The organism is Klebsiella sp. A52, from assembly GCF_018388785.1.
Taxonomy (GTDB): domain Bacteria; phylum Pseudomonadota; class Gammaproteobacteria; order Enterobacterales; family Enterobacteriaceae; genus Klebsiella; species Klebsiella aerogenes.
Genome location: NZ_CP074437.1, coordinates 1,320,657 through 1,378,327, shown reverse-complemented (window position 1 = coordinate 1,378,327; position 57,671 = coordinate 1,320,657). Strand labels below are relative to the sequence as shown.

At 54.4% G+C, this 57,671-nt stretch carries 55 protein-coding genes and 1 other annotated feature (2 of these 56 cut by a window edge); of the genes, 12 read left to right on the top strand and 43 right to left on the bottom strand.

All coding sequences use genetic code 11. The annotated features are described in order from the left end of the window. The 3 genes from KGA69_RS06390 to ibpA form a co-directional block, all read right to left on the bottom strand. Positions 1–164: the 5' portion of a hypothetical protein gene (locus tag KGA69_RS06390; protein ID WP_047044619.1), read on the bottom strand. The gene continues 529 nt to the left of window position 1, outside the view; only the first 164 of its 693 coding nucleotides appear in the window; the start codon lies at positions 162–164; the stop codon falls past the left edge of the window. A gap of 234 nt (positions 165–398) precedes the next feature. After that, entirely contained in the window at positions 399–827 is a 429-nt protein-coding gene (ibpB, locus tag KGA69_RS06385; RefSeq protein WP_015369047.1) for a small heat shock chaperone IbpB, read from the bottom strand. A gap of 116 nt (positions 828–943) precedes the next feature. Further along, positions 944–1,357 (bottom strand): small heat shock chaperone IbpA, encoded by a 414-nt coding sequence (ibpA, locus tag KGA69_RS06380; RefSeq protein ID WP_015703892.1) that lies wholly within the window; start codon positions 1,355–1,357, stop codon positions 944–946. Further along, positions 1,351–1,425 (bottom strand) — a sequence feature (ROSE (Repression Of Heat Shock gene Expression) occurs in the 5'-region of heat shock genes and acts as an RNA thermometer to modulate expression.). (Overlaps the previous gene by 7 nt.) Before the next feature lie 233 nt (positions 1,426–1,658). Here ibpA and KGA69_RS06375 point away from each other — a divergent pair. Continuing rightward, on the top strand, positions 1,659–1,988 hold the full coding sequence (locus tag KGA69_RS06375) for a YceK/YidQ family lipoprotein (RefSeq protein ID WP_020077625.1): 330 nt from the start codon (positions 1,659–1,661) through the stop codon (positions 1,986–1,988). A gap of 1 nt (position 1,989) precedes the next feature. Here the strand turns inward: KGA69_RS06375 and KGA69_RS06370 are convergent, their stop codons facing one another. From KGA69_RS06370 to dnaA, 13 genes are all read right to left on the bottom strand, one after another. Next, positions 1,990–3,216, bottom strand: a complete 1,227-nt coding sequence (locus KGA69_RS06370) for a DUF3748 domain-containing protein (protein WP_045395953.1) — start codon at positions 3,214–3,216, stop codon at positions 1,990–1,992. Positions 3,217–3,267: 51 nt separating this feature from the next. Next, positions 3,268–4,605 (bottom strand): MFS transporter, encoded by a 1,338-nt coding sequence (locus tag KGA69_RS06365; RefSeq protein WP_213292911.1) that lies wholly within the window; start codon positions 4,603–4,605, stop codon positions 3,268–3,270. 174 nt (positions 4,606–4,779) lie between these two features. Beyond that, positions 4,780–5,928, bottom strand: coding sequence for a galactonate dehydratase (gene dgoD / locus KGA69_RS06360; protein WP_016946147.1), 1,149 nt, complete (start codon positions 5,926–5,928; stop codon positions 4,780–4,782). After that, complete coding sequence (locus KGA69_RS06355; protein WP_045395958.1) at positions 5,925–6,542, bottom strand: 2-dehydro-3-deoxy-6-phosphogalactonate aldolase; 618 nt, start codon at positions 6,540–6,542, stop codon at positions 5,925–5,927. Before KGA69_RS06355 ends, dgoD begins: the two co-directional genes overlap by 4 nt. Then, the gene (locus tag KGA69_RS06350; RefSeq protein WP_045395962.1) at positions 6,526–7,404 is read right to left on the bottom strand and encodes a 2-dehydro-3-deoxygalactonokinase; all 879 of its coding nucleotides are present in this window, start codon (positions 7,402–7,404) and stop codon (positions 6,526–6,528) included. The genes KGA69_RS06355 and KGA69_RS06350 overlap by 17 nt, the downstream gene beginning before the upstream one ends. After that, positions 7,401–8,090 (bottom strand): D-galactonate utilization transcriptional regulator DgoR, encoded by a 690-nt coding sequence (gene dgoR, locus KGA69_RS06345; RefSeq protein ID WP_015369039.1) that lies wholly within the window; start codon positions 8,088–8,090, stop codon positions 7,401–7,403. Before dgoR ends, KGA69_RS06350 begins: the two co-directional genes overlap by 4 nt. Before the next feature lie 233 nt (positions 8,091–8,323). Next, positions 8,324–9,469, bottom strand: coding sequence for a BamA/TamA family outer membrane protein (locus KGA69_RS06340; protein WP_213292910.1), 1,146 nt, complete (start codon positions 9,467–9,469; stop codon positions 8,324–8,326). Next, entirely contained in the window at positions 9,466–10,479 is a 1,014-nt protein-coding gene (locus tag KGA69_RS06335; protein ID WP_213292909.1) for a hypothetical protein, read from the bottom strand. Before KGA69_RS06335 ends, KGA69_RS06340 begins: the two co-directional genes overlap by 4 nt. 314 nt (positions 10,480–10,793) lie before the next feature. Continuing rightward, entirely contained in the window at positions 10,794–11,606 is an 813-nt protein-coding gene (gene yidA / locus KGA69_RS06330; RefSeq protein WP_032715358.1) for a sugar-phosphatase, read from the bottom strand. A gap of 202 nt (positions 11,607–11,808) precedes the next feature. Then, positions 11,809–14,223, bottom strand: a complete 2,415-nt coding sequence (gene gyrB / locus KGA69_RS06325) for a DNA topoisomerase (ATP-hydrolyzing) subunit B (RefSeq protein WP_063447577.1) — start codon at positions 14,221–14,223, stop codon at positions 11,809–11,811. A 28-nt stretch (positions 14,224–14,251) separates the two neighbouring features. Next, the gene (gene recF / locus KGA69_RS06320; protein WP_045378107.1) at positions 14,252–15,325 is read right to left on the bottom strand and encodes a DNA replication/repair protein RecF; all 1,074 of its coding nucleotides are present in this window, start codon (positions 15,323–15,325) and stop codon (positions 14,252–14,254) included. 197 nt (positions 15,326–15,522) lie between these two features. Then, on the bottom strand, positions 15,523–16,623 hold the full coding sequence (gene dnaN, locus KGA69_RS06315) for a DNA polymerase III subunit beta (RefSeq protein ID WP_045378110.1): 1,101 nt from the start codon (positions 16,621–16,623) through the stop codon (positions 15,523–15,525). Positions 16,624–16,627: 4 nt separating this feature from the next. Further along, on the bottom strand, positions 16,628–18,028 hold the full coding sequence (gene dnaA, locus KGA69_RS06310) for a chromosomal replication initiator protein DnaA (protein WP_015703901.1): 1,401 nt from the start codon (positions 18,026–18,028) through the stop codon (positions 16,628–16,630). Positions 18,029–18,647: 619 nt separating this feature from the next. Here dnaA and rpmH point away from each other — a divergent pair. From rpmH to KGA69_RS06265, 9 genes are all read left to right on the top strand, one after another. After that, positions 18,648–18,788, top strand: coding sequence for a 50S ribosomal protein L34 (gene rpmH / locus KGA69_RS06305; RefSeq protein ID WP_015369029.1), 141 nt, complete (start codon positions 18,648–18,650; stop codon positions 18,786–18,788). Positions 18,789–18,803: 15 nt separating this feature from the next. Beyond that, positions 18,804–19,163: a ribonuclease P protein component gene (gene rnpA / locus KGA69_RS06300; RefSeq protein WP_015703902.1), complete on the top strand. Its 360-nt coding sequence runs from the start codon at positions 18,804–18,806 to the stop codon at positions 19,161–19,163. Beyond that, entirely contained in the window at positions 19,127–19,384 is a 258-nt protein-coding gene (yidD, locus tag KGA69_RS06295; protein WP_015703903.1) for a membrane protein insertion efficiency factor YidD, read from the top strand. Before rnpA ends, yidD begins: the two co-directional genes overlap by 37 nt. A 2-nt stretch (positions 19,385–19,386) precedes the next feature. Next, positions 19,387–21,033, top strand: coding sequence for a membrane protein insertase YidC (yidC, locus tag KGA69_RS06290; RefSeq protein ID WP_015369027.1), 1,647 nt, complete (start codon positions 19,387–19,389; stop codon positions 21,031–21,033). Between the two features lie 140 nt (positions 21,034–21,173). After that, a complete protein-coding gene (gene mnmE, locus KGA69_RS06285; RefSeq protein WP_042894095.1) occupies positions 21,174–22,538 on the top strand; it encodes a tRNA uridine-5-carboxymethylaminomethyl(34) synthesis GTPase MnmE in 1,365 nt (454 codons plus the stop codon). Positions 22,539–22,734: 196 nt separating this feature from the next. Next, positions 22,735–23,919, top strand: a complete 1,185-nt coding sequence (locus tag KGA69_RS06280; RefSeq protein ID WP_063447578.1) for an MFS transporter — start codon at positions 22,735–22,737, stop codon at positions 23,917–23,919. Then, complete coding sequence (yidZ, locus tag KGA69_RS06275) at positions 23,888–24,847, top strand: HTH-type transcriptional regulator YidZ (RefSeq protein WP_045395986.1); 960 nt, start codon at positions 23,888–23,890, stop codon at positions 24,845–24,847. Before KGA69_RS06280 ends, yidZ begins: the two co-directional genes overlap by 32 nt. A gap of 309 nt (positions 24,848–25,156) precedes the next feature. Beyond that, positions 25,157–25,741 (top strand): 4'-phosphopantetheinyl transferase family protein, encoded by a 585-nt coding sequence (locus KGA69_RS06270; protein ID WP_161798780.1) that lies wholly within the window; start codon positions 25,157–25,159, stop codon positions 25,739–25,741. A gap of 37 nt (positions 25,742–25,778) precedes the next feature. Further along, positions 25,779–26,345: an NADPH-dependent FMN reductase gene (locus KGA69_RS06265; RefSeq protein ID WP_045378124.1), complete on the top strand. Its 567-nt coding sequence runs from the start codon at positions 25,779–25,781 to the stop codon at positions 26,343–26,345. Between the two features lie 45 nt (positions 26,346–26,390). On the opposite strand, the gene KGA69_RS06260 is transcribed toward KGA69_RS06265, so the two are convergent. Continuing rightward, on the bottom strand, positions 26,391–27,728 hold the full coding sequence (locus KGA69_RS06260) for an NCS2 family permease (RefSeq protein ID WP_072206473.1): 1,338 nt from the start codon (positions 27,726–27,728) through the stop codon (positions 26,391–26,393). Between the two features lie 171 nt (positions 27,729–27,899). Between KGA69_RS06260 and yieH the strand changes: the two genes are divergently transcribed. Beyond that, complete coding sequence (gene yieH, locus KGA69_RS06255; protein WP_032713001.1) at positions 27,900–28,565, top strand: 6-phosphogluconate phosphatase; 666 nt, start codon at positions 27,900–27,902, stop codon at positions 28,563–28,565. 69 nt (positions 28,566–28,634) lie between these two features. Here yieH and KGA69_RS06250 read toward each other — a convergent pair whose 3' ends face one another. The 24 genes from KGA69_RS06250 to asnC all read right to left on the bottom strand — a co-directional run bounded on the left by KGA69_RS06250 (position 28,635) and on the right by asnC (position 53,905). Beyond that, a complete protein-coding gene (locus tag KGA69_RS06250) occupies positions 28,635–29,354 on the bottom strand; it encodes a glucosamine-6-phosphate deaminase (RefSeq protein ID WP_045395991.1) in 720 nt (239 codons plus the stop codon). A gap of 49 nt (positions 29,355–29,403) precedes the next feature. Further along, a complete protein-coding gene (locus KGA69_RS06245) occupies positions 29,404–30,573 on the bottom strand; it encodes an alpha/beta hydrolase-fold protein (protein ID WP_213292908.1) in 1,170 nt (389 codons plus the stop codon). Between the two features lie 42 nt (positions 30,574–30,615). Then, positions 30,616–32,250 (bottom strand): carbohydrate porin, encoded by a 1,635-nt coding sequence (locus KGA69_RS06240; RefSeq protein ID WP_213292907.1) that lies wholly within the window; start codon positions 32,248–32,250, stop codon positions 30,616–30,618. Between the two features lie 475 nt (positions 32,251–32,725). Then, positions 32,726–33,451, bottom strand: a complete 726-nt coding sequence (gene phoU, locus KGA69_RS06235) for a phosphate signaling complex protein PhoU (protein ID WP_004145007.1) — start codon at positions 33,449–33,451, stop codon at positions 32,726–32,728. Between the two features lie 49 nt (positions 33,452–33,500). Further along, on the bottom strand, positions 33,501–34,274 hold the full coding sequence (pstB, locus tag KGA69_RS06230; protein ID WP_015369015.1) for a phosphate ABC transporter ATP-binding protein PstB: 774 nt from the start codon (positions 34,272–34,274) through the stop codon (positions 33,501–33,503). A gap of 46 nt (positions 34,275–34,320) precedes the next feature. Then, positions 34,321–35,211, bottom strand: coding sequence for a phosphate ABC transporter permease PstA (gene pstA / locus KGA69_RS06225; RefSeq protein ID WP_045395998.1), 891 nt, complete (start codon positions 35,209–35,211; stop codon positions 34,321–34,323). Continuing rightward, entirely contained in the window at positions 35,211–36,170 is a 960-nt protein-coding gene (gene pstC / locus KGA69_RS06220) for a phosphate ABC transporter permease PstC (protein WP_045396000.1), read from the bottom strand. Before pstC ends, pstA begins: the two co-directional genes overlap by 1 nt. 125 nt (positions 36,171–36,295) lie before the next feature. Further along, entirely contained in the window at positions 36,296–37,336 is a 1,041-nt protein-coding gene (gene pstS, locus KGA69_RS06215; protein WP_015369012.1) for a phosphate ABC transporter substrate-binding protein PstS, read from the bottom strand. A gap of 226 nt (positions 37,337–37,562) precedes the next feature. After that, positions 37,563–38,141: a hypothetical protein gene (locus KGA69_RS06210; protein WP_213292906.1), complete on the bottom strand. Its 579-nt coding sequence runs from the start codon at positions 38,139–38,141 to the stop codon at positions 37,563–37,565. 168 nt (positions 38,142–38,309) lie between these two features. After that, on the bottom strand, positions 38,310–40,139 hold the full coding sequence (gene glmS, locus KGA69_RS06205) for a glutamine--fructose-6-phosphate transaminase (isomerizing) (protein WP_045396004.1): 1,830 nt from the start codon (positions 40,137–40,139) through the stop codon (positions 38,310–38,312). A 185-nt stretch (positions 40,140–40,324) separates the two neighbouring features. Further along, positions 40,325–41,695, bottom strand: a complete 1,371-nt coding sequence (gene glmU / locus KGA69_RS06200) for a bifunctional UDP-N-acetylglucosamine diphosphorylase/glucosamine-1-phosphate N-acetyltransferase GlmU (RefSeq protein ID WP_045396006.1) — start codon at positions 41,693–41,695, stop codon at positions 40,325–40,327. 703 nt (positions 41,696–42,398) lie between these two features. Then, a complete protein-coding gene (locus KGA69_RS06195) occupies positions 42,399–42,818 on the bottom strand; it encodes a F0F1 ATP synthase subunit epsilon (RefSeq protein WP_015703917.1) in 420 nt (139 codons plus the stop codon). A 20-nt stretch (positions 42,819–42,838) separates the two neighbouring features. Next, positions 42,839–44,221: a F0F1 ATP synthase subunit beta gene (atpD, locus tag KGA69_RS06190; protein ID WP_015369008.1), complete on the bottom strand. Its 1,383-nt coding sequence runs from the start codon at positions 44,219–44,221 to the stop codon at positions 42,839–42,841. Positions 44,222–44,247: 26 nt separating this feature from the next. After that, positions 44,248–45,111, bottom strand: a complete 864-nt coding sequence (gene atpG / locus KGA69_RS06185; RefSeq protein WP_015369007.1) for a F0F1 ATP synthase subunit gamma — start codon at positions 45,109–45,111, stop codon at positions 44,248–44,250. 50 nt (positions 45,112–45,161) lie between these two features. Then, on the bottom strand, positions 45,162–46,703 hold the full coding sequence (gene atpA / locus KGA69_RS06180) for a F0F1 ATP synthase subunit alpha (RefSeq protein WP_015369006.1): 1,542 nt from the start codon (positions 46,701–46,703) through the stop codon (positions 45,162–45,164). 12 nt (positions 46,704–46,715) lie between these two features. After that, positions 46,716–47,249, bottom strand: a complete 534-nt coding sequence (atpH, locus tag KGA69_RS06175; RefSeq protein WP_015369005.1) for a F0F1 ATP synthase subunit delta — start codon at positions 47,247–47,249, stop codon at positions 46,716–46,718. A 14-nt stretch (positions 47,250–47,263) separates the two neighbouring features. Beyond that, positions 47,264–47,734 (bottom strand): F0F1 ATP synthase subunit B, encoded by a 471-nt coding sequence (gene atpF / locus KGA69_RS06170; RefSeq protein ID WP_004107293.1) that lies wholly within the window; start codon positions 47,732–47,734, stop codon positions 47,264–47,266. A gap of 54 nt (positions 47,735–47,788) precedes the next feature. Continuing rightward, positions 47,789–48,028 (bottom strand): F0F1 ATP synthase subunit C, encoded by a 240-nt coding sequence (gene atpE / locus KGA69_RS06165; protein ID WP_000429386.1) that lies wholly within the window; start codon positions 48,026–48,028, stop codon positions 47,789–47,791. A 48-nt stretch (positions 48,029–48,076) separates the two neighbouring features. Beyond that, positions 48,077–48,892, bottom strand: coding sequence for a F0F1 ATP synthase subunit A (atpB, locus tag KGA69_RS06160; protein ID WP_015369004.1), 816 nt, complete (start codon positions 48,890–48,892; stop codon positions 48,077–48,079). A gap of 8 nt (positions 48,893–48,900) precedes the next feature. Beyond that, on the bottom strand, positions 48,901–49,281 hold the full coding sequence (gene atpI / locus KGA69_RS06155) for a F0F1 ATP synthase subunit I (protein ID WP_015703918.1): 381 nt from the start codon (positions 49,279–49,281) through the stop codon (positions 48,901–48,903). A 616-nt stretch (positions 49,282–49,897) separates the two neighbouring features. Next, a complete protein-coding gene (gene rsmG / locus KGA69_RS06150) occupies positions 49,898–50,521 on the bottom strand; it encodes a 16S rRNA (guanine(527)-N(7))-methyltransferase RsmG (protein WP_015369001.1) in 624 nt (207 codons plus the stop codon). A gap of 113 nt (positions 50,522–50,634) precedes the next feature. Then, complete coding sequence (gene mnmG / locus KGA69_RS06145; protein WP_032709507.1) at positions 50,635–52,524, bottom strand: tRNA uridine-5-carboxymethylaminomethyl(34) synthesis enzyme MnmG; 1,890 nt, start codon at positions 52,522–52,524, stop codon at positions 50,635–50,637. Between the two features lie 383 nt (positions 52,525–52,907). Continuing rightward, positions 52,908–53,348: an FMN-binding protein MioC gene (mioC, locus tag KGA69_RS06140; RefSeq protein ID WP_045396008.1), complete on the bottom strand. Its 441-nt coding sequence runs from the start codon at positions 53,346–53,348 to the stop codon at positions 52,908–52,910. 98 nt (positions 53,349–53,446) lie between these two features. Further along, on the bottom strand, positions 53,447–53,905 hold the full coding sequence (gene asnC / locus KGA69_RS06135) for a transcriptional regulator AsnC (RefSeq protein ID WP_015368998.1): 459 nt from the start codon (positions 53,903–53,905) through the stop codon (positions 53,447–53,449). Between the two features lie 152 nt (positions 53,906–54,057). Here asnC and asnA point away from each other — a divergent pair, with 152 nt between their 5' ends. Then, a complete protein-coding gene (gene asnA / locus KGA69_RS06130; RefSeq protein WP_047044566.1) occupies positions 54,058–55,050 on the top strand; it encodes an aspartate--ammonia ligase in 993 nt (330 codons plus the stop codon). Between the two features lie 3 nt (positions 55,051–55,053). Here asnA and viaA read toward each other — a convergent pair whose 3' ends face one another. Next, positions 55,054–56,502: an ATPase RavA stimulator ViaA gene (viaA, locus tag KGA69_RS06125; RefSeq protein WP_015368996.1), complete on the bottom strand. Its 1,449-nt coding sequence runs from the start codon at positions 56,500–56,502 to the stop codon at positions 55,054–55,056. Then, a protein-coding gene (gene ravA / locus KGA69_RS06120; RefSeq protein WP_063447802.1) for an ATPase RavA crosses the window boundary here: on the bottom strand, positions 56,499–57,671 show its 3' portion. It continues 327 nt past the right edge of the window; 1,173 of the gene's 1,500 nt are visible here — the last part of the coding sequence; its start codon lies off the right edge, out of view; the stop codon is at positions 56,499–56,501. The genes viaA and ravA overlap by 4 nt, the downstream gene beginning before the upstream one ends.

Sequence of the window (57,671 nt, the reverse complement as noted above, 5' to 3'; positions counted from 1 at the left end):
CTGGTAAAGCATGAGGAATAGTACAACGCTCTTTTAGCTCCTGAACCTATCATTTCAATCTGATTTGACACCCCCACTCTGACACTGGACAGAGCCCTATCAAATTTCAAAGCTAAGATTCTATTATTTTTAAAATATCCCTGAACTTCATTCCGGTAGTACATATCGCTCCTTGCTTCATTTATCATAATAGCTGTTAACAGCATCACTGGAACGGGTGGCCGCTCCCCTCACTTCAAGTGACTGCCGTTCATTCATAACATATCCCTTGTTTTAGTAAGCCTATATGGCAAGCATTCGTTTTTAAACTGAAACATCTGTTGCAGCAAGGTGATTTAATGCGCTTTCACGCACAAAAAAGCCCCGAGTTATCGGGGCTTGAAAGCGATGTGGCTTAATTAACTATTCAGCGCCGGGCGCTCGCTAATCGCGATACGCTGCGGGGCGGCGACTTCCGGCTCGTGGCGGGTTAAGTCGATATGTAACAAGCCGTTGGTGAAGGTGGCGCCAGAGACTTCCATATTATCCGCGAGGGTGAAACTCAGGCTGAAGGCCTGATTCACCAGCCCCTGATGCAGCCATTTGGTCTCTTTTTCAGCCGCCTGCGGCGTGCCTTTAACGGTCAGACGCGTACCTTCCAGTTGAATATCCAAATCTTCCTGACGGAACCCGGCTACCGCGAGGGTAATGCGGTAATGGTTATCGTCGCTTTTTTCGATGTTATAGGGCGGGAAGGTTTGGCTTTCACCGGCGGTTTGCAGGGCGTTAGCCAGTTTGTCAAAACCGATCCATTGACGCAGCAGAGGGGATAAATCGTAGTTACGCATAGTGTTTTCTCCTTCTGAGAAGCGAGTAGGTACCTGCGAATTCAGCGAATTCGCATCTGCTCCCTGACGGCGAGCAAGTTGTTTATTCAGGCCGCCGCGCGGCCTGAAGCGGGCAATTAGTTAATTTCGATACGGCGCGGTTTGTTCGCTTCCGGAATCACGCGTTCCAGATCGATATACAACAGGCCGTTGACCAGGTTAGCGCCGCGAATATGAATGTTATCGGCGAGCTGGAATTTACGCTCGAAGTTGCGCTCCGCGATCCCCTGGTACAGGTAGGTGCGCTCTTTCTGCTCGGCGGCATGGGAGCCTTTCACCACCAGAAGATTGTCTTGCGCGGTTATCTCTAATTCGCTTTCCGCAAAACCGGCGACGGCAATCGCGATGCGGTAATTGTTTTCGTCCACTAATTCAACGTTATACGGAGGGTAGCCGCCGTTGCCCTGGCTTTGATTATTTTCTAACAGGTTGAACAGACGGTCGAAACCAATAGCAGAACGATAAAGCGGGGAGAGATCGAAATTACGCATAGTAAATAGCTCCTGAAATCAGCGAGAATTCAATGGCTTTCCATCATGGACAAGCCGTTATGACCCGGAATACCCCTCAGGCGTATCCTCATTGGGTGACACTACTAAAATGGGTGTGCCCCGACGCTTTTCAAGGCCTTTTCGGCCAAATTTTTTTGCAGTTTGCTGGCGAATGCTTAGACTGGTTGCAAAGCACAAAAGGCAAAGTGCGATACTCGCCACAGTGCAGTGCAATAACGCTAGGCATTCACGGGACGGCTCGTTATAACCGAAGTAACCCCGATAAAATGACGGAAGAGTGATGAAAAGCGGATTGTTAAAGCTGGTCCTGTTCAGCGGGATGATTAGTGTGGGCGGTTGCTCCAGCGTAATGTCGCATACCGGCGGCAAGGAAGGAACCTACCCAGGCACGCGCTCCAGCGCCCATACGCTGGGCGACGACGACACCAACTGGGGCGTGAAATCGCTGGTGGCCCTCGATATGCCGTTCACCGCGGTCATGGACACGCTGCTGCTGCCGTGGGATATGTTCCGCACCGACAGCTCGGTAAAATCGCGCGTCGAGAAAAGCGAGCAGGAGACGCTGGCGACCAACTCCGTTATCCCGCCAGCGCCAATGCCTTCGCGCTAAGCTAGCGCTGCGTTTCGGTTATCCATAACTGGCGATAACCGTCGACGTCTTCCATCCACGCCAGGTATTTGCCATCCGGCGAAAATACGACGGCATCCGCGGACGGCGGATTTTCGCGATCGGTCGTCAAATAACTTACCGCGCCGCTGCGGGCATCGCAGAGCGCGATTTTGTTTTCCACCACGCATCCCAGCCACGCGCCCGATGGATGCCAGTTAAACGCCGACTGAATCCCCGTAGCAGTATGTGTTAACTGACGCGGCTCGCCGCCCGCAGGCGGGATAAGCCACAGCTGTACAACGCCTGCATCATCACGCATCAGAAAGGCGATCTCGGTGGCCTGCGGATTGGCGCGTACCCAATGGCGCGGCACATTCACCAGCCCCGGATAGCGGCGCTGGTGGGTAAAGGTCAAACGACGCTGGCTGACGCCTGCCGGCGGCGCGGGCATCGTCGTTGCACTTCCGGCCAGCGGCGCATCGCCCTGCCGCTTCCACCCTGCCTCATCCCGGGGCAGCGTCACAATAAACAGTTCAGGCACTTTGTCGCCGTTTTCCGCCAGCGTATCGCCGATAAAGGCTAGTGCATGATTGCCGACCCACCCCTCTTCATAAGCGCGATTGATCTCATCGCTGCCGGGTCCTGGGTTCGCCGTGGTACGGCTTACCAGCACGCACCAGTGGCTGCCGGCATATTCGCGTGGATGGGTGCCCTGCGGGCTCACCGGGCCATAGGGCGCGGCTACGCCAACGTTGCGCAGATCCAGCGCCGGATCGTATTCGTGAAGTACGTGGTCGTTATAGGTGAAGCTAACGAACTGGCCGTCAGGGCTGAAGACATGAACATGGCTGCCGCCGCGCAGCGCGCCGGGAGTATAAGGCGCGGTAATATCCAGCGCATCCAAATTGCGGGTTTCACCCTGCCAGTTAACCACCCCGCGACGGTGATGAAAATCGTAATGCCAGTTGGCGTCCGGGTGTTCCGGGCCGTGAATAAAAACGTATTTATCTTGCGTCGGGTGTACGGTGACCACGCCAACGCAGGCGCCGTCAGCGGCGCGATACAGCGTTTCAACGGCGCCGCTATGGATATTCACCCGTTCAATGGTCTCGCCGGTGAAAGAGGCCCCCGACGGGCGCACGTCGAAAACCAGCCACTGGCTGTCCGGGGTCCAGGTATTGATATTGGTAAGCTGATGATGACGGGGAGCAAAAGTGACTTGTTTCATGACGATACCCTGATGCGAGACTTACGCATCAGGGTATCGTATCACCAAAATTTAGCCTACACGTTTCACATCGCCGACCAGCAGGATATAAGACAGCGCGCCTATCAGCGCCACCACGGAGATATAAACCAGCGCCGGGCCAAAGCCGTAATCCTGCGCCAGATAGCCAATCACCAGCGGGACGGTGATGCCGCCCAGCCCGCCAACAAAGTTAAAGACCCCACCGGTCAGGCCGATCAAGCGCATCGGCGCCAGGGAGGAGACCAGCGACCAGGTGATAGACGCAAAGCCGTTGCCGAAGAATGCCAGCGCCATCAACGCCATGATCCAAACGGGGTCGTTGGTATAGTTCGCCCCCATGATGCAGGTGGAGATCAGCAGCCCACAGATAATCGGCGTTTTGCGCGCCACGCCCAGCGAGTAGCCTTTTTTCACCAGCTTATCCGCCAGCCAGCCGGAGAGCAGGACGCCAAAAAACGCGGCGAGGAAGGGCACCGTGGTCATAAAGCCGGCCTTCAGCGCGGTGATGCCTTTTTCCTGGGTTAAGTAGTTCGGGAACCAGGTCAGGAAGAACCACAGCGTCGAGGTAACCGCGAACTGCCCAAGGTAAACGCCAACCAGCTTACGGTGAAAGACCAGCTTCCAGTCCGCTTTCGATAACGGTTGCCGCGCCTCTTTCTTCAGCGGCGCATCGCCATCCACCAGGCCGCCGCCGCCGCGGATATAGTCGAGTTCGGCTTTGCTGATGCTTTTAGTCAGGCGCGGCGGTTGATAAACCTTAAACCAGATTAACGACCAGATAATGCCGATACCACCGGTAACGATAAATACCCAGTGCCAGCTTAATAGCTCCTGGATCCAGATCAGTAGCGGCGTGAGGAAGGCCAGGCCCACAAATTGCCCCGAGGTATAAAACCCGACGGCGGAGGCGCGTTCGTGCTCCGGGAACCAACTGGTCACCATGCGGTTATTGGTCGGGAAGGCTGGCGCTTCGAAGATGCCGGTAATGGCGCGTAAACCAATCAGCGACATTAAGCCGGTGGCGAAACCTTGTAGCAACGTCGCCACCGACCAGCCAAATATAGCGATAAAGTAGGTAAGTCTGGATCCCACGCGGTCAAGGAACCAACCGCCAGGGATCTGACAGAGGGTATACAGCCAGGCAAAGGCGGAAAATACGTAGCCCATTTCCGCTTTGCTAATACCAAACTCCTCCTGAATATGCGCCGAGGCGACGGCGAGGTTGGCGCGGTCAACATAACAAATAACCACGGTAATAAAGATCATGATGAGCGTCAGATAACGGCGACGCCCGGTTTTTACAGCGGTAACTGAAATATCCATCGCAATCTGTCTCCAGATTTTGGGCATAGCGAAGCCGCTCACCATGCCCGGTAATTTACAGAGGGTGTTTTTGTTTTTTATTTTTTACTTACGAATGCTCTAAATAGTTCACGTCGCAGGAAGGCGGCAAGATTGCAAATCCCCAGGAGCTTACATTAGTAAGTGACTGGGGTGCGCAATCGCAGCCAACGCACCTGTGGCGTGAAATATGAAGAGCATTTACCATTCGGCGACAGAGCCATCCTCATACCGCCACAACGGATTTCGCCAGTCCGGCGCATTTTTACTCAACTCAATCACGCGGGCCTCATCAATTTCTACGCCCAGCCCCGGCTTCATCAGAGGTTTAAAGAAGCCGCCTTCCATATTGAAATCTTCTTTATTTTTCACAAAATCAAGCAGTTCGGCGCCTTTGTTGTAGTGGATCCCCATACTCTGCTCCTGGAAGACCGCGTTATGTGAAACGAAATCGACGTGCAGACAAGCCGCCAGCGCGATCGGCCCCAGCGGGCAGTGCGGCGCCAGCCCAACGTCATAGGCTTCCGCCATTCCGGCAATTTTATAGCATTCGGTAATACCGCCTGCGTGCGACAAATCGGGCTGTAAAATAGCCACCCCGCCCGCTTCCAGTACTCGTTTAAATTCAAAGCGCGAGAACATACGTTCCCCGGCGGCAATTGGAATATGCGTTTGCGCCGCCAGCCGTGGATAATATTCCGCCTGCTCGGCTAATACCGGCTCCTCAATAAATAATGGGCGATATGGCTCCAGCTCTTTAATTAATACCTTAGCCATCGGCGCGCTAACGCGGCCATGAAAATCGAGACCAAACTCAATTTCATTGCCAAACGCTTCGCGGATTTGCGCCACGGTATTCACCGCCGCATCAACCGCGCGGGAATTATCGATGAGCCCCATCTCTTCGCAGCCGTTTAACTTAAAGGTGTCGAAACCAATGCCGCGCAGTTTCTTAATCCCGTCAATCACTTCGGCGGGGCGGTCGCCGCCCACCCAGCTGTAGGCTTTAATTTTGTCGCGCACCAGCCCGCCCATCAGTTGCCAGACCGGGGCATTCAGGACCTTACCTTTAATATCCCATAATGCCTGGTCAATACCGGCGATGGCGCTCATCATAATCGGGCCGCCGCGGTAAAAGCCGCCGCGGTACATCACCTGCCACAGGTCATTAATCCGCGCCGGATCCTGGCCAATCAGGTAGTCGCCAAATTCATGAACGGCCGCCTCTACCGTGCGGGCGCGCCCTTCAATCACCGGTTCGCCCCAGCCGACGATGCCTTCATCGGTTTCAATTTTCAGGAACATCCAGCGTGGGGGTAAACGGTACGTGGTGATGTTGGTTATTTTCATTTCACTGCCTCTCGATACGCTTTTACGAATGCGGCTGCCTGCTGCGCGGTACGTTCAACCGGCTGGCCGGCGCGATAGAGATCGCTACCCAGCCCTGCCCCCACACAGCCGGCATTAATCCACTGCGCCAGGTTTTCCGGCGTCACGCCGCCGACGGCAAAGACCGGAACCTCCGGCGGTAGCACGGCTTTCAACGCTTTGATGTAATCCGGGCCAAAAGCCGATGACGGGAAAATTTTCAGCGCCTGCGCGCCAGCATCCAAGGCGCTGAAGGCTTCGCTGGCGGTGGCGCAGCCTGGGCACACGGTCATGCCGTAACCCACCGCACGCCGGATCACTTCCGGTTGAATGTTTGGCGTCACAATCAGCCGACAGCCCATGGCCGCCAGCCTGTCGACCTGCTCCGGTTGCAGCACGGTGCCCGCACCGATAAGCGCCTGCTCGCCGTAAGCGTCGACGACCTGCGGAATACTTTTATCCCACTGCGGCGAGTTCAGCGGGATTTCGACCGCGTCGAAACCGGCGTCGATAACGGCGCCAACGTGAGCCAGCGCCTCGTCTGGCGTAATACCGCGCAGGATAGCGATAAGCGGAAGGTTAGTTTGCCACTGCATAAGCGATGCTCCTTATTCCTGTCTGAAATGCCGTATCGCCCGCAACCGCGGTGACTTCGCGGCCAATGGCGGCAAATGCCTGCTGATAGCGGGACGTTAACGATGACCCGGCGACAAGGCTAATAGCCTGCTGCCCGGCGAACGTGTCGCTGAGGGTGGCAACTTCAGCGCCAATCAGCAGGCCGGAAAGAAATTCGCTAACCTGCTCGCGAGGCAGCGCGCCCAGCACGTGCGAAGCGCGAACTTCAAACAGCTGCGGCAGGACGGCGGGGTTGTTGATACCGCGCTGCAGACCGGCCGCGAATGCGTCGGTGGACGTCTCCTGCGGCGGTAAGCCGGCGCCCACCAGCGAGTGCTGAAGCAACAGATGATGCAACTCACCGGTCAAAACGGTACGAAAATCGTGAATTTGCAGGCGATCGGCCAGTACCCACTTGCAGTGGGTTCCCGGCATCACGTAGACAGATGAAGGCGCTAAGGCGCGTGCGCCCAGCAGTTGCGTTTCTTCTCCACGCATGACGTTATGGTTATCGTCACGGGAAACGCAAAGACCGGGAATTATCCAGATATTGTCGCCAACGGCAGTTAACTGCTGGCCAATGTCCGAGAAAGCGGCAGGAAGCGGCAAATAGGGGGCGATTTTCCAGCCCACGTTGCTGCCAACCATACCTGCCATCACCACTGGTGTGGCGCCATCGCGCCAGTGTTGGGTAATTTCCGCTAACACCGCAGCGGGAGAGCGACCGTTCAGGCGCGTTACGCCTGCTTCAGATTGCCTGCTTTCCAGGCATTCTTCGCCCTGATAAAGCCAGGCGCGTAAATTCGTCGATCCCCAATCTATTGCGATGTAGCGAGCCGTCATGTGATTTCCTTGAGCCTTCGTGTCGAGCTGGCGATCATCGTCAACGCCGCCTGCTCCGCCGCGTCGCTATCCTGATGCCGAATGGCGTCAAATAGCGCTTTATGTTCCTGGAGGGTTTTCGGCATGTTGCCTTCATCGCCCATCCAGGTCCGTTCAAATACCGCCCGCTGCAGCGAACTGATCGCCACGCTAAGCTGCTGCAAAACCGGGTTATGTACTGACTGCAGCACCGCTTCGTGGTAACGAATATCGGCCTCGTTAAAGGCATCCCGGTTTTGGTTGTTGGCGATCATGTCATTGAGCGCCGACTCGATTTCCGCCAGATCGCTTGAGGTGGCGCGTTCCGCCGCCCAGCGTGCAATGGCGGGCTCTACCAGATTACGCACTTCACTCATCGCGCTGATAAGACGCGGGTCATAATCATTTTCCAGTACCCACTGCAGAACCTCAGTATCGAGGTAGTTCCACTGGTTTCTGGGAGCGACAAACGCGCCGCGATAACGCTTCATTTCGATCAGCCGCTTCGCCATTAGCGAGCGAAACACTTCGCGGATGATGTTGCGCGAAGTTTCAAACTCTTCACACAGTTCCGCTTCGGCCGGTAGCGCCGAACCCGGTACGTACTTACCGCTGACAATCTGTTTTCCCAGCGTGATCACGATGCGATCGGTTTTATTGAGAGTCATGGAGAGTCCTTATGCTCTATGTGTACTGCTCTACTTTACCGTCGCTGTCGAATTTCGCCTCACTTTTGTACTACTAGCGTGATGTCACGCGTCGTCGCCATGAGCTCAATGTAGTACAACACGATTGTGTTGTACTACAATTTAGATCACAAAAAGAACAACCCATAAAAATAAAAATGCCTGTGGCCACGACAGATGGCGCCGTCAAAGCAGGAAAGGAGGGTAAAAAAGAGTTAGAACGCTTCGCCGACCTGGAAGTAAAAGCCGCTGCTGCCCTTACCGATACCGTAGTCGAGGCGAATATTAACGCGAGGTTTGAATTCAAAGCGGTAGCCGACGCCCGCCGAAGGTAGCCAGCGTCCATCATTCAGTGAATCAATGGATGGCCCCATGGTGCCCGCGCCGACCCAGGCAACAACGCCGTGTCGCCACGTCAACTGACGACGGTATTCAAGCTGAGAGCTGACCACGTTTTTATCGCGGTAGCGCCCCTGGTAATAGCCGCGCATACGTTCATCGCTGCCGAGTAGCGGCATCATGCTCCACGGCACATCGCCCTGGGTGAAGGTGCCATCCGCTTCCCAGGCCAGCACGCTTTTATCGCTCAGGGCCTGATAGCGGCTGTAGTGCAGGCGAAACTCATCAAATCGCGTGTCGCTGCCGAGTCCCGGCGCATAGTGGGTATAGCGAAAATCGGCATACTGGCCCTTGCGTGGGTTGGGGACAAAATCGCGATCGTCCCAGTTGATATCAATACTGGCGCCGGAGCTGAATACCGACGGCCCCTGTGGGGTGTTTTCTATTTTCGGCAGATCGTCATGGTCCATCTCATCGGCATTTTGCGCCGCCAGCGACCACCCCGCTCCCAGATAAACATTATCGATGAGCTGCCGGTAGACCATCGGGCGCAGGGTCAGCACCTGGGCGGTATATTTTTCTTTCTCATTGTCTTTGTCGCCGGCGTGAAAACCTTGTCCCCAGTAGTATGTCGGCGTGTTGGCCATTGAGCCTTCAACAAATACCCGCCACAAATCGTTGTCGAAAAAAGCATAGTTTTTAACGCTGAGGCCAAATGCGCCGGTGGAGCTAACGTAGCCGCTAAGCGTCAGCGTGGAGTTCTGGCTGATGGTGTCACTTGGGTCCGGGCGATACATGCCAACGACCGCCGTGCCCAGCCCAAGCCCCAGCTCCGGCGTATAAAATGGCCCCGGCATGACGCCCCAGTCGATGCCTTTGCTGGCGTCAAACTTGTCGCTGGTGCCAAGGTTTTGCAACCAGCCGTCGATTTTTTCGCGGCTGAGCGCCTGCGCCTGTGCCTGTGCCTGCCCAATAACAAGGCATGTTAGCAACAGCAGGATAGGGTTAAACAGTCGGCTCAAAAGCGATACTCGCCGGCGATAAAGAAGCTGTTACGTTCGGCAAAACCAAACTCCGTGGTGATATTAAAGTTCCGGGTCATCTCATACTGCGCGCCTACCAGCACGTTCCACGGCGACTGCAGATGCTGTTTCACATCAAAGCGACCGTTGCCGTTCTTGTTGGCAAGATTGACCATGTTTTGCAGCATCGTCGACGGCATCGACAGATCGTTCAGGCTGCCCTTAAATTCCTGCTGCACATCCTGATACATACTGCCTACCCAGACATTCAGCTTCCCGTTCGGCAGATGCAGCGTATCTACCGACGGCGTATTGAAACGATAGCCCAAACGCGGCGAAAAGGTAAAAGCATCAATGCTGCCGTCGAGAATATCAAAACGCGTCTGTGTATAGTTGGCATCTAATACCGTGAACCAGTTGCCGACGCCGCCCACCAGCGTGGTACCGACGCCGTAGGTAGTGCCTTTAAAATCAAGACGAAAATCAAGATCCTGCATACCTGGCATAGGTACTACTTTACCATTCGGCCCTTTCAGACCGACGGCGATTTGCGAGATAGAATGGCCTTTAGTATGTCCAACCAGGCCATAGACGTTCATAAACGGCAGCAGCCAGGCATCCAGCTTAAGGGTCTCGGTTTTACTGCTTTCCCGCGTATTACCGACGCCAATCTGGAAGGCGTTATCCAGTGAAAAATTACCTAACGATAAGCCGGTAAAATTAATGCTATCGACATTAATATTTTGCCGCATATCCATATAGTTAACGCCGACGCCAAACGGCAGCGGCAGGACGTAGCCGTGTTTTCTGGCTTCATCACCTAAAAAGGGCAATACCGATGTCGATTCCGGCGCCGCGGCCTGGCTATTGTCAGGCGCGGGCAGATCCGCCGGTTCGCTATCGTGCCAGGCGTATACGGGTTCAAGTTGGGTTGTTGGTTCTGCGGCCGCGCAGACCTGAAGAGAGGAGAAAGGCAGCGCAACCAACATCAAAAAGTGATTTTTATTCATAGGAAATATGATGTTAGTTATTAACGTATTGTTAAAAGGGGGCGGGTAGCTTATAGAATCCCGGATACTGATTAAGGGATTTAAATGCGGATTAACATCTATTCATGAAAAAAGAGAAGACAGGCCCGGAGAATTCCGGGCCTGAGATTGATGACAAACCTCATGCAACCGTTGCACTTACAGATTGCACCAGACAAAAAACATGGAAAATCAATTTATAGATTTCGGCTGATAACCACAAAGAAGGAAAAACCACGCTTTTTCCTTCTTTGTCAGCAGTCTGAGGCCCGGAGAATTCCGGGCCCGAAATGCGCTTAGGCTAAAACGTATTTTTCAATGGCGAAGGCAACGCCATCTTCAAGGTTCGATTTGGTGACGAAATTCGCCGCTTCTTTAACGGTCGGGATAGCGTTATCCATCGCCACGCCGACGCCGGCAAATTCAATCATCGCGATATCATTTTCCTGATCGCCAATCGCCATAATTTCTTCCGGCTTGATGCCCAGCGTATCGGCCAGCGACTTCACGCCGGTGCCTTTATTGACGCGTTTATCGAGGATTTCGAGGAAGTACGGCGCACTTTTCAGCACGGTATACTTCTCTTTCACTTCCGCCGGAATACGGGCGATAGCCCGATCGAGAACGGCAGGCTCATCGATCATCATCACTTTCAGCAGCTGAATATTACGGTCCATCTTTTCTGCTTCGCAGAATACCAGCGGAATGGTCGCCACGTAGGATTCATGCACCGTGTAGTAGCTGATATCGCGGTTCGCGGTATAGAGCGTATTACGATCGAGCGCGTGGAAGTGCGAGCCAACTTCGCGAGAGAGTTGCTCAAGGAAGCGATAATCATCGTAGCTTAACGCCGTTTGCGCCACGGTGCTGCCGTCGCTGGCTTTCTGAACCAGCGCGCCGTTATAGGTGATGCAGTAGTCGCCCGGCTGTTCCATGTGCAGCTCTTTCAGGTAGCTATGGACACCAGCGTACGGGCGGCCGGTCGTCAGCACCACGTTAACGCCGCGGGCGCGCGCTGCCGCGATGGCGGTTTTCACCGCCGGAGAAATGGTATGGTCCGGCAGCAACAGCGTGCCGTCCATATCAATTGCAATCAGTTTAATAGCCATGGGATCCCCGGGTAAGATGAGTCTTCACTCATGCTAACGCGATTCCGCTCAAAAAACAGCTCTCGCAGCGGGAGAAAACGAGGATGGATTGCGCAGGCGGATTCCCCTTTTGCCGCAAAAGAAAAACCCGGCAGCGCAACGCGTACCGGGTTTAGCAAAACCGTAGCCCCGGTAGACATCATGTCACCGGGGAAATACAGGCTTAGATATCGATGTTCGCCGCTTTCAGGGCGTTCTCTTCGATAAAGGCGCGACGCGGTTCAACGGCATCGCCCATCAGGGTGGTGAACAGCTGGTCGGCGGCAATCGCATCCTTCACGGTGACGCGAAGCATGCGGCGGCTGTCCGGATCCATGGTGGTTTCCCACAGCTGATCCGGGTTCATCTCGCCCAGACCTTTATAACGCTGGATAGAGAGGCCGCGACGCGACTCTTTCACCAGCCAGTCGAGCGCCTGTTCGAAGCTGGCTACCGGCTGGCGGCGCTCGCCGCGTTCGATAAACGCGTCGTCTTCGATAAGCCCGCGCAGCTTCTCGCCGAGGGTGCAGATGCGGCGATATTCCGCGCCGGTGATGAACTCGTTATCCAGCGGGTAGTCGGTATCGACGCCGTGGGTACGCACGCGCACGATCGGCTCGAACTGCTGCAGCTCGCTGTTTTCACGAATATCAAACTTCCACTGGCTGCCGTGCTGCTCTTTTTCGTTCAGCTCGCTAATCAGCTGGTTAATCCAGCGGGTGACGGTCTGCTCGTTGCTCAGATCGGCTTCGGTCAGCGTCGGCTGATAGATAAGCTCTTTGAGCATCGCTTTCGGGAAACGGCGCTCCATGCGGCCAATCATTTTCTGCGTCGCGTTGTACTCGGCCACCAGTTTTTCCAGAGACTCGCCGGCTAAGGCCGGTGCGCTGGCGTTCGTGTGCAGGGTCGCGCCGTCGAGCGCGATGGAGATCTGGTACTGATCCATCGCTTCGTCGTCTTTAATGTACTGTTCCTGCTTGCCTTTCTTCACTTTGTACAGCGGCGGCTGAGCAATGTAAACGTGACCGCGCTCCACGATTTCCGGCATCTGACGATAGAAGAAGGTCAACAGCAGGGTACGAATGTGCGAACCGTCGACGTCCGCATCGGTCATGATGATGATGCTGTGATAACGCAGTTTATCCGGGTTGTACTCATCGCGGCCGATACCGCAGCCCAGCGCGGTAATCAGCGTCGCCACTTCCTGAGAAGAGAGCATTTTATCGAAGCGGGCTTTCTCGACGTTAAGGATTTTACCCTTCAGCGGCAGGATAGCCTGGTTCTTACGGTTACGGCCCTGTTTCGCAGAGCCGCCCGCGGAGTCCCCTTCCACGAGGTACAGTTCAGACAGCGCCGGGTCGCGTTCCTGACAATCCGCCAGTTTGCCCGGCAGGCCAGCCAGATCAAGCGCGCCTTTACGACGGGTCATTTCACGGGCGCGACGCGCGGCTTCACGGGCGCGCGCGGCGTCGATAATTTTGCCGACCACGATTTTCGCATCGGACGGGTTTTCCAGCAGGTATTCGCTCAGCAGTTCGTTCATCTGCTGTTCAACTGCCGATTTCACCTCGGAGGAGACCAGCTTGTCTTTGGTCTGTGAGGAGAACTTCGGATCCGGCACCTTCACGGAAACCACGGCAATCAGGCCTTCACGCGCATCGTCGCCGGTGGCGCTAACTTTCGCTTTTTTGCTGTAGCCTTCTTTATCCATGTAGGCGTTCAGGGTACGGGTCATCGCCGCGCGGAAGCCCGCCAGGTGAGTACCGCCGTCGCGCTGCGGAATGTTGTTGGTAAAGCAGTAGATGTTTTCCTGGAAACCGTCGTTCCACTGCAGCGCCACTTCAACGCCGATACCGTCTTTTTCGGTGGAGAAATAGAAGATATTCGGGTGGATCGGCGTTTTGTTCTTGTTGAGATATTCAACAAACGCCTTGATGCCGCCTTCGTAGTGGAAATGGTCTTCTTTGCCGTCGCGCTTATCGCGCAGGCGGATAGAGACCCCGGAGTTCAGGAACGACAGCTCGCGCAGACGTTTCGCCAGGATTTCGTATTCGAATTCAGTGACGTTGGTGAAGGTTTCCAGGCTTGGCCAGAAACGCACCATGGTACCGGTGCTTTCAGTTTCGCCGGTTACCGCCAGCGGCGCCTGCGGCACGCCGTGCTCATAAATTTGTTTGTGGACTTTGTTATCGCGTTGGATAACCAGCTCCAGCTTCTGCGACAGGGCGTTAACCACCGAGACGCCTACGCCGTGCAGACCGCCGGACACTTTATAGGAGTTATCATCGAATTTACCGCCGGCGTGCAGGACGGTCATGATAACTTCCGCCGCGGAGACGCCCTCTTCCGGGTGAATGCCGGTTGGGATGCCGCGACCGTCATCCTGTACGGAGACGGAGTTATCGCTGTGGATAGTAACAACGATGTCTTTACAGTAACCTGCGAGCGCTTCGTCGATAGCGTTATCCACAACCTCGAATACCATGTGGTGCAGACCGGTGCCGTCATCCGTGTCGCCGATATACATACCCGGGCGCTTACGCACCGCATCCAGCCCTTTCAGGACTTTGATACTGGAGGAGTCATAAGAATTCGACATCAACGTTTCTCGCTCATTTAATCTTGGGTTAATCCGTTATTTTACCCTTTTCCACGGTGAACATCTTCGAATTTTTGTCCGACATGTCCATTACGTGTTCAGCGCTGATCGCGCTGACGAAAACCTGCGATTGCGTGGCTTTTAAGCGGCTGGCAAGCAGCCCGCGCCGGGCATCGTCAAGCTCCGAGGCAAAATCATCTATCAGGTACAGGCAGCGCCGCCCGCTTTCGCGGGTCAGGAACTCGCCCTGCGCCAGTCGTAGGGCGCACATCAGCAGCTTAAGCTGCCCGCGCGACAAGGTGTCTTCCACCGGCGCCCCATCGGCGCGAATGCGAAAATCCGCTTTATGCGGACCGTGGGCGGTGTAGGTTAACATTCTGTCGCGTTCGAAATTCCGCTCCAGCACCTCGGCGTAGTCCGTTTCTTTTTCCCAGCCGCGCTGGAAAGAGAAGGTGAGGGTGAATTCCGGTAAAAATTGCTGACAGGTATCCGCCATGTCTTCGACAATAGCGGCGCTGTATTCGGCACGCCAGCGGCTGATTTGTTCCGCCAACGGGATTAATTCCAGGTCCCACGGCCGCAGTTGCGCATATCGGCTCACCTGGCGCAGCGCGGCGTTGCGCTGTTTCAGCAGGCGCTTCAGGTTGCTCCAGGCGGTGAAGAATCCGGCTTCGTTATGAAAGCATCCCCAATCAATGAACGCTCTTCTGTATTTGGGGCCGCCGTTGAGTAAAGTAAACCCCTCCGGCGTGATCAGCTGCATCGGCATCAGGTGCGCCAGTTCCGCCACCTTGTGGCCATCGGTGCCGTCGATACGCACCTTACTGTCACCCTGTTTGTCTTTGGTCAGGCCAATGGCGGTTTCCCGCTCTTCGCCCTGTAAACGCCCGTGCAGGACAAACGAATCCTGCTCGTGGCGAATCACCCGGCCAATTTGCAAACTACGAAACGCCCGACCGTGGCCGAGCGTATAGATAGCTTCCAGTACGCTGGTTTTGCCGCTGCCGTTTGCGCCAACCAGGAAGTTAAAGCTGGGGGATAAAGCGAGATCCGCATTTTCAATATTGCGGAAATCTTTGATCAGGAGTCGGGATAGCGACATATCAGCTCATAACCAGGGCGTTATCGGCGCAGTTAGTCTGGTTTCGGCCAGCGCGCAGCAACCGGAGCGTACTAAAGTACGTGAGGATTGCTCGCTGCGCTCGCCCTTCGGGCCGTCCATAGGACGTCCAAAATACTTCGTATTTTGTGCGAGCACTGCCCGGAGCCAGAATAACAAGCAAGATAGCCCGATATTTTCTACAGCCGCATAGGCATGACAACATAGGCGGCGGATTGCGAAGCCGCATCCTCAATCTGCACGCTCGATACGGAATCCGTCAGCAGAATGCGCACATTCTCGCATTTCAGCGCATTGAGCACATCCAGCACGTAGCTAACGTTGAAGCCAATCTCCATCTCCGTTCCGGCGTAGGTCACGTCAAGGATCTCTTCCGCCTCTTCCTGTTCCGGGTTGTTAGCGGTGATTTTCAGCTGGTTCTCGCTGACGTACAGCCGCACGCCGCGGAATTTCTCGTTCGAGAGGATTGCCGCGCGGGCGAAAGCCTGCTTGAGAATGTCGCAGCCGGCATCAAGGTGTTTATCCGGGTTTTTCGGCAATACGCGGCGATAGTCCGGGAAACGGCCGTCAACCAGCTTCGAGGTGAAGATGAAATCGCCGACGTGAGCACGGATATTGTTGCTGCCGATCTGCACGCGCAGCGGCGTATCGCCGCCGTCGAGCATACGCATCAGCTCAATCACCCCTTTACGCGGCACGATCACCGAATGGTTCGGCAGCGACTCTTCCAGCGGCATTGAACAAACCGCCAGACGGTGGCCGTCGGTGGCGACGGTGCGCAGTTCGCTACCTTCGGTTTCAAAGAGCATGCCGTTTAAGTAGTAACGAACGTCCTGGTGCGCCATCGAAAACTGGGTGGCTTCAATCAGGCGCTTCATCGTCGCCTGCGGCAGGGTAAATTCCACTTCGCTCTGCCAGTCGTCGAGATTCGGGAAATCGGCGGCAGGCAGGGTCGACAGCGAGAAGCGGCTGCGGCCTGAGCGCACCAGCATACGGTCGCCTTCAAGCTGCACGGCGATCTCCGCGCCTTCAGGCAGGCCGCGGCAGATATCAAAGAATTTACGCGCCGGAACGGTGGTGGCGCCCGCTTCGTGCGGCTGAATCAGCGACACGCGCGCGACCATTTCCATTTCCAGATCGGTACCGGTTAGCGACAGCGTGCCGTCCGCGACCTGAAGCAGCAGGTTACCGAGAATCGGCAGCGTCGGACGACCACCTAACGGACCGCTCACCTGTTGCAGCGGTTTTAATAAATGTTCACGTTCTACGGTAAATTTCATAGCGTCACGAGGATAATGTTCTGATTAAATTGGAAAAATCTTCTTTAATATCGTGGCTTTCTTCACGCAACTGCTCAATCTTACGGCAGGCGTGCAGCACGGTGGTATGGTCGCGGCCGCCAAACGCATCGCCGATTTCCGGCAGGCTGTGGTTAGTCAGCTCTTTGGCCAGCGCCATCGCCATCTGGCGTGGGCGCGCCACCGAACGGGAGCGGCGTTTGGACAGCAGGTCCGCTACCTTAATCTTGTAATACTCCGCCACCGTCTTTTGAATATTGTCGATGGTGACTAATTTTTCCTGCAGCGCCAGTAAATCGCGCAGCGCTTCGCGCACGAAATCAATGGTGATAGCCCGGCCGGTAAAGTTGGCGTTAGCAATCACGCGGTTCAGCGCCCCTTCCAGCTCACGCACATTCGAACGCAGACGCTTGGCGATAAAGAATGCGACTTCGCCCGGCAGGCGGATGTCGTTCTCATCGGCTTTTTTCATCAGGATCGCAACGCGGGTTTCCAGCTCAGGCGGCTCGATCGCCACCGTCAGGCCCCAGCCAAAGCGCGATTTCAGACGATCCTCAACGCCGTTGATCTCTTTTGGATAACGATCCGAAGTGAGGATGATCTGCTGATTACCTTCCAGCAGGGCATTAAAGGTGTGGAAGAACTCTTCCTGCGAACGCTCTTTATTGGCGAAGAACTGAATATCATCGATCAGCAGGGCGTCAACGGAGCGGTAATAGCGTTTAAATTCTTCGATGGCGTTGTTCTGCAGGGCTTTTACCATGTCCTGCACGAAACGCTCGGAGTGCATATAGACCACTTTAGCATTTGGCTTACGCGCCACAATGCCGTTGCCGACGGCGTGCAACAGGTGGGTTTTACCCAGACCGGTGCCGCCATATAGGAACAGCGGGTTATACGCGCCGCCAGGGTTATCGGCCACCTGACGCGCCGCCGCGCGTGCCAGCTGGTTAGATTTACCTTCGACGAAGTTATCAAACGTATGCTTGACGTTGACGTTGGAACGGTAGGTGGGCTCTGCCGGCGCCGGAACGTTATCCCAGCCCTGACGGGCGACAGCCGGCGCGACGCGCGCGGTTTGCACCTGAGCGGCCGGGATCGCCGTGGCGACGTTGGCCGTACCCTGGTGGGACGGCGCCGCAGGCTTCGCGCCCACTTCAAAGCGCAGCTGTGGGGCGTCCGCACCACAAAAGTCATTGAGGAGCCCATTGATATTATTGAGGTATTTGTCCCTTACCCAATCGAGCACAAAACGGTTTGGCGCATACAGTGCCAGCGTGTTATCGCTCAGTTCCGCCTGCAATGGGCGGATCCACATGCTGAATTCTGTGGCTGGTAACTCATCCTGCAATCGGGCAAGACACTGCTGCCAAAGCGAAAGTGACACGGCGGACTCCACTCGAACATAAAATCGATATAAAAGAAAAACTGAAACAATCGTGATTGTTGGCACACGTCGCAAGACCCTGCATAAGCCGAAAAAGCCCCTGCGCAAAAGGGGTGACGTGCGAACCGCTATTTGCGGTTTTACCCGGGACGGATCCGTGGATCGCGATCGGGACCGGGGATCATAGCCTAAACTGAGAAAGAGATCTTGTGTTTCTCAACAGATTCTTCCCGATTTATCCACAGGAGGATCGAAACCGGGTAAGTGTAATCGATCCTGGCGAGAGTGCGGCACGATTTCGCCCGCATATTGGAAAAATTAATGAGCTATGCCGGTTTTGAACAGAATCGATCTAACAAAGATCCTTTACGATCCTTGCGCTTTACCCGCCAGGCCGTATAATCCCCCACCCGGCGCGTAACGCCCGTTTTCGCAACTCGTCTCAGCTTATTTTTTGTGCGGCAAGGTGCGAGAAATAAGGAAAGAGAATTGACTCCGGAGTGTACAATTATTACAATCCGGCCTCTTTAATCACCCACGCTGAGGCGTAAGTCGTTCGAAGTTCGTTCGGGTCTACGCAAAAGTCAGTGAATTTATTCAAGTTTAGGTAGAAATCGCCATGAAACGCACTTTTCAACCGTCTGTACTGAAGCGCAACCGTTCTCACGGCTTCCGTGCTCGTATGGCTAATAAAAATGGTCGTCAGGTTCTGGCACGTCGTCGTGCTAAAGGCCGCGCTCGTCTGACCGTTTCCAAGTAATAAAGCTAACCCTGCGTGGTTAAGCTAGCATTTCCCAGGGAGTTACGTTTGTTAACTCCCAGTCATTTCACTTTCGTCTTCCAGCAGCCACAACGGGCTGGCACGCCGCAAATCACCATCCTCGGCCGCCTGAATTCGCTGGGGCATCCCCGCATCGGTCTTACCGTCGCCAAGAAAAACGTTAAGCGCGCGCATGAACGCAATCGGATTAAACGTCTGACGCGTGAAAGCTTCCGTTTACGTCAACATGAACTCCCGCCAATGGATTTCGTGGTGGTGGCAAAGAAAGGGGTTGCCGACCTCGATAACCGTGCTCTCTCGGAAGCGTTGGAAAAATTATGGCGCCGCCATTGTCGCCTGGCTCGCGGGTCCTGATAGGCCTTATCAGGGTCTATCAGCGCCTGATTAGTCCGCTACTCGGGCCGCACTGTCGTTTCACGCCAACCTGTTCTCAATACGGAATTGAGGCATTGCGCAGGTTTGGAGTGATAAAAGGCAGTTGGTTGACGGTGAAACGCGTATTAAAATGCCACCCTTTACACCCTGGTGGTGACGACCCCGTCCCGCCTGGACCATTTGATACCAGAGAACACTAACGATGGATTCGCAACGCAATCTTCTTATCATCGCTTTGTTGTTCGTGTCTTTCATGATCTGGCAAGCCTGGGAGCAGGACAAAAATCCGCAAACCCAGCAGCAGACCACGCAGACTACGACCACAGCAGCGGGTAGCGCCGCAGACCAGGGCGTACCGGCCAGTGGCCAGGGGAAACTGATTACGGTTAAAACTGATGTGCTTGATCTGACCATCAACACCAGCGGTGGTGATGTTGAGCAAGCGCTGCTTCCGGCTTACCCGAAAGCGCTGAAATCTACTGAACCGTTCCAGTTACTGGAAACCACGCCACAGTTTATCTATCAGGCACAGAGCGGCTTAACCGGTCGTGACGGCCCGGATAACCCGGCTAACGGCCCGCGTCCGCTGTATAACGCTGATAAAGATGCGTATGTACTGGCTGACGGCCAGAACGAAATCGTTATTCCGCTGACCTACACCGACAAAGCGGGCAACGTCTTCACCAAAACTTTCACCCTGAAACGCGGTGATTATGCGGTGAACGTTGGCTACAACGTGAAAAACGTCGGCGAAAAACCGCTGGAGATCTCCTCCTTCGGTCAGCTGAAGCAAACGGCAGCGCTGCCATCAAGCCGCGATACGCAAACCGGCGGTCTGTCTACCATGCACACCTTCCGTGGCGCGGCGTACTCCACTGCTGATTCGAAATACGAAAAATATAAATTCGATACTATCGTCGACAACGAAAACCTGAACGTCAGCACCAAAGACGGTTGGGTGGCGATGTTGCAGCAGTACTTCACCACCGCGTGGGTTCCGCATAACAACGGCACCAACAACTTCTATACCGCTAACCTCGGTAATGGCGTTGTCGCTATCGGCTATAAATCACAGCCGGTACTGGTGCAGCCTGGTCAAACCGACAAGCTGGAAAGCGTGCTGTGGGTCGGCCCGGCTCTGCAGGATAAAATGGCTGCCGTCGCGCCGCACCTGGATCTGACCGTCGACTACGGCTGGCTGTGGTTCATCTCCCAACCGCTGTTTAAGCTGCTGAAATTCATCCACGGCTTCCTCGGCAACTGGGGCTTCTCGATTATCGTCATCACCTTTATCGTTCGTGGCATCATGTACCCGCTGACTAAAGCGCAGTACACCTCCATGGCGAAGATGCGTATGCTGCAGCCGAAGATTCAGGCAATGCGCGAGCGTCTGGGCGACGATAAACAACGTCAAAGCCAGGAAATGATGGCGCTGTATAAAGCAGAAAAAGTTAACCCGCTGGGTGGCTGCTTCCCGCTGATTATTCAGATGCCTATCTTCCTTGCGCTGTACTACATGCTGAGCGCCTCGGTTGAACTGCGTCATGCGCCGTTTATCCTGTGGATCCACGACCTGTCCGCGCAAGACCCGTACTACATCCTGCCGATCATCATGGGCGCGACCATGTTCTTCATCCAGAAGATGTCGCCGACCACCGTGACCGACCCGATGCAGCAGAAGATCATGACCTTTATGCCGGTCATCTTCACGGTGTTCTTCCTGTGGTTCCCGTCTGGTCTGGTGGTGTACTACATCGTCAGCAACCTGGTAACCATTATTCAGCAGCAGCTGATTTACCGTGGTCTGGAGAAGCGTGGCCTGCATAGCCGCGAGAAGAAAAAATCCTGATTCGGTGTAGGCCGGATAAGGCGAAGCCGCCATCCGGCAATGCGCGCCGGGTTGCCTGATGGCGCTAACGCTTATCAGGCCTACAATCAAAAGGCGGTCGAATGACCGCCTTTTTTTATTGCGATTTGAAGAGACATATCATGAGCCATAACGACACTATCGTCGCCCAGGCAACCCCACCGGGACGCGGGGGTGTGGGCATCTTGCGTATCTCCGGCCTTAAGGCGCGAGACGTCGCGCAGGCGGTACTCGGCAAGCTGCCGAAGCCGCGCTATGCCGACTATCTGCCGTTCAAAGACGCCGACGGTACGCCGCTGGATCAGGGGATTGCGCTGTGGTTCCCGGGACCCAACTCCTTTACCGGCGAAGATGTCCTCGAACTGCAGGGCCACGGCGGCCCGGTCATTCTGGATCTGCTGCTCAAACGTATTCTGACGTTGCCCGGCGTTCGCATCGCCAATCCGGGCGAGTTTTCCGAGCGCGCGTTCCTCAACGACAAGCTCGACCTGGCGCAGGCAGAGGCCATCGCCGACCTTATCGACGCCAGCTCAGAGCAGGCGGCCCGTTCGGCGTTGAACTCCTTGCAAGGGGCCTTCTCCGCGCGTGTGAACCATCTTGTGGAAGCGCTCACTCACCTGCGCATCTACGTGGAAGCGGCGATTGATTTCCCGGATGAAGAAATTGATTTCCTCTCCGACGGTAAAATTGAAGCCCAACTGAACGACGTGATCGCCGATCTCGATGCCGTCCGCGCCGAAGCCCGTCAGGGCAGCCTGTTGCGTGAAGGGATGAAAGTGGTGATCGCTGGACGGCCTAACGCCGGTAAATCCAGCCTGCTAAACGCCCTGGCCGGCCGTGAAGCGGCGATCGTCACCGATATCGCCGGCACCACCCGCGACGTGCTGCGCGAGCATATTCATATCGACGGTATGCCGCTGCATATCATCGATACCGCAGGCCTACGTGACGCCAGCGATGAAGTGGAGCGCATCGGCATTGAACGCGCCTGGCAGGAAATTGAACAGGCGGATCGGGTGCTGTTTATGGTCGACGGCACCACCACCAGCGCCGTTGACCCGGCGGAGATCTGGCCGGACTTTATCGAACGCCTACCCGCTAAACTGCCGATTACCGTGGTGCGTAATAAAGCCGACGTCACCGGCGAAGCGCTGGGGCTCAGCGAAGTAAATGGCCACTCACTAATCCGCCTGTCGGCGCGTACCGGTGAAGGGGTCGAGGTGCTGCGCAACCACCTTAAGCAGAGCATGGGCTTCGATACCAACATGGAAGGCGGCTTCCTCGCCCGTCGTCGCCACCTGCAGGCGCTGGAAACGGCAGCGAACCATCTGCAGCAGGGAAAAGCCCAACTGCTGGGCGCCTGGGCCGGGGAACTGCTGGCGGAAGAGCTGCGTCTGTCGCAACAGGCATTAAGCGAAATCACCGGCGAATTTACCTCTGACGACCTGCTGGGCCGCATCTTCTCCAGTTTCTGTATTGGTAAGTAAGCGTTACAGGTAAGCATCTACTAACCCGCCATAACGTTCTGTTATGGCGGGTTTTTTATTTAATGTCCCTAATCACATCAACTCTGTGAAGCAATCACCTGTTTTTCCTTTCAGGAAAAGAGTGTTGTCCAAATGGCAACTCGTACTCCCTGGCGCTAGCCACTATGCTGTACGCCATTCTTATTGCGAGGGTCCTATGGCACGCTTTCTTATCTGCAGTTTCGCTTTGGTACTGCTCTATCCATCCGGCATTGATATGTATCTGGTCGGCCTACCGCGCATCGCCCAGGATCTTGGCGCCAGCGAGGCGCAGCTGCATATCGCCTTTTCGGTCTATTTAGCCGGTATGGCTACCGCGATGCTTTTTGCCGGGCGCGCGGCGGATAAATCCGGGCGTAAACCGGTCGCGATTTTTGGCGCCATCACCTTCATACTGGCCTCGCTACTGTGCTCGCAGGCGCATAACAGCACGCATTTCCTGATCGGCCGCTTTATCCAGGGGATTGGCGCGGGAAGCTGCTACGTCGTCGCTTTTGCCGTTCTGCGCGATACGCTGGACGAGCGCCGCCGCGCCAAGGTACTGTCGCTGCTTAATGGCATTACCTGCATCATTCCCGTTCTCGCGCCGGTACTTGGCCATCTGATCATGTTGAAATATCCGTGGCAGAGCCTGTTCTACACCATGACAGGCATGGGGGTGATGGTAGGGTTATTGTCGGTGGTTATGCTGCGCGAGACGCGCCCGACAACGCATCCGCAGGCAGGCGCACAGCATAATGCCACTGCTGAATCGCTGCTAAACCGGTTTTTCCTTAGCCGCATAGTCATTACGACTCTTAGCGTCACCGCAATTCTGACCTACGTGAACGTCTCTCCGGTGCTGATGATGGAAGAGATGGGTTTCGACCGCGGAACTTATTCAATGGCGATGGCGCTGATGGCGATGGTCAGCATGGCCGTGTCGTTCTCCACGCCGTTCGCCCTGACGCTGTTTAAACCACGCACCCTGATGCTGACCTCGCAGACGTTGTTCCTTGTCGCTGGCGTGGTATTGAGCCTCGCCGTCAGCCAGCCCCTCACCATGCTGGGATTAGGCATGATCTGCGCGGGTTTCTCGGTCGGCTTTGGCGTCGCGATGAGCCAGGCGCTAGGGCCTTTCACGCTGCGCGCGGGCGTCGCCAGTTCCGCTCTCGGTATCGCTCAGGTCTGTGGTTCTTCGCTGTGGATTTGGCTGGCGGCTATCATCGGGCTGAGCGCCATGAATATGCTGATCGGGATACTCATTGCCTGTAGCATAGTCAGTATTGTTCTGATACTGGTCGTCTCGCCGGCGCGCGCGACGCAAGATAATGAAGAAATCCCTGTCGAGTCTCGATCTTAATCTCCTGCTGTGCCTGCAGCTTCTGACCCAGGAGCGCAGCGTCACCCGCACGGCGAAACGGATGAACGTTTCGCCGTCGGCGGTGAGTAAATCATTGGCCAAGCTACGCGCCTGGTTTGACGATCCGCTATTTGTTAAAACCCCACTAGGGCTGGCGCCAACGCCGTTAATGAGCAGCATGGAGCAGGATCTCGCCGACTGGATGCAGATGGGCAATCAGATCCTCGATAAACCGCACCACACCATGCCAAGCGGCCTGAAGTTTGAGCTGGCGGCAGAATCGCCGCTGCTGATGATCCTGTTCAACACCCTCTCCCAGCAAATTTATCAACGTTATCCACAGGCGCTGATCCGCTTACGCAACTGGGATTACGACTCGCTGGATGCGATCATTCGCGGCGAGGTCGATATCGGTTTTTGCGGCCGGGAAACCCATCCCCGTTCGCGCGAACAGCTGAGCCTGCTGCCGTGGTATATCGATTTTGATATCCTGTTTAGCGACCTGCCGCAGGTGTGGCTGCGCGCCGATCATCCGGCGCTTAATGAAGAGTGGAATCTGGAAACATTCCTGCGCTATCCGCACATCAACATCTGCTGGGAACAGAGCGATACCTGGGCGCTGGATGATGTGCTGCATGACCTGGGCCACAAACGGACCGTTGCCCTGACCCTACCCGGCTTTGAGCAGTCGCTGTTTATGGCGGCACAGCCGAATCACACCATGATAGCCACCGCGCCGCGCTATTGTCAGCACTATAATCAGCAGCATCATCTGCCGCTGGTATCGCGCCCGCTGCCGCTGGAGCCGCAGCTACTGGAAAAAATGCGCGTGCCGTTCACCCTGCTGTGGCACAAGCGTAATAGCTATAATCCAAAGATCGTATGGCTCAGAGAGACCCTCAAACAGCTCTATTCCAATACGCTGTAGGGAATTTGCCCATCATCCTCACGTTGTTGCGCAAGAAATTGTAAAAGTCAGACATTATCCCTTCTCAAGGAAGAATTTCCGCATTAAAACCTGCTCATTGTGAGCGATAATATCATTCACAATTTTTATCTCTGACCATTAATCACGGAGCGACGAATGGCAACGCATTTTGCAAGAGGGATACTCAACACCAGGGAGCCGCTATCGACGCGTTTGTCGGCGGCATGTCATCAATCCGCACGTAACCTACCCGAATACCGACAGAGCCGCTATCGCGCCTCGCGTTCGCTGCTCGCTGAACTGCTTTTCATGCTTTATGGTATCGGCGAGCTGCCGGAAATCATCAGCGAACCCAATGGACGGCCCGTATTTCGCGATCCCCACCTTCCCCGCTTTTCCATCTCTTATGCCGGGAATATCGTCGGCGTAGCGCTAACGACGGAAGGTGACTGCGGTCTCGATATGGAACTGCAGCACGCCTCGCGTGGCGTCCATCCGCTACATGCCGCCGATCGCTATGTCTTCAATAGCAATGAGAATTTATGGATTAACATCCAGCACGATCCGGATGAAGCCCGCGCCCAACTGGTCGCGCTGCGCCGCAGCGTGCTGAAGCTCACCGGTGAAGCCCCGGTACGAGTACAACTGCTGCCGGGGTCTGGTCGCCTGCGTACCGCTGGCACCCAATCGATTGAAGCCATCTGTGATGCCGAAACGCTGCTGGTGTGGTCAATTGCCGTCACCCCGAATATCGGGCCGCTGAAGGTCTGGGAATTCGATAGTAAAGAGGGCTGGCGCTGCCTGCCTGATGCGCAAACGCGCGCCAAAGAGACTGACGCGCGCCTGATGCGCTTTACCAGCTTACCGGTAGAAAAAGTATTCTCCCTCAACTGACCGGTTTAGCCGGCCATCATGATGCAAAGGAGCACTCATGTCTGATACGTTGAAAGTTGTTACGTTACTCGGAAGTCTGCGCAAAGGTTCTTTTAATGCCATGGTTGCGCGTACGCTGCCAGGCATTGCGCCTGCGGGCATGGAAATCTCCGCGCTGCCGTCGATCGGCGATATCCCGCTGTACGATGCCGATATCCAACAGGAAGAGGGGTTCCCGCAGAGCGTGCAGGAGATCGCGAAACAAATCCGCGAAGCGGACGGCGTGGTGATCGTTACCCCGGAATATAACTACTCGGTACCCGGCGGCCTGAAGAACGCCATCGACTGGCTCTCACGTCTACCGGAGCAGCCGCTGGCCGGTAAGCCGGTGCTGATCCAGACCAGCTCAATGGGCGCTATCGGCGGGGCCCGCTGCCAGTATCATCTGCGCCAGATTCTGGTCTTCCTCGATGCGATGGTCATGAACAAGCCGGAGTTTATGGGCGGCGTGATTCAGAACAAAGTCGATCCGCAGGCGGGTGAAGTGGTCGATCAGAGCACGCTGGACCATCTGCGCGGCCAGCTGACCGCATTTGGCGATTATATTCAGCGGGTTAAAGCATAAAAAAAGCCCGGCAGCGATGCCGGGCCATTTCATCATGCGTGCGGCTCAATGCGCATCGATAAAGACAATTTTCAGCACGAACAGCAGCGAAACGATAATCACGCACGGGCTGAGTTCACGCAGACGGCCAGTGCCAATCTTCATCACGCAGTAGGAAATAAAGCCCAGGGCGATACCTTCGGTGATCGAGAAGCTGAACGGCATCATCACCGCGGTGATAAACGCCGGTACCGCTTCCGTCAGGTCATCCCACTTCACGCGCGCCAGACTTGAGGTCATCAGCACGCCAACGTAAATCAGCGCCCCGGCGGCGGCGTAGGCCGGAACCATCCCCGCCAGCGGCGACAGGAAGATGACCAGCAGGAACAGGATACCCACGACAACGGCGGTCAGGCCGGTACGCCCGCCAACCGAAACGCCGGAGGAGGATTCGATATAGGCCGTAACCGAAGAGGTGCCAATAAAGGAGCCGGCGACGGACGACACGCTATCAACGAACAGCGCCTGCTTCATGCGCGGGAATTTACCCTGCGCATCCGCCAGCCCGGCTTTATCGGTAACGCCAATCAGGGTGCCGGAGGAGTCGAACAGGTTAACCAGCATGAACGAGAAGATCACGCCCGCCAGGCCAAGGTTCAACGAACCGGCCAGATCGACCTGACCCACAACCGAGGTTACGCTCGGCGGCGCGGAGACGATGCCGGTATAGTGCACATCGCCGAGCATCCAGCCCAACAGGGTGGTAACGACGATAGAGACCAGTACGGCGGCATGAATATTACGCGACGCCAGGATAGCGATAATAAAGAATCCGAGCACGCCCAGCAGCACGCTGTGGGAGGTCAGGTTACCGATGCTGACCAGCGTGTCCTGGTTCGCCACGATAACGCCAGCGTTCTTCAGGCCCATCATGCCGATAAACAACCCGATACCGCTGGTAATGCCCACGCGCAGGCTCACCGGGATATTGGCAATCATCCAGTAGCGTACGCGGAAGAGGGTCAGCAGCAGCAGGCCAACGGCGCCCCAGAAAATCGCGCCCATCCCCACCTGCCACGGCAGGCCCATCGCCTGAACCACCACGAAGGCAAAGAAGGCATTCAGACCCATCGCTGGCGCCAGCGCCACCGGCAGATTCGCGAACAGCCCCATCAGGATGCTGCCGAAGGCCGCGATCAGACAGGTGGTCACAAAGACAGCGCTGGTATCCATACCCGCCACGCCAAGAATTTGTGGGTTCACGAAGACGATGTAGACCATCGTCAGGAACGTGGTGAAACCGGCGATCGCTTCAGTGCGCACCGTGGTGCCGTGCTCGCGCAGTTTAAATACGCGCTCCAGCAGACCCTGGCCAGAAGACTGGCTGGTTTGTTGTTGACTCATTATCGGTTTCCGAACGTAAAAGGAGGGAAAATTCGAGGCTATCCTATACCAAATTACGGCACCAGGCGCGGTTGTATGGTAATTTTTTTCATTTATTTTGCTTATACGGCAACGATTGCGTCGCGGCATTGAGCATTACGAAAACGTTAAACTTGTTAAACTGGAAAGAGTATGACCCAACCACAAGCAGTATTTTTCGATTGTGACGGCACGCTGGTCGACAGCGAGGTGATTTGCTCACGCGCCTATGTTCACATGTTTCAGGAATTCGGTATTACGCTGGATTTAGCCGAAATTTTTAAGCGCTTCAAGGGCGTTAAGCTGTACGAGATTATCGACACCATCAACGCTGAATATGGCGTTAACCTGCAGAAAGAGACTCTGGAGCCGGTGTATCGCGCCGAAGTCGCCCGTCTGTTCGATAGCGAGCTGGAGGTCATCCCCGGCGCCGCTGCGCTGCTGGACGCGGTGAAGATCCCGATGTGCGTGGTGTCGAATGGCCCGGTCAGTAAAATGCAGCATTCGCTCGGTAGAACACAGATGCTGCACCACTTCCCCGACCGGCTGTACAGCGGTTACGACATTCAGCGCTGGAAACCCGACCCGGCGCTGATGTTCCATGCGGCAGAGGCCATGCAGGTACAAGTCGAAAACTGTATTCTGGTCGATGATTCCAGCGCGGGAGCCCAATCGGGGATCGCCGCGGGTATGGAAGTCTTTTACTTCTGCGCCGACCCGCACAACCAACCGATCGATCATCCAAAGGTAACGACCTTCACCGATTTAGCTGAGCTGCCGGCATTGTGGAGAGCGCGTGGCTGGGATATTACTCGTTAAGACCCGGCGTCGCTACGCTCGGCCGGGCTACGGTTGATCACAACGGTAGCCCCGCTGGCCAGCGGCTTTTTAGTGCTGCAATTCCGCCGCTGCTGCTTTATCCGCAATAATCACCAACGAAGGGTGCAATTTGAGCACCGATGCCGGCACCTGTTCGCTGACCGGGCCTTCCACCACCTGCTTTAGCGCTTGCGCTTTCGCCGCGCCGCTGACAATCAGCAGCAGGTTTTTTGCCGCCATCACGCTTTTCGGCCCCATGGTGACATAGCTATCCGGCACCACGTTGAAATCGCCCCCCATCTCACCGTTCGCGACAATGCCAATCAGATCCCCCTGAATCGGCACTTCGACCGTCTCATCATGAAAGCGCGTGGTGTTCGGCAGGTTGCCGCAAAAATGGCCGTCGGCGCCCAGCCCCAGCACGACCAGGTCAAGACCGCCGGCCTCTTCGAGGCGGCGATCGTGTTGAGCCGCGTTCTCCAGCGTCAATTTATGGATGTTCTCTTCTTTGATTTGCGCTGGAGTAAAAAACAGCTGGCGCAGGTTGGAAATCGTCACCCCTTCACGCTGCTGGCCGCGAAAAGGAATCTCATCAAAGTTGTAATAGTGCACCCGATCATAGAATGATTTCCCTTTGATGGCGGCCACCAAATGCTCATACATACGCTTCGGCGTACTCCCCGCCGTCACCGCCAGATTCATTCGTCGCGGCATCGTGATATAGCCTAAAAGATGATGGCAGGCGACCAGGCTCATCTCTTCATAATCTTCCGTCACAATCAATTTCATCTCATCTTCCTTTACTGGTTGAGACAGGGGGCGCCATGCCCCCTGACGGTTATTTAAAGAGCTTTTGCACAAACTCGGCATAGGCCGGACGCCAGACGTCCATTTCATGATTCAGGCCAGGATAAGAGTGGTAATCAAATTTGATCTTCTGCTTTTCCAGTTCGCTTTTCAGGCCGGCAATATCTTTGCCAGTGACGGCGTCTTTTTCGCCAACCACCAGCGTAAAGTTACGCAGTTGCTTATTGATGGCGTCAGGGTTATTCAACTGCGCCTCCACGCCAGCGTCGGGAACCGTGGTTGTCGTAACCCCGCTTAAGGTGGCAAGCCACCCGAAGCTCTCAAGATGGTTCATCCCGGACACCAGCGCCTGGTAACCGCCCTGCGACAGCCCCGCCAGCGCCCGGCCGTCGGCATCTTTACGCACGTTAAATCGGGAATCGATCAGCGGAATGATGTCGTGCATCAGTTCGTTGTCTGCGGCTTTCGCATTGAGTGGATAGAAGTTTTTACGCCGCTCCTGCGGCGGGAAGTTTTCCGCGATCGCTTGAGGAATATCGGTTTCGGTATCCGGCACCACCACCAGCATCGGCTTGATTTTGCCCTCCGCCAGCAGATTATCCATCATTTGCGGGATGCGTCCCTGGTCGATGGCCGACAGACCGCTATCGCCAAAACCGTGGTAGAAATAGAGCACCGGCAAAGGCTCGCCGCTGCCGTTATAGCCCGGTGGCGTCCAGACGTAGACGCGACGCTCTGACTTAAGCGCCGTCGAATGGTAGGTGACGGTACGCAGATCGCCGTGCGGGACCGCCCGATCGTCAAGAATGCTGCCGGGCACCAGGATCAGGCTGGTATTCACCTGGCGTTGCGGTTTCTGGTAGCGACTGCCGGTGTCGACGGAACGAAAACCGTCCACATCGAAGTAGTACTCATAAAGATTGGCGGCCAGGCGATCGCTTTTCCACGTCCATACGCCCTGGGTGTCTTTGGTCATGTCATGAGAGACAAAGGTATCCGGCGTCGACCCCGTGACGACGGAAACGCGCCTGGCATCGGGGGCAAATAACCGGAAAGTCACGCTGTTATCCGTATTCACCTGAGTAATATATTGGCTGACAGGAATAGCGGCATCAGGCATCGTCGGCAGCGGTGCGGCGTGCGCCGTAAATAATGTGGCGCCAGCCAGCGCCAGGGCGAAGTAAATTGCATGTCGTTTCATTTTGATTCCTTTTTACGTTTTTATTAGCAGGCGCTTGCGGCCTTACCACCAAATTTCGGCCTGCGCGCCGAGTGCGAACTGGTCGTTCTTGCCATCTTCAAAAACCGCGGTGGTATTGTTAGCAGCCTTATCCAGATCGATATCTTCAGCTTTAATATAAGTCGCATAAAAACGGATTTCCGGGCGCGAGGTCAGCATACTGGTATTGACTTTGAAGGTATGGAATAAGGTGGTCTTATAACCGGATTCGTTATATTTCTTCCCCGTCACATCTTTGTTCTGCTGTTTGAAGTAGCCCAATTCAACGCCGGTCTGATTATATTTATTCCAGATATATGCCGGACGGACCACGGCGCGAATAGATTCAAAATCTGAATGGGCGCCGGTTTCATAGCTATAAACGTCATTACCAAATGAGTAGACGATTGCATTCGCCATAATGACATCATCGCGCAGATAGGTTTCCCCCTGCGAGGTTAAGCGCACGGCGGTGCCGTTGGTATGATCGCCATAATAGCGCCCATTATTGGTGGTATATGGGCTCGAACCGGCATAGCGCGAGAAGCTGCTGGCGATAGAGTTGTTCGCCAGTAATAATGAGAACTCGTTAAAGCCGCCGTTATCAAATTTCTGCGTTAATGAGGTCCCCACCATCCAGGTATCTTTCCATTGGTAGTAACCTTCATTCCCCTCTTTATATTTCTCTGATGAGCTTTGATTGGCGGCGACATAGCGCCCGCTCACCATCAGCGAGGCTTTATCCCACAGCGGAATATCTTTGTAACGCACATCCAGGGTATTGGTATTAATTTGCTGCTTTTTAGTCAAAGAGCGGTCATAGTCATCGATGTCTTCGCGCACCAGCGCGATATCAAATTTACCGGCGCCCACCTTCCAGTTTTCAAGCCCCACGCCGGCCGCCGCATCGGTTCTTTGCGTTTTCCAGTCCAGCATCTGGATCTCGATTTTCGGCGCGCCGTGCTTACCGACCCAGAAATCCGCTTCCGGGGCAAACGGCAGAAAGCCTTTAGTGTTGACGTACATATCCGAGAACTGAAGGTAGTTTTCGCCGCCGGCATTGTCGCCAAACCAGCCGGTAGAATACTGCTGACCCACGTTGCCATCGAGCATCACGATGGCATCCACACGTTTGTCGCCCTCCTGAAAAACGCGCTGTTTAAGCTGTAAATCAAACCAGCCGGAATACTCGTTACCCAAACGGCCAAGCGAGCCGATGGCCCACGATTTTGGCGAACCGTGCGAGGCGGTCCCCCAGCCAGAACGGTAATAGCCGTTATAGCTAAAGCCGATTTCATCTTTTACAAACTTGCTAAAATCTTTCAGCGTCATGGCGCTATAGGTTGGCTCGCCGCCCTGCGCCGGCTGTTCATTTTTGACCAGTACCGCATCCGGCTTAGCGGCCGCTTGGGTCGCCGTGGGCGCTTTCGCACTCTGGCTCTTCTGGCTATTTACCGGTTGCGACCAGGCGGCCCAGACCTGGTTCCTTTTTTTCTCCAGATCCTGATATTTCTTGAGTTCTTTTTGCGTGTCCTGAAGCGCTTTTTCCAGAAGCTCCAGCCGTTGTTCAACCGTAAGTTGCCCGGCAATAAGATTTGTTGAATAAGAAAGCGGCGCCAGCAAAACCATCGCCGAAGCGATCATATTTCTTCTAATCATAATAATCCCTTATATAAGCATTGGCGTAAATGAAACACGTAATGAATAAATAGCGTTATGTTTTTAATAAACTGCATTAATACCATTCCACATAACTGCAGCTTTTATTTCCCTGCCGAATAAGTGGCAAAAAAAAACCTGAAGGAGACCATCTGCATTAACAGATAATCCTCTTCAGGTTTTGCCCGCTCATTGCGGTAACAACCCTTATCACCAACCGTTCAGCGTCTAAAACAAAAAAACCTGACATCGCCGCCTGGGGCAATATCAGGTTTTGCCTGCTGTCGCAGTAACAATCCATTTGACCTTCTGAGCAGCAACGCCCGGTCAGTGGGAAAGATTGTTACGCGATAAAATTTAAAACTCAAATAGCCAGAGTATTAATTGTGACGATAATCGCAGCAATATGTCAGCGATGCAGACAATCATTGTTGATTCTGATTATTCCCTTTACCAGAATCAACCATCATGATCTTTACTCTTTCGGATCTTTACCCGCGAGCAGTTTATCCAGTTCGTCGCCGCCTACGTGACGGAAATCCTGGCCTTTGACGAAGTAGAAAATATATTCGCAAATATTCTGACAGCGATCGCCAATACGCTCGATGGAACGCGCGCAGAACAGCGCGGTCAGGACGCTCGGAATGGTGCGTGAGTCTTCCATCATGTAGGTCATCAGCTGGCGCACGATGCCTTCATATTCCTGGTCGACTTTCTTATCTTCACGATAGATGCGTACCGCCTCATCAAGATCCATACGCGCAAAGGCATCCAGCACGTCATGCAGCATCTGGACGGTATGGCGGCCCAGCGACTCCAGGCTCACCAGCAGCGGCTGGTGCTGCTGGGAAAACTTCTCCAGCGCGGTGCGGCAGATTTTATCCGCCACGTCGCCAATACGTTCCAGCTCGGCGATAGTCTTGATGATCGCCATCACCAGGCGCAGGTCGCTGGCGGTCGGCTGACGTTTAGCGATGATACGCACACAGGCCTCGTCGATCGCCACTTCCATCATATTGACCTGCTTGTCGCCGTCGATTACGCGCTTCGCCAGATCGCTGTCCTGATTATGCATCGCGGTGATCGCATCAGAAAGCTGCTGCTCCACCAGCCCACCCATGGTCATCACCTGGGTGCGAATGTACTCCAGCTCTGCGTTGAACTGGCCGGAAATATGTTTATTAAGATTTAAGTTATCCATGATGTCTCCTGATTGCCCATCGGGTTAGCACCTGAAAGCAGAAGGGCAATCAACCGTAGCGGCCAGTAATATAATCTTCAGTTTGCTTCTTAGCGGGCTTGGTAAACAGATCGTCCGTGTTGCTGAATTCAATCAGCTCGCCAAGATACATAAATGCCGTATGGTCGGAACAACGCGCAGCCTGCTGCATGTTGTGGGTAACGATAACGACGGTGTAATCCTGCTTCAGCTCGGTGATAAGTTCCTCGATGCGCCCGGTGGAGATCGGGTCCAGCGCTGAGCAAGGTTCATCGAGCAACAGCACTTCCGGGCGAATCGCGATACCGCGGGCGATACACAGACGCTGCTGCTGACCACCGGAGAGAGAATACCCGCTCTGGTGCAGTTTATCTTTGGTTTCATTCCATAATGCGGCTTTGGTCAACGCCCACTGCACGCGCTCGTCCATATCGGCTCGCGACAGCTTCTCAAACAGGCGCACGCCGAAGGCGATGTTGTCGTAGATGGACATCGGAAACGGCGTCGGCTTCTGGAATACCATCCCCACTTTCGCGCGCAGCAGCGCGATATCCTGGGTATTGGTGAGAATATTGTCGCCATCCAGCAGAATTTCGCCTTCCGCACGCTGCTCCGGGTACAGCTCAAACATCTTGTTGAACGTACGCAGCAGAGTGGATTTACCGCATCCTGACGGGCCGATAAACGCCGTCACCTGGTTCTTAGCGATATCCAGGTTGATGTTCTTCAGGGCATGGAATTTGCCGTAGTAGAAGTTCAGGTCACGAACTGAAATTTTACCCGGATTCGCGTTCACCATACTCATCTCAATCTCTTCCTCATTCGGCGCCGCTTAGGCCGCGCCGCAAAAATTAACCGTGTTTCTTCTTCGCGAAGACAACGCGCGCCAGAATATTCAGCAGCAAGACGCACAGGGTGATAATCAATACCCCGGCCCATGCCAGTTGCTGCCATTCCGCGAACGGACTCATGGCAAATTTAAAAATGGTCACCGGCAGGTTGGCGATCGGCTGCATCATATCGGTGCTCCAGAACTGGTTGGAGAGCGCGGTGAACAGCAGCGGCGCCGTCTCCCCGGCGATACGGGCAATGGCCAGCAGGATACCGGTCATAATGCCGGATACCGACGCCTTAAGGGTGATCGCGGAAATCATCTTCCATTTCGGCGTCCCCAGCGCATAGGCTGCTTCACGCAGGCTATCCGGCACCAGCTTTAGCATGTTTTCAGTGGTACGAATCACGATGGGCACCTGCAGCAGCGCCAGCGCGATAACGCCCGCCCAGCCGGAGAAATGCTGCATCTGCGCCACCACGATGGTGTAGACAAACAGACCCACGACGATAGACGGCGCGGAAAGCAGAATATCGTTGATAAAGCGGATGATTTCCGCCAGTACCGACTTACGGCCATATTCCGCCAGATAGATACCGGCCATGATACCCAGCGGCGTACCAAAGACGGTCGCCCACAGGATCAGCAGGCCGCTGCCCGCCAGGGCGTTCGCCAGACCGCCGCCCGCGGTATTCGGCGGCGGCGTCATTTCGGTGAACAGCGCCAGGCTCATGCCGTCGATGCCACGCGTGATGGTCGACATCAGGATCCAGATAAGCCAGAAGAGGCCGAATGCCATGGTCGCCATCGACAGGGTCAGGGCGATGCGGTTCTTCAGGCGGCGCTTAGCCTGCATCTTGCGACGGGATTCCGCCAGTTCGGCGGTGGTTTGCAATTCGATCGTTGCCATTAGCGTGCCCCCTCGTTCTTAGCGAGACGCATAATCATGAACTTCGACGCGGCCAGAACGATAAAGGTGATAACGAACAGGATCAGGCCCAGTTCCATCAGCGCCGCTACGTGCAGGCCGCTTTCCGCTTCCGCGAATTCATTGGCCAGCGCCGAGGTAATACTGTTGCCCGGCATATACAGCGAAGCGCTGTCGAGCTGATAGGTGTTGCCGATGATAAAGGTGACCGCCATGGTTTCGCCCAGCGCGCGCCCCAGACCAAGCATGACGCCGCCAATCACCCCGTTTTTAGTAAACGGCAGCACGATGCGCCAAATCACCTCCCACGTGGTGCAGCCGATCCCATAAGCGGACTCTTTCATCATCACCGGCGTCTGCTCGAAGACGTCACGCATTACCGCGGCGATATAAGGAATGATCATGATGGCCAGAATGACGCCGGCCGCCAGGATGCCGATACCGAACGCCGGGCCGGCAAACAGCGCGCCGACAAACGGGATCGTCGACAGGACGTTGCCGACTGGTTCCTGGAAGTAAGTCGCAAACAGCGGGGCGAAAATAAACAGGCCCCACATGCCGTATACGATACTTGGGATCGCCGCCAGCAGCTCAATAGCGATACCCAGCGGGCGTTTTAGCCAGGCCGGGGAGAGTTCAGTCAGGAACAGCGCGATGCCGAAGCTCACCGGAACGGCGATCAACAACGCGATAATGGAGGTAACCAGAGTCCCGTAAATCGGTACCAGCGCACCGAAGATTTCATTCGGCGCATCCCACTCTTTGGTCCACAAAAAGGAAAAGCCAAATTTCTGAATACTTGGCCATGAAGAGATGATGAGGGAAACGATGATGCCACCCAGCATCAATAGCACAATCAGCGCAGCCAGTTTTACCAGCGCGCTGAAGATCATGTCACCCTTTTTCCCCGGAGGGTTGAATGCCGGCTTGCTTGCAGCCATAGGTTACTCTTTAAGTTCGGGCCCAAAAAGCCAGCATTTTACTGAGCTTACGGGCAAAGGTAATGCTATACCCGAAATAATTCGAGCTGCAGGAAGCTAGCCGGCAGCTCGACATTCCGCGGGTATTAGTACAGCGCTTTACCGCTGCTGTCTTTCACGTTGGTTTTCCATGCGGCGCGAACCTGCTCAACCACGCTGTCCGGCAGGCTGGCGTAATCCAGCGCATTCGCTTCTTTGCCGCCGTTTTTATATGCCCAGTCGAAGAACTTCAGCACTTCCGCGGTATTCTCCGGCTTATTGGAGGCCTTGTGGACGAGGATGAAAGTGGTTGAGGTGATCGGCCATGCATTTTCACCTTTCTGGTTAGTCAGGTCCTGAGCGAAGGACTTGCTCCAGTCGATACCTTTCGCCGCATTAGCGAAGTTATCTTCCGTCGGGCTGACCGGCTTGCCGTCAGCGGACAGCAGTTTGGTGTAAGCCAGGTTATTCTGCTTAGCGTAAGCATACTCGACGTAGCCGATCGCGCCCGGCAGACGCTGAACGAAGGCCGCGATACCGTCGTTGCCTTTACCGCCCAGACCGGTCGGCCAGTTTACGGTAGATCCTGCGCCAATTTTAGATTTCCACTCTTCGTTCACTTTCGCCAGATAGCTGGTGAAGACGAAAGAAGTACCGGAACCATCTGCGCGGCGAACCACAGCGATGTTCTGAGCCGGCAGCTTCAGGCCAGGGTTGAGTTTAGCGATCGCTTCGTCATCCCATTTTTTGATTTTGCCCAGGTAGATGTCGCCGAGGGTTTTACCATCCAGCACCAGCTCGCCGGATTTAACGCCCGGCAGGTTAACCGCCAGCACCACGCCGCCGATCACGGTCGGGAACTGGAACAGGCCTTCCTGCGCCAGTTTGTCATCAGCCAGAGGAGCATCAGAAGCACCGAAATCCACGGTGTTGGCAATAATCTGTTTAACGCCGCCAGAGGAACCAATACCCTGGTAGTTAACTTTATTGCCCGTTTCTTTCTGATAGGTATCAGCCCATTTGGCATACACCGGAGCAGGGAAAGTTGCACCTGCGCCAGTCAGGCTTGCTGCTGCGAAAGCAGAGAAAGCGCTCATCGATAAGGTCGCGGCGACAACTGTTGCGACGGTGGTACGCATAACGTTCATAATGTCTCCTGCTGGGATTCGTAAACCGTTGTTTCGAAGCTATGGTGAGCAAAATAGGACAAACAGGTGACAGTAAAATGTACGAATTATGACAGTTTTATGACACACCAGGGGAAAGTAAGAAAACCTAAAATAAAATTAATAATATCAATTAATTACATTTTTATCTTTTGGTCATATGACAGGAAGATTTTGCTTTTATTACATGATTATGGATAACGTAAAATCATCTGGCAACGTTGAGATGTTGGGCAACCATAGCAAGCCTGATCGTACGGCGATAAAGCGTAAACAGGGTAAAAGCCGTTCCATTCATCAATCTACGGCCTAACCAGAGTACGGCTATCTCACACATAAAAAGAATGACCTTATTGGCAGCAATAGCTTCATCTGCGATGACGGCAAGCGCCAGCACTATACAAAAAATAAACAAATTGGCGAGATATAGGTACATAAAAATACGTAATCCAACAGCATGACCTCGACCTACTAACCCTGCAGCTACGCTAGTTATAACAATAACCCCTAAGAGCAGCGGAAAGTAGAAAGCCAGAAAACGGGGCGGAGTAAGTTGGAGACTCTGCAATATAAAAGCCGCATTAACTGAAAAAATAACAATTAATATCAAATAAATACAAGCAGGAACTAGCGGGGAAGATGATAAGCGTTGCCCATGAGACAAGCTCATCATATCTGTTGTTGTATGCTGCGCGATCTCATCTCTATCTCTTCGCTTGATAAGTTGATCGATTTCCACACCATGCTTGAGAAGCGCTAAGAAATTATTACCACATAAGTTTTTCATTTTAGAATCGCCACTGAGTAAAATTTAATGGTTTTTTATAAGCAATGGCGTAACTCTATCCACAAACACACTATCAACCGTTGATAGCGGATAAAAAAATCCGGCATCCCTTTGCAGAAATACCGGATTATAGCGTCACTCAAAAGAGTGTCGGTCCGTACAGCCTGATTACTCTACGGTCACCGATTTCGCCAGGTTACGCGGCTGGTCAACGTCGGTGCCTTTGATCAGCGCAACGTGATAAGCCAGCAGCTGCAGCGGCACGGTGTAGAAGATCGGCGCAATCACCTCTTCGACATGCGGCATCTCGATGATGTGCATGTTGTCGCTGCCGCTGAAACCGGCGTCTCCATCGGCGAAGACGTACAGTTCACCGCCGCGGGCGCGAACTTCTTCAATATTGGATTTCAGTTTTTCCAACAGTTCGTTGTTCGGCGCCACCACGATAACCGGCATTTCGGCATCAATCAGCGCCAGCGGGCCGTGTTTCAGCTCGCCCGCCGCATAGGCTTCAGCATGAATGTAGGAGATCTCTTTCAGCTTCAGCGCCCCTTCCAGCGCGATCGGGTACTGATCGCCGCGGCCAAGGAACAGCGCGTGCTGCTTATCGGAGAAACGTTCCGCCAGCTGTTCGATGCGCTTATCCTGCGACAGCATCTGCTCGATACGGTTCGGCAGCGCCTGCAGGCCATGCACGATATCCTGCTCGATAGCCGCATCCTGGCCCTTGAGACGCGCCAGCTTCGCCACCAGCATCAACAGCACGGTCAGCTGAGTGGTAAAGGCCTTGGTCGATGCCACGCCGATTTCGGTACCGGCTTTGGTCATCAACGCCAGATCGGACTCGCGCACCAGCGAGGAGCCCGGAACGTTGCAGATGGCCAACGACCCCAGATAGCCAAGCTCTTTAGAGAGGCGCAGCGCCGCCAGGGTATCCGCCGTCTCACCGGACTGGGAGAGGGTGATCATCAGGCTGTTGCGGCGCACCGCGGATTTGCGGTAGCGGAATTCGGAAGCAATCTCGACATCGCACGGCACACCGGCTAACGCTTCGAACCAGTAACGGGAGACCATCCCGGAGTTATACGAGGTTCCGCAGGCAACAATCTGGATATGCTCAACCTGCGACAGCAGCGCGTTGGCATTCGGCCCCAGTTCGCTGAGATCGACCTCGCCATGGCTGATACGCCCGGTCAGGGTGTTCTTAATCGCGTTCGGCTGTTCGTAAATCTCTTTCTGCATATAGTGGCGATAAATCCCCTTATCACCGGCGTCATACTGCAGATTAGATTCGATCTCCTGGCGATTCACTTCCGCGCCGGATTTATCGAAAATAACCACCGTACGACGGGTAACTTCGGCAATATCGCCCTCTTCGAGGAAGATAAAGCGGCGGGTCACCGGCAGCAGCGCCAGCTGGTCAGAAGCGATAAAGTTTTCGCCCATGCCCAGGCCAATGACCAGCGGGCTACCGGAGCGTGCCGCCAGCAGCGTCCCCGGATCGCGGGTATCCATGATCACCGTACCATAGGCACCGCGCAGCTGCGGGATTGCGCGCAGTACGGCTTCACGCAAGGTGCCGCCCTGTTCCAGCTCCCAGTGCACCAGATGCGCGATAACTTCGGTATCGGTTTCGGAGACGAAGACATAGCCGCGAGACTGCAGCAGGGCGCGCAGCGGCTCATGGTTCTCGATGATCCCGTTATGGACCACCGCAATATGTTCAGAAACATGCGGATGCGCATTGCTCTCAGACGGCTCGCCGTGCGTCGCCCAACGGGTATGGGCAATCCCGGTACCGCCGTGTAACGGTTGCTCTTCTACCGCCTGAGCCAGCATCTGAACTTTACCAAGACGACGAACGCGGGTCATATGACCTTCGTTATCGACCACAGCCAGACCGGCAGAGTCATAGCCACGGTATTCCAGACGACGTAAACCTTCGAGAAGGATTTCAGCAATATCACGCTGCGCGACTGCGCCAACAATTCCACACATAGTTAAATTTCCTGATAATGGCGATATGCCATGCGTTGTCGCTGACCTGTATTTGCCCTTTACGGGCGCCCCGAGCCTTGTAGAGAGTGGGGTTATTTTTATGGTACTGCCTGCGGACGGGGACCTATATTGATCCTCTCATCCTGGTTCGCCGGGCGAACTCTCACCCGGCGACAATCTAAAAACTACTTTTTCTTTACCGGACGCTGCCAGCCCTGTTTGTGGACCTGCGGCACGCGACTTAACACCAGTTCGTTGTCAGCAATATTACGCGTGACGGTGGTGCCCGCGGCAATCGTCACGCCATTACCGACGCTGACCGGCGCGACCAGTTGCGTATCAGAACCGACAAACACATCATCGCCGATGATCGTTTTATGCTTATTTGCGCCATCATAGTTACAGGTGATGGTACCCGCGCCGATATTAACGTTGTCGCCAATTTCAGCGTCGCCGAGGTAGGAAAGGTGACCTGCCTTCGAACCTTTGCCCAGACGGGCTTTCTTCATTTCGACAAAGTTGCCAACGTGAGCGCCTTCCAGCAGTTCAGCCCCCGGACGCAGACGCGCAAACGGGCCGATGGTGCAGGCAGCCTGCAGTTGCGCATCTTCAACCACGCTATACGGGCTGATTTCGCAGTCATCGCCGATGACGCTGTCTTTGATGACGCAGCCGGCGCCGATCTTCACGCGATCGCCCAGCACAACATGACCTTGCAGAATAACGTTAGTATCAATTTCGACATCGCGCCCGTGTTTCAGCACGCCGCGCAGATCGAAACGCGCCGGATCGCGCAGCATCACGCCCGCCAGCAGCAGTTTTTCTGCCTGCTCTGACTGATATACTCGTTCCAGACGCGAAAGTTGCAGCCGGTTGTTCACCCCTTCAACTTCGCTCAGACGCTGTGGATGCACCGCAACGATCTCATGACCTTCCTGATGGGCCATCGCGATAATATCGGTGATGTAGTATTCGCCCTGGGCGTTATTGTTAGTGAGCTTCGCCAACCAGCGTTTCAGGTCCGCGCCGTTAGCAACCAGAATCCCGGTATTGATTTCCTGAATCTGGCGCTGCGCTTCGCTGGCGTCTTTATGCTCAACGATGCCTGTCACCTGGCCATTTTCACGCGTGATGCGCCCATAACCGGTTGGATCATCCAGCTTCACCGTCAACAGGCCAATACCGCCCTGCGGTTTTGCGGCGCGCAGGCGCTGTAGCGTTTCAACCGAAATCAGCGGCACATCGCCATAGAGCATCAAGATATCTTCATCATCATTGAAGAACGGCGCCGCCTGCTGCATCGCATGGCCGGTACCGAGCTGCTCCGCCTGCAGCACCCAGTTGAGGTTATCTTCATGCAGCGTTTGACGCAGCAAATCGCCGCCGTGGCCGTACACCAGGTGTACCGCGGCAGCGCCTAAATCTTTAGCCGCATCAATGACGTGCTGAACCATTGGCTTCCCGGCCAGAGTATGCAGCACCTTAGGAAGATCGGAATACATGCGGGTCCCTTTGCCTGCGGCAAGGATAACCACGCTCATCGCACTGTTTGACATACGCATCCTGACAGCTGTTAGAACGAAAAGTAAAAGCCTTTCACGTTGAAATTGCTACATATTTTTCATCATGAAACGAGACGCGGAGAAAACGTCCAGGCTCAATGCTATACACCATTTTAGGGCGCTATTTTTAACCATCGTAAAACAGTTTAACGCTGAAAAACGATGATAGTGAGGGGAATGACCTTCTATCTCACTGCTTTTGCTGTTTTTTTGTCACCTGAATAAAGCAGTGTTTACCGTTATCGCTGATAAACCGTAAGTTTATAACCTGACAGAATTTTAGCCTGTCCCGGGCGGGAAAGGTCAATGAGTTTGGGCTGGAAAGTGGTTAAAGAGAGGCATAAAAAGCAAAGAGGCCACCCTCGGGTGACCTCTTTTCCGTTGTTTCACATCGCATGTGTTGTCGTTTTGATGAGCGATAGTGCGTGAAAGCAGGACGGTAGCGCGGCGATCAGAAGCTCAGGGCGCTAAATTTGGCGATGATTTTGTGGAACAGTTTCATGATGATTTCCAGATTACAGGTGCGGTTTGATAGTATTTTTTGTGATTTGCATCACAAAAATCAGTCTACGCTTCATCATTTAACTAATCAATAACAATTAAGGGGGAGTGTGTTTTGTCCGACGTCACCGCTGACGTATTAAGCATAAAAAAAGCCAGTCTGTTTCCAGACTGGCTTTTAGCTTTCAAGCCGGTGTTACATCGCTTTTTTGGTCAATTCGATAACGCGCAGTTTAGCGATCGCTTTGGCCAGTTCCGCGGACGCCTGAGCGTAATCCACGTCGCCGTGAGAGCTCTTGATGTGCTCTTCCGCTTTACGTTTCGCTTCCAGGGCTCGTGCTTCGTCGAGGTCCTGACCGCGAATTGCCGTATCGGCCAGAACGATCACGTTGCCCGGTTGCACTTCAAGAATGCCGCCGGACAGATAGATAAACTCTTCGTGACCGAACTGTTTAACGATGCGAATCATACCAGGCTTAATGGCGGTGAGCAGCGGCGCGTGACCCGGGAAAATACCCAGTTCACCTTCGCTACCCGTTACCTGGATTTTCTCGACCAGGCCAGAGAACATTTGTTTCTCTGCGCTGACGACATCCAGGTGGTAAGTCATTGCCATATCACCCTCCGATTAAGGCGTTAAAGTTTTTTGGCTTTTTCCACGGCTTCTTCGATGGAACCGACCATGTAGAACGCCTGCTCCGGCAGGTGATCGTATTCGCCTTCCATGATGCCTTTAAAGCCACGGATGGTGTCTTTCAGCGAAACGTATTTACCCGGAGAACCGGTAAATACTTCTGCTACGAAGAACGGCTGGGACAGGAAGCGCTGGATCTTACGAGCGCGAGCTACCACCAGTTTATCTTCTTCAGACAGTTCATCCATACCCAGGATGGCGATGATGTCTTTCAGTTCCTGATAACGCTGCAGCAGGGACTGTACGCCACGCGCGGTGTCGTAGTGTTCCTGACCAACAACCAGCGGATCCAGCTGACGGCTGGTGGAATCCAGCGGGTCAACGGCCGGGTAGATACCCAGAGACGCGATCTGACGGCTCAGTACCACGGTTGCGTCAAGGTGCGCAAAGGTGGTTGCTGGGGACGGGTCAGTCAAGTCATCCGCAGGTACGTATACCGCCTGAACGGAGGTGATAGAACCGGTTTTGGTGGAGGTGATACGTTCCTGCAGAACGCCCATCTCTTCCGCCAGAGTCGGCTGATAACCTACCGCTGAAGGCATACGGCCCAGCAGTGCAGATACTTCAGTACCGGCCAGGGTGTAACGATAGATGTTATCGACGAACAGCAGAACGTCACGACCTTCGTCACGGAATTTCTCAGCCATGGTCAGGCCGGTCAGCGCAACGCGCAGACGGTTTCCCGGCGGCTCGTTCATCTGGCCGTAAACCAGGGATACTTTATCCAGAACGTTAGAGTCGGTCATTTCGTGGTAGAAGTCGTTACCCTCACGAGTACGCTCACCGACGCCCGCAAACACGGAGTAACCGGAGTGCTCGATCGCGATGTTACGGATCAGCTCCATCATGTTTACGGTTTTACCTACACCCGCACCACCGAACAGACCAACTTTACCGCCCTTAGCGAACGGACACATCAGGTCGATAACTTTGATGCCGGTTTCCAGCAGTTCCTGAGAGCTGGACAGCTCTTCATAGGAAGGCGCCGCGCGGTGGATAGCCCAACGCTCTTCTTCGCCGATGTCGCCTTTCATGTCGATCGGCTGACCCAGGACGTTCATGATACGGCCCAGAGTCGCTTTACCTACCGGGACTTCGATCGGATGCTCGAGGTCTTTAACTTCCAGACCACGACGCAGACCGTCGGAAGAACCCATGGCGATAGCACGAACTACGCCACCGCCGAGCTGCTGCTGAACTTCCAGCACCAGGCTCTCATTACCATTCTGTACCTCAAGGGCATCGTACACGCGTGGTACGGCATCCTGAGGGAACTCGACGTCGACCACGGCGCCGATTACCTGGACAATCTTTCCAGTAGCCATCTTAAATCCTCTACGAAATAACCTGGTTAAACCGCGGCGGCCCCCGAGACGATCTCGGTGAGTTCCTGAGTAATGCTGGCCTGACGAGCTTTGTTGTATACCAACTGCAGCTCTTTAATCAGGCTGCCGCCATTATCGGTCGCGGCTTTCATCGCCACCATACGGGCGGCCTGCTCGCTGGCCAGGTTTTCTACCACGCCCTGATAAACCTGAGATTCCACATAACGACGCAGGAGGGTATCCAGCAGCGCTTTCGGATCGGGCTCATACAGGTAATCCCAGGACTTACGTTTCAGATCATCATCTTCTGAAGCCGGTAATGGCAGCAGCTGAGTGATGGTCGGAGCCTGAGACATGGTGTTAATAAATTTGTTGCTGACAACGTAAAGCTTGTCCAGACGGCCTTCATCGTAGGCCTGCAACATCACTTTTACCGGGCCGATCAGTTCGGACAGGGACGGGTTATCACCCATACCGGTCACCTGGGCCACAATATTGCCGCCCACGGAGTTAAAGAAAGACACGCCTTTAGAGCCGATCATTGCGAGGTCGCACTGAACGCCTTTATCGGACCATGCTTTCATATCCGCCAGCAGTTTTTTGAACAGGTTAATGTTCAAGCCACCGCACAGACCACGGTCGGTCGACACCACCAGGTAGCCCACGCGTTTAACGTCGCGTTCTTCCAGGTACGGGTGCTTATATTCCAGATTACCGTTCGCAAGGTGACCAATCACTTTGCGCATAGTATCTGCATATGGACGGCTGGCCGCCATGCGATCCTGCGTTTTACGCATTTTGGAGGCGGCGACCATCTCCATCGCTTTGGTGATCTTTTGCGTGTTCTGGACGCTTGCGATCTTACTACGTATCTCTTTTGCGCCGGCCATGAGCTTCTCCTCAATGCCTTGCGGCCTGCCCTAAGGCAAGCCGCCAGACTTTACCAGGACTGGGTTGCTTTGAAGGAGTCGAGGATGCCTTTCAGCTTGCCTTCGATCTCGTCGTTATAGCCACCGGTCTGGTTAATCTCTTGCATCAGCGGAGCGTGGTCACGGTCAACGTAAGCCAGCAGAGCGGCTTCGAAGCTACCGATTTTCGCCAGTTCCACATCTTCGAGGTAACCGCGTTCAGCAGCGAACAGTACCAGGCCCTGCTGTGCTACAGACATAGGTGCATACTGTTTCTGTTTCAGCAGTTCGGTCACTTTCTGACCGTGGCTCAGCTGCTTACGAGTCGCTTCGTCCAGATCGGATGCGAACTGAGAGAACGCAGCCAGTTCACGATACTGCGCCAGCGCGGTACGGATACCACCGGACAGTTTCTTGATGATCTTGGTCTGAGCAGCACCACCAACACGGGATACGGAGATACCCGGGTTAACCGCCGGACGAATACCGGAGTTGAACAGGTTGGTTTCCAGGAAGATCTGACCATCGGTAATGGAAATTACGTTGGTCGGAACGAATGCGGAAACGTCACCCGCTTGCGTCTCGATAATCGGCAGCGCAGTCAGGGAGCCGGTTTTACCTTTAACTTCACCATTGGTGAATTTCTCAACGTATTCCGCGTTAACGCGGGATGCGCGCTCCAGCAGACGGGAGTGGAGGTAGAACACGTCGCCCGGGAATGCTTCACGTCCTGGCGGACGACGGAGCAGCAGGGAAACCTGACGGTAAGCAACAGCCTGTTTAGACAGGTCATCGTAAACGATCAGCGCATCTTCACCGCGGTCGCGGAAGTATTCGCCCATTGCGCAACCGGCATACGGCGCCAGGTATTGCAGCGCAGCAGATTCAGAAGCGGTCGCCACAACAACGATAGTGTTGGACAGCGCGCCGTGCTCTTCCAGTTTACGCACCACGTTAGAGATGGTGGACGCTTTCTGGCCGATAGCTACGTATACGCATTTGATGCCGGAATCACGCTGGTTGATGATCGCATCGATTGCCATCGCGGTTTTACCGGTCTGACGGTCACCGATGATCAGCTCACGCTGGCCACGGCCGATTGGAATCATGGCGTCAACAGATTTGTAACCGGTCTGCACCGGCTGGTCTACGGATTGACGATCGATAACGCCCGGAGCGATAACTTCGATTGGCGAGAAGCCATCGTGCTCAACAGGACCTTTACCGTCAATCGGCGCACCCAGGGTGTTCACCACGCGGCCTAACAGACCACGACCGACCGGAACTTCCAGAATACGGCCAGTACACTTAACCTTCATGCCTTCGGCGAGGTCAGCATACGGACCCATCACAACCGCACCAACGGAGTCGCGCTCCAGGTTCAGTGCGATAGCGTAACGGTTACCCGGCAGGGAGATCATTTCACCCTGCATACAATCGGCCAGGCCGTGGATGCGGATAACACCGTCACTTACAGAAACAATAGTACCTTCGTTGTGAGCTTCACTCACAACATTGAACTGAGCAATGCGCTGCTTGATCAGTTCGCTGATTTCGGTGGAATTCAGTTGCATGCTCCAGTCCCCTTAAGACTGCAAGACGTCTGCCAGGCGATCAAGACGGCCGCGTACGCTACCATCAATGACCATATCACCCGAGCGGATGATAACTCCTGCCATAACAGACTTATCGATTTTGCAATTCAGCTTAACTTTGCGTGACAGACGCTTTTCCATCGCGCCGGAGATCTTCGCAAGCTGTTCTTCACTCAGTTGGTTGGCAGAAATAACATCTACCTCTGCGATGGCCTCGCTGGCCGCACGCAGGTGAATGAACTGCTCAAGAACATCCGGGAGCACCTTCAGACGACCATTTTCAGCCATCACCCGAATCAGGTTCTGACCATTTTCGTCGAGTTGCTCGCCGCAGATAGCGATAAACGCATCTGAGAGCGTTTCCGGCGCCAGGGCACCGGAGAGAAGCTCTGCCATTTGTTCGTTTTTAGTCACTTCAGCGGCAAACGCCAGCATATCCTGCCAGCGCTCAACACTTTTGTGTTCGACGGCAAAGTCAAAAGCTGCTTTGGCGTAGGGGCGAGCTACCGTTACAAATTCAGACATCAGCCCCTCCCTCCTTACAGTTCAGCGACAAGTTTATCCACGATGTCGCTGTTAGCAGCTTCATCCACGGAACGTTCGATGATCTTCTCGGCGCCAGCAACAGCCAGGATAGCAACCTGCTTACGCAGTTCTTCGCGAGCACGTTTACGTTCGGCATCGATTTCAGCCTGCGCCTGTGCGACGATTTTGGTGCGTTCCTGTTCTGCTTCAGCTTTAGCTTCGTCCAGAATCTGAGAGCGACGCTTGTTCGCTTGCTCGATGATTACCTGGGCTTCCGCTTTCGCTTTTTTCAGCTGGTCGGTCGCGTTGGCCTGTGCAAGGTCCAAATCTTTCTTAGCGCGTTCTGCAGAAGCTAAACCGTCAGAAATTTCTTTCTGGCGCTTTTCGATGGCAGCCATTAACGGCGGCCATACGTACTTCATGCAGAACCATACGAAGATAACAAACGCGATGGCCTGGCCGAGGATTGTTGCGTTCATGTTCACAGCACAATACCTCTTAAATTAACTCTGTGGCTTAGGTTTCTTTCGAACAACTTACTACGCGACAGCAAACATCACGTACAGACCCAGACCTACAGCGATCATCGGGATAGCATCCACCAGACCCATAACGATAAAGAACTGAGTACGCAGCAGAGGAATCAGATCCGGTTGACGCGCTGCGCCTTCCAGGAATTTACCCCCGAGGATGCCGATACCGATCGCAGCACCGATTGCCGCCAGACCCATCATCACAGCGGCAGCCATGTACAGCAGATCCATATTCAGGTTTTCCATGACAGTCTCCAGTTTGTTTCAGTTAAAACGTAGTAGTGTTGGTAAAAATCAATGCTCTTCGGATGCCATCGACAGATAGACAATCGTCAGAACCATGAAGATGAAGGCTTGCAGCGTAATAATCAGGATGTGGAAAATGGCCCAAGGCACATTCAGAATCCACTGTGACCACCACGGCAACAGACCAGCAATCAGAATGAAAATCAGCTCACCGGCATACATGTTGCCGAACAGTCGCAGACCGAGAGAAACCGGTTTGGACAGCAGGCTTACCCCTTCAAGGATTAAGTTGACAGGAATGAACGCCCAGTGATTGAACGGCTGCATGGTCAGTTCTTTAACGAACCCACCAACGCCTTTCATTTTGATGCTGTAGAAAATAATCAGGATGAACACGCCAAGCGCCATCGACAGGGTGATGTTCACGTCCGCAGACGGAACCACGCGCAGTGCAGGCAGGCCGAAAATGTGTTCGCCGATATAAGGAATCAGGTCGATTGGCAGCAGGTCCATCAGGTTCATCAGGAATACCCAGACGAACACGGTAAGCGCCAGCGGCGCGATGACCTTGCTCTTGCCATGGTACATGTCTTTGACGCTGCCATGGACGAAGCCGATGATCATTTCGATGAAGGTTTGGAATTTCCCTGGTACGCCGCTGGTCGCTCTCTTAGCAACGCTACGGAACATGGCAAGGAACAGCAGACCGAGAACCACCGAGAAAAACATGGAGTCAATATTGAGCGTCCAGAAGGTGGCTGGGGGGTTGTGCGGATCCACCAGCGAGAATGTACGTAGGTCCAACTGAAGGTTATTCAGATGGTGTCCTATGTAATCCTGCGGCGTCATATTTTCTGAAGCCATGATGCCTTTTACCCTTTGTTGTTAATTACAGCTGGAGCCAGAATTTGTACCACCAGCACCAAAACCCACGTCACTATCAGCGGCAAAAATACCACTTCAAAAACCGCCAGCGCCATCGCCAGTAGGGCGAAGGTCAGCAACACCTTGAATGCTTCACCGAAGGCGAAGGTCCAGGCCACTCGGCCTTGTGCTGGTGTATGCGCCTGATGGCGCCAGGCAAAAATCATAAACAACGCGTTTGGCAAAACAACTGCCAAACCTCCGCATATGGCGGAGATGCCCCAGAAGGGGTCTTTGAGGCTGAACAGCAGTCCACTTGCTATTACTGCCAGTAACTGAATAAACAGAAGCTTTCGAGCAACGTTTCGACTCACGAGCGACATAGACATCACGTTTTTACTCCTGCTCCCTTCGAGGTATGCCGCGTGTCGTATAAAACGTTCTTTAAGACCAAGAGTCAAGCGTCAAAAAGCGGACAAATTATACGGTGACAACACGTGATTTCAAACATTAAGTAGCAAAATAGTGAATAAATGTTTAATTATTTTCTGAGCGGCAATTTTTCATGCATTTCGTCAATCAGTGAGGGATCAACCAGAAGTGCAAATAATGAGAAAACGCGGCCATTAAAGCGTGCATCAGATCACATAATAAACATTTTCGGCGCAATCGAATTAAATCTGTACAGAATCAGTAAGTTTTCATCTTTTTGATATTCAAGATAAAAAGTGAGGTCTTTTTGTAAAACAACCCCACATACAATAAAAACCTTTTATTGACATTTATAATAAAAATTTAACATCAATATGAACTGACAGTTCATCGATTTTTAGCACCCTGATATTTTCAAAGTTGACTATTCTGCCAGTAAACCACCACGCTAAAGTTAAACACTAGAAAAGCCACAGTAAAAACAAGGTTAAAAGTGGCCAGATAATACCCGCAGGTAACTTTGATTTTTGTAACATGCGCAGGCCACATTTTTTCCACATTTTTTGATAAAAATTATAAGGCGTTTGGCTTAATGACCACCAAATGTCTCTCCCCTTCCAACTGGGGTACATGCAGTTTAATCACGTCGCAAACCTGGTAACCTTCTGGCAGGTCTGCCATTTCACTTTCCTGCGCCTGCCCTTTCAACGCGTAGAAATGCCCATCTGCCGCCGGCAGGTGGTGGCACCAGCTCACCATGTCGTTCAGCGAAGCAAAAGCGCGGCTAATGACGCCATCAAACGGCGGCTCGGCGGGAAACGCTTCCACACGGCTCTGCACGGGGGTGATGTTATCCAGTTTTAGCTCATGCTGGACCTGGCGCAGGAAGCGCACACGCTTGCCAAGGCTATCCAGTAATGTGAAATGAGATTCCGGGCGCACGATAGCCAGCGGAATACCCGGCAGGCCCGGGCCGGTTCCCACATCGATAAAGCGGGAGCCCTGTAGATACGGCGCAACGATAATGCTATCGAGGATATGGCGAACCAGCATCTCGTTAGGATCGCGAACAGAGGTCAGGTTATAGGCTTTGTTCCACTTATCCAGCAGCCCGACATACGCCACCAGCTGGTTTTTCTGGTGATCGGTGAGCGAAATACCCGCTTCATCCAGCAGACGAGAAAGTTTGTTGAGCACGGTGAGTACCTTCTAAAAATAATGAGCCCGGAGGCGCTAACGCTTACCGGGCTGTGAATTATAAAGGCGAACGCTGATTTTGCATCCGCCAAATTAACGCGCTCTGACGATTATCAGGCGCTGCGGCGCAGCATCCCCTGCTTTTTCAGCCACACCAGCAAAATAGAAATTGCCGCCGGGGTAATCCCGGAAATACGCGATGCCTGGCCGATCGATGACGGTTTATGGTCGTTCAGCTTGGCAATAACCTCGTTGGACAGGCCGGATACCTGACGGTAATCGAGCGTTGCCGGCAGCAAAGTATTCTCGTTGCGCTGCTGCTTTTCGATTTCGTCCTGCTGACGAGCGATATAGCCTTCGTACTTAACCTGAATCTCAACCTGCTCTGCCGCCTGTTGATCCTGCAGGCCCGGCGCGAACGGAGAAAGCTGAACCAGCTGTTCGTAGGTCATTTCCGGACGACGCAGCAGATCTTCGCCGCTGGCTTCACGCGATAGCGGTGCGGTCAGGTGAGCGTTCACTTCGGCAGCGCTTTCCGCCAGCGGGTTGACCCAGCTGGTTTTCAGGCGTTGGCGTTCACGTTCAATGTTTTCCAGTTTCTCGTTGAAACGCGCCCAGCGCTCATCGTCCACCAGCCCCAGCTCACGCCCCTGTTCGGTCAGGCGCAGATCGGCGTTGTCTTCACGCAGCATCAGGCGATATTCCGCACGGGAGGTAAACATACGGTACGGTTCTTTGGTGCCAAGTGTGCACAGATCGTCCACCAGCACGCCAAGGTAGGCCTGATCGCGACGCGGCGCCCAACCTTCTTTTTCCGCTGAGAAGCGGGCGGCATTAAGACCGGCAAGCAAACCCTGCGCAGCGGCTTCTTCATAGCCGGTAGTGCCGTTAATCTGGCCGGCGAAGAACAGACCCTGAATGTATTTGCTCTCCAGCGTCGGCTTCAGGTCACGCGGGTCAAAGAAATCGTACTCAATGGCATAGCCAGGGCGAACGATCTTCGCGTTTTCCATCCCCTGCATTGAACGGACGATTTGCATTTGCACATCAAACGGCAGGCTGGTGGAGATACCGTTTGGATAAATTTCGTTTGAAGTCAGCCCTTCCGGTTCAAGGAAGATCTGATGCTGGTTGCGATCGGCAAAGCGCATGACCTTGTCTTCGATCGACGGGCAGTAACGTGGGCCGATACCTTCAATCACCCCGGCGTACATTGGGCTGCGATCGAGGTTGCTGCGGATCACATCATGGGTTTTCTCGTTGGTGTGAGTGATATAGCACGGTACCTGGCGCGGATGTTGATCCGCGGATCCCATAAACGAGAAGACCGGCATCGGATTATCGCCGTGCTGTTGCGCCAGCACGCTAAAATCGATGGTGCGCGCGTCGATACGCGGCGGAGTACCGGTTTTCAGGCGGCTTACGCGCAGCGGCAGTTCACGCAGACGGCGAGACAGCGGGATCGACGGCGGATCGCCGGCACGACCGCCGCTGTAGTTGTCCAGGCCAATGTGAATTTTACCGTCCAGGAAGGTGCCGACGGTCAATACCACCGACTTAGCGCGGAACTTGAGACCCATTTGGGTTACCGCACCGACGACGCGATCGTTTTCGACAATCAGATCTTCCACCGCCTGCTGGAAGATCATCAGGTTCGGCTGGTTCTCCAGCGCGGTGCGTACCGCCTGGCGATACAACACCCGGTCGGCCTGGGCGCGGGTCGCACGGACTGCTGGGCCTTTGCTGCCGTTTAGTATCCTAAACTGAATGCCTGCCTGATCGATCGCTTTCGCCATCAGACCACCGAGCGCATCCACTTCTTTTACCAGGTGTCCCTTCCCAATGCCGCCAATCGCCGGGTTGCAGCTCATCTGCCCCAGCGTGTCGATATTGTGTGTCAAAAGCAGGGTTTGTTGGCCCATTCGCGCTGCTGCCATCGCGGCCTCAGTGCCTGCATGACCCCCGCCAATGATGATGACGTCAAAAGGATCCTGATAAAACATGGTGATCTGCCTCGCATAACGCGGTTTGAAAATGGATTGAAGCCCGGGCCGTGGATTCTACTCAACTTTGCTCTTTCGAGAAAGACTCCGGGATCCTGAGTATTAAAAAGAAGATCTTTTATTTAGAGATCTGTTCTATTGTGATCTCTTATTAGGATCGACTCTCTTTGTGGATAAGTCGGATCCACGATTTAAGATCAAACGCTTAAGAAGGATCACAATCTGTGAATGATCGGTGATCCTGTTCCGTATAAGCTGGGATCAGAATGAAGGGTTATGCACAGCTCAAAAAGCATACTTCGGTTATTCTTTGGATAACTACCGGTTGATCCAAGCTTTTGAGCAGGTTTATCCACAGAAGAAAGTGTGGATCTTTACAAAACTCAGAGTAAATCTTTCCAGGATCCCACCCAAACCTCGGCCGGATCTTCAGGAATCTCGTGTTCGAGGACATTAATTTTCAGCGTTTCACCGATCTGTTTTGCCCCGTTGGCCTTTAATGCCGCTTCGAGTTTGTCGATTGCGCCGCAAAAAGTGTCATATTCGCGGCTACCGATGCCCACCGCGCCAAAGCGAACGGCAGAAAGCTCGACCTGCTTCTCCAGCAACGCTTCATAAAAGGGGACCAGGTTGTCCGGAATATCGCCGGCGCCATGGGTAGAAGAGATAACTAACCAGATCCCTTCAGCCTGCAGATCGTCAACCAGCGGACCGTGCTGGATATCAGTGCTGTAGCCCGCTTCTTCCAGCTTTTCTGCCAGATGTTCTGCTACATATTCCGCACTGCCCAGGGTGCTGCCGCTGATAAGTGTAATGTCTGCCATGATCGCCGATCGCTCGCTCAACTATTCTGAGTGGCGTATTGTACGCTGTGAGCGAGCTGGGATCTACCTGTGGAAAAATGTGGGATTAAAAAAAGCGATCAGGGCTTGATGGTACGCATGATCGGGTTCTGCAGCACGATCAGGGTTTCAGTGGACTGAATTTCATCGATTGTTTGGATCTTGTTGATAAGTACCTGCTGCAGGGCATCGATGGATTTACACATCACCTTAATAAAGATGCTGTAGTGGCCGGTGGTGTAGTAAGCCTCTGTCACCTCTTCCAGGCTCTCCAGCCGGGCGAGGGCGGAAGGATAGTCTTTAGCGCTCTTAAGAATGATGCCGATAAAACAGCCGACGTCATAACCGAGCTGTTTCGGGCTAACGTCAATTCGCGCGCCGGTAATAATGCCCGCCTGTTTCATTTTCTCTACGCGTACGTGAATCGTACCTGGGCTCACGCCGAACTGTTTGGCCAGTTCGGCATAGGCAGTGCGCGCATTGGCCATTAAGGCATCAAGAATGCCGCGGTCCAGATTGTCGATCTGATAATTTTCCATTGTTTTTTCTTATGATGTTTGATGATTCTTACTATTTTAGCTTGTTAATTTAATGAATCAAAACTCAAGACGTCTTTTTATTGATTGATTGTTGAATTCAGTGCCATTTCTGTTGCTTAATCAATATCAACAGGACGCAGGAGTGATAAAAAATGAAAACCGCATACATCGCAAAACAACGCCAGATTAGTTTCGTTAAATCCCATTTTTCCCGTCAGCTGGAAGAGAAGCTTGGCCTGATTGAAGTGCAGGCGCCGATCTTAAGCCGCGTAGGAGATGGGACGCAGGACAACTTGTCCGGCTGCGAGAAAGCGGTTCAGGTAAAAGTGAAAACACTGCCAGACGCCCAATTCGAAGTGGTTCATTCACTGGCGAAGTGGAAGCGTCAAACCCTGGGACAACACGACTTCAGCGCGGGCGAAGGGCTATACACGCACATGAAGGCCCTTCGCCCCGATGAAGACCGCCTCACCCCAATTCATTCCGTTTATGTTGACCAGTGGGACTGGGAACGCGTCATGGGCGACGGCGAACGCCATACCGGCACGCTGAAAGCGACGGTTGAGGCGATTTACGCTGGGATCAAAGCCACCGAGCTGGCGGTAAGTCAGGAATTTGGTCTGACGCCATTCCTGCCGGAACAGATCCACTTTATTCACAGTCAGGAACTGTTGAGCCGTTATCCGGATCTGGATGCTAAAGGCCGCGAGAGGGCGATCGCTAAAGAGCTTGGCGCCGTCTTCTTAATCGGTATCGGCGGTAAACTGTCTGACGGTAAGCGCCACGATGTTCGCGCGCCGGATTATGATGACTGGAGCTCGCCATCGGCGGAAGGCTTTGCCGGCCTGAACGGCGATATCCTGGTGTGGAACCCGGTGCTGGAAGACGCTTTTGAGCTTTCCTCTATGGGGATCCGCGTTGACGCCGAGGCGCTGAAGCGCCAGTTGGCGGTGACCGGCGATGAAGACCGTCTGCAGCTTGAATGGCACCAGGCGCTGCTGCGCGGCGAGATGCCGCAGACCATTGGCGGCGGTATTGGCCAGTCGCGTTTAACCATGCTGTTGCTGCAGCTTGACCATATCGGCCAGGTACAGTGCGGCGTATGGCCCGCGCAGGTGCGGGAAAGCGTCGCCGCTCTGCTGTAAAGATTAACGCCGCCAGCGACGCAGCAGGCGGCTACGCAATCCGGTATCAAAGCGCCAGATATGATCGAAGATGCGCATGATGCCGGGTTTGCCGTGTACCGACATCGCCACCGCGTGAAAACGATGCTGATGTTTGTGCTGCAGCTCCCCCACCTTATTGACCACCTCATCCGGCAACCGCTGGGCGATAAAATCGGAAATCACCACCGCATCGGCATCGACCCACTGCGGGCTTTGCAAACGTTCAACGATCGCGCGAAAACAGCTGGCCAGATCGGTGCCGCCGCGAAAGCGCTGGCTTAAAAAACGGATCGCCTGCTCCAGCCCCTGCGGGCCGGTTAGCTCGTAGTGCACCACTTCGCTGGAGAACAGCATGATGTAGCAGCGGCGGTTATCCGCCAGCGCGACGCGCATCAGCGCCAGACAAAAGGCTTTGGCGCATTGTTCGTTAAAACCGCCCATCGAACCTGAGGTATCTACGCAGACAATAAATGGCCCGCGCGGCTGCTCATCAAAATCCTGCCGGGTTACCGGGCGTTCGGTGATTTTCTCTCGCCAGGCGTCGCCGTGCAGGCGATAAGTTAATAGCTGTTTTTCCACCAGCTTACGGTAGAACTCGAACTCCAGTTCGGTGATGCCGAGCGTTGCCAGCTCTGGCGGCAACAGACGTAGAATATCGTCGCTTTGCTGCAGGCCATCGACCTGCTCTGGTACCGTTGCCGGTTCACGAACCATCGCGCGGAAGGCCTCCATCGGCGCATCCTTCTTCGGCACCAGTTTGGCTTCCCGCGATCTGCCCAACTGCTCAGCCAGCTGCATCAGTTCCGGCTGTTGGCTGAGAAAATCGCCATAGCGCACGATCAGCTGGTAATCGCCGCGTTTAAGCTCGCCGGCGCTCATATCCCACAGGCGGCCGGCGGCGTTGTCGTTTTCCACCAGCACCGGCTCTAGCTGCCCGCTCAGCGTCATTCGTTCCTGCACCTCGCTGAGCAGCTGATCGCGCTCATCGTCTAATAAGTGCTGGTTGAGGGTGGTGGTCTGTACCACCAGACTTAAGCGCCAGCGTTGTAAGAACAGAGTATGTAGCGCTGGGGTGAAGGTTGCGTTATCGTCCACCAGCTGCTGCGCCTGGGCGGCAAAGGGCGACTGGAGCTTATGCAGCTTGCCGAGGATCTGCGGCAGCTGCACGATAAATTGCGATGTTGAAAGCAGCTGGGCCTGCTGATAGATCTGCACTTCGGCGTCCAGCTCGGGAGGGATCTGCGTCTCTTTGAGCCGGGCGCGAACCGCTTCTCGCCAGCGCGGAATATCGGCGGCGATGATATTTTTCAGCCGCGGAAATTTTTCAAAGAACACCGCCAGTTGAGGCGAGGCCAGCAGCGCCAGCAGCATCTCCTCGATCATCCCTTCTTCGCTGACCGCCAGCATGACATTCAGCATGTCGAGCGTCATGGCTGGCGCGCCTGTTTAATTTGCGCGCCGACGTCCTGCAGGCTGGCTTCGATACGCCCCAGCCAGTCGCCGGGAATAAACAGGCATTTTTGCTGTTCGCTAAAGCGGTTATGTTGCTGGTGCCACTCGTCATCCAGCGCTTCCAGCTGCTGGCGGATCTCGGCAGGCATATTTTCCTGAGATTCGCTGCCGGGCAGCGACAGGCGCGAGCCTTGCAGGCTGACGTCGCGCACCACCAGGTGTTGGCTGGCATCGACATCCATCGTTAATGGCTGGGCAAAACCGATACCGTTGAGCTTGCCGCGGATCTCGCCGCCTTTCTCCAGCCAGTTGATCAGCGCCTGGCGTTCAAAGGCGATATGGATAACTTCGAGATCGTGCAGTTTCAGCGGTTGCTGGAGAAGCAGCGTCAACGTCTCGCCTTCAACACCGTCTGGCAGTTCGTAATGCGGCTTACGGCTGAACATGCCGCCAACGCGCGTGACTTTAAGCGCGGTTTTATCGCTGTGCTGCTGCTGGATTTGAATACGGCGTTGGATGATGGCGCCCAGTTTAGTCAGCATCGCCTGCTGGCCCCAGGCATGGCTGGTCATCAGGGATTCCAACTGCTGCGACATCAGATTCATGCTTTCGATGTTATGCCACAGGCAATCTTTCAGCAGGATCAGGTCGATAGGCGCGATGGCGTCGCGGCCGCTAAAGAAGGCGCTGGCCTGCAGCAGACGGATGGCTTTTTTCCAGCGGCGATCGGAAACGTAAGGCGCATTAGGCAAGGCATCTAATTGTTGGCGCAGTTGGAAAACCAGCTCGAAGACATTGTCCGGCAACTTCACGGTACCAATGTCATGCTGCCACTGGGTGAACTCTTCGGTGCTGATTTGCAGGTTTTCAGGAACCGGATTGCTGTTTTCATCCTGCTGGCTGACCAGCATCGAGCGGAAGTTAGTTTTATCCTGTACTTTATCCAGCCACAGGCGGATCAGCATGCGGTCATATAAGGCTTCGAGGCTGTTGTCCGCTTCGGGCAGTTCGTTCGACGCCGCGACCAGCAGGCGCATTGGGATTTTCTCTTCATGGGCGCCGTTGCGGAAGTGGCGTTCGTTGATGGCCGTCAGCAGGGTATTTAGGATAGCCGGGCCGGCTTTCCAGATTTCATCCAGGAAGACGAT

What these genes read in the sequence shown, in the direction of transcription:
- ibpB (WP_015369047.1), bottom strand. Translation starts at nt 827, where the DNA reads ATGCGTAACTACGATTTATCCCCTCTGCTGCGTCAATGGATCGGTTTT.
- ibpA (WP_015703892.1), bottom strand. Translation starts at nt 1,357, where the DNA reads ATGCGTAATTTCGATCTCTCCCCGCTTTATCGTTCTGCTATTGGTTTC.
- KGA69_RS06375 (WP_020077625.1), top strand. Translation starts at nt 1,659, where the DNA reads ATGAAAAGCGGATTGTTAAAGCTGGTCCTGTTCAGCGGGATGATTAGT.
- KGA69_RS06370 (WP_045395953.1), bottom strand. Translation starts at nt 3,216, where the DNA reads ATGAAACAAGTCACTTTTGCTCCCCGTCATCATCAGCTTACCAATATC.
- KGA69_RS06365 (WP_213292911.1), bottom strand. Translation starts at nt 4,605, where the DNA reads ATGGTGAGCGGCTTCGCTATGCCCAAAATCTGGAGACAGATTGCGATG.
- dgoD (WP_016946147.1), bottom strand. Translation starts at nt 5,928, where the DNA reads ATGAAAATAACCAACATCACCACGTACCGTTTACCCCCACGCTGGATG.
- KGA69_RS06355 (WP_045395958.1), bottom strand. Translation starts at nt 6,542, where the DNA reads ATGCAGTGGCAAACTAACCTTCCGCTTATCGCTATCCTGCGCGGTATT.
- KGA69_RS06350 (WP_045395962.1), bottom strand. Translation starts at nt 7,404, where the DNA reads ATGACGGCTCGCTACATCGCAATAGATTGGGGATCGACGAATTTACGC.
- dgoR (WP_015369039.1), bottom strand. Translation starts at nt 8,090, where the DNA reads ATGACTCTCAATAAAACCGATCGCATCGTGATCACGCTGGGAAAACAG.
- KGA69_RS06335 (WP_213292909.1), bottom strand. Translation starts at nt 10,479, where the DNA reads ATGAATAAAAATCACTTTTTGATGTTGGTTGCGCTGCCTTTCTCCTCT.
- yidA (WP_032715358.1), bottom strand. Translation starts at nt 11,606, where the DNA reads ATGGCTATTAAACTGATTGCAATTGATATGGACGGCACGCTGTTGCTG.
- gyrB (WP_063447577.1), bottom strand. Translation starts at nt 14,223, where the DNA reads ATGTCGAATTCTTATGACTCCTCCAGTATCAAAGTCCTGAAAGGGCTG.
- recF (WP_045378107.1), bottom strand. Translation starts at nt 15,325, where the DNA reads ATGTCGCTATCCCGACTCCTGATCAAAGATTTCCGCAATATTGAAAAT.
- dnaN (WP_045378110.1), bottom strand. Translation starts at nt 16,623, where the DNA reads ATGAAATTTACCGTAGAACGTGAACATTTATTAAAACCGCTGCAACAG.
- rpmH (WP_015369029.1), top strand. Translation starts at nt 18,648, where the DNA reads ATGAAACGCACTTTTCAACCGTCTGTACTGAAGCGCAACCGTTCTCAC.
- yidD (WP_015703903.1), top strand. Translation starts at nt 19,127, where the DNA reads ATGGCGCCGCCATTGTCGCCTGGCTCGCGGGTCCTGATAGGCCTTATC.
- yidC (WP_015369027.1), top strand. Translation starts at nt 19,387, where the DNA reads ATGGATTCGCAACGCAATCTTCTTATCATCGCTTTGTTGTTCGTGTCT.
- mnmE (WP_042894095.1), top strand. Translation starts at nt 21,174, where the DNA reads ATGAGCCATAACGACACTATCGTCGCCCAGGCAACCCCACCGGGACGC.
- KGA69_RS06280 (WP_063447578.1), top strand. Translation starts at nt 22,735, where the DNA reads ATGGCACGCTTTCTTATCTGCAGTTTCGCTTTGGTACTGCTCTATCCA.
- yidZ (WP_045395986.1), top strand. Translation starts at nt 23,888, where the DNA reads ATGAAGAAATCCCTGTCGAGTCTCGATCTTAATCTCCTGCTGTGCCTG.
- KGA69_RS06270 (WP_161798780.1), top strand. Translation starts at nt 25,157, where the DNA reads ATGCTTTATGGTATCGGCGAGCTGCCGGAAATCATCAGCGAACCCAAT.
- KGA69_RS06265 (WP_045378124.1), top strand. Translation starts at nt 25,779, where the DNA reads ATGTCTGATACGTTGAAAGTTGTTACGTTACTCGGAAGTCTGCGCAAA.
- KGA69_RS06260 (WP_072206473.1), bottom strand. Translation starts at nt 27,728, where the DNA reads ATGAGTCAACAACAAACCAGCCAGTCTTCTGGCCAGGGTCTGCTGGAG.
- yieH (WP_032713001.1), top strand. Translation starts at nt 27,900, where the DNA reads ATGACCCAACCACAAGCAGTATTTTTCGATTGTGACGGCACGCTGGTC.
- KGA69_RS06250 (WP_045395991.1), bottom strand. Translation starts at nt 29,354, where the DNA reads ATGAAATTGATTGTGACGGAAGATTATGAAGAGATGAGCCTGGTCGCC.
- KGA69_RS06245 (WP_213292908.1), bottom strand. Translation starts at nt 30,573, where the DNA reads ATGAAACGACATGCAATTTACTTCGCCCTGGCGCTGGCTGGCGCCACA.
- KGA69_RS06240 (WP_213292907.1), bottom strand. Translation starts at nt 32,250, where the DNA reads ATGATTAGAAGAAATATGATCGCTTCGGCGATGGTTTTGCTGGCGCCG.
- phoU (WP_004145007.1), bottom strand. Translation starts at nt 33,451, where the DNA reads ATGGATAACTTAAATCTTAATAAACATATTTCCGGCCAGTTCAACGCA.
- pstB (WP_015369015.1), bottom strand. Translation starts at nt 34,274, where the DNA reads ATGAGTATGGTGAACGCGAATCCGGGTAAAATTTCAGTTCGTGACCTG.
- pstA (WP_045395998.1), bottom strand. Translation starts at nt 35,211, where the DNA reads ATGGCAACGATCGAATTGCAAACCACCGCCGAACTGGCGGAATCCCGT.
- pstC (WP_045396000.1), bottom strand. Translation starts at nt 36,170, where the DNA reads ATGGCTGCAAGCAAGCCGGCATTCAACCCTCCGGGGAAAAAGGGTGAC.
- pstS (WP_015369012.1), bottom strand. Translation starts at nt 37,336, where the DNA reads ATGAACGTTATGCGTACCACCGTCGCAACAGTTGTCGCCGCGACCTTA.
- KGA69_RS06210 (WP_213292906.1), bottom strand. Translation starts at nt 38,141, where the DNA reads ATGAAAAACTTATGTGGTAATAATTTCTTAGCGCTTCTCAAGCATGGT.
- glmS (WP_045396004.1), bottom strand. Translation starts at nt 40,139, where the DNA reads ATGTGTGGAATTGTTGGCGCAGTCGCGCAGCGTGATATTGCTGAAATC.
- glmU (WP_045396006.1), bottom strand. Translation starts at nt 41,695, where the DNA reads ATGTCAAACAGTGCGATGAGCGTGGTTATCCTTGCCGCAGGCAAAGGG.
- KGA69_RS06195 (WP_015703917.1), bottom strand. Translation starts at nt 42,818, where the DNA reads ATGGCAATGACTTACCACCTGGATGTCGTCAGCGCAGAGAAACAAATG.
- atpD (WP_015369008.1), bottom strand. Translation starts at nt 44,221, where the DNA reads ATGGCTACTGGAAAGATTGTCCAGGTAATCGGCGCCGTGGTCGACGTC.
- atpG (WP_015369007.1), bottom strand. Translation starts at nt 45,111, where the DNA reads ATGGCCGGCGCAAAAGAGATACGTAGTAAGATCGCAAGCGTCCAGAAC.
- atpA (WP_015369006.1), bottom strand. Translation starts at nt 46,703, where the DNA reads ATGCAACTGAATTCCACCGAAATCAGCGAACTGATCAAGCAGCGCATT.
- atpH (WP_015369005.1), bottom strand. Translation starts at nt 47,249, where the DNA reads ATGTCTGAATTTGTAACGGTAGCTCGCCCCTACGCCAAAGCAGCTTTT.
- atpE (WP_000429386.1), bottom strand. Translation starts at nt 48,028, where the DNA reads ATGGAAAACCTGAATATGGATCTGCTGTACATGGCTGCCGCTGTGATG.
- atpB (WP_015369004.1), bottom strand. Translation starts at nt 48,892, where the DNA reads ATGGCTTCAGAAAATATGACGCCGCAGGATTACATAGGACACCATCTG.
- atpI (WP_015703918.1), bottom strand. Translation starts at nt 49,281, where the DNA reads ATGTCTATGTCGCTCGTGAGTCGAAACGTTGCTCGAAAGCTTCTGTTT.
- mnmG (WP_032709507.1), bottom strand. Translation starts at nt 52,524, where the DNA reads ATGTTTTATCAGGATCCTTTTGACGTCATCATCATTGGCGGGGGTCAT.
- mioC (WP_045396008.1), bottom strand. Translation starts at nt 53,348, where the DNA reads ATGGCAGACATTACACTTATCAGCGGCAGCACCCTGGGCAGTGCGGAA.
- asnC (WP_015368998.1), bottom strand. Translation starts at nt 53,905, where the DNA reads ATGGAAAATTATCAGATCGACAATCTGGACCGCGGCATTCTTGATGCC.
- asnA (WP_047044566.1), top strand. Translation starts at nt 54,058, where the DNA reads ATGAAAACCGCATACATCGCAAAACAACGCCAGATTAGTTTCGTTAAA.
- viaA (WP_015368996.1), bottom strand. Translation starts at nt 56,502, where the DNA reads ATGACGCTCGACATGCTGAATGTCATGCTGGCGGTCAGCGAAGAAGGG.